Origin of the sequence: Paludibacter sp. 221 (assembly GCF_010501035.1) — a bacterium.
In the GTDB taxonomy this organism is placed as follows: domain Bacteria; phylum Bacteroidota; class Bacteroidia; order Bacteroidales; family Paludibacteraceae; genus QVMH01.
Genome location: NZ_QVMH01000008.1, coordinates 1 through 57,671 on the forward strand (window position 1 = coordinate 1; position 57,671 = coordinate 57,671).

Annotated in this window: 47 protein-coding genes (1 of these 47 running past the window's edge); 32 read left to right on the forward strand and 15 right to left on the reverse strand. The window is 37.3% G+C overall.

Features of this window, described 5'->3' with window-relative positions:
- The first annotated feature begins 247 nt into the window (after positions 1-247).
- The 13 genes from D0T49_RS03055 to D0T49_RS03115 all read left to right on the forward strand — a co-directional run bounded on the left by D0T49_RS03055 (position 248) and on the right by D0T49_RS03115 (position 13,777).
- Positions 248-1,519 (forward strand): ABC transporter ATP-binding protein, encoded by a 1,272-nt coding sequence (locus tag D0T49_RS03055; RefSeq protein ID WP_163629117.1) that lies wholly within the window; start codon positions 248-250, stop codon positions 1,517-1,519.
- A 47-nt stretch (positions 1,520-1,566) separates the two neighbouring features.
- Complete coding sequence (locus D0T49_RS03060; RefSeq protein WP_255495851.1) at positions 1,567-2,730, forward strand: N-acetyl sugar amidotransferase; 1,164 nt, start codon at positions 1,567-1,569, stop codon at positions 2,728-2,730.
- A 6-nt stretch (positions 2,731-2,736) separates the two neighbouring features.
- Positions 2,737-3,864, forward strand: a complete 1,128-nt coding sequence (locus tag D0T49_RS03065) for a glycosyltransferase (RefSeq protein WP_163629119.1) — start codon at positions 2,737-2,739, stop codon at positions 3,862-3,864.
- 249 nt (positions 3,865-4,113) lie between these two features.
- Positions 4,114-4,785: a CatB-related O-acetyltransferase gene (locus D0T49_RS13150; protein WP_163629120.1), complete on the forward strand. Its 672-nt coding sequence runs from the start codon at positions 4,114-4,116 to the stop codon at positions 4,783-4,785.
- Positions 4,782-5,555 (forward strand): glycosyltransferase family 2 protein, encoded by a 774-nt coding sequence (locus D0T49_RS03075; protein ID WP_163629121.1) that lies wholly within the window; start codon positions 4,782-4,784, stop codon positions 5,553-5,555. Before D0T49_RS13150 ends, D0T49_RS03075 begins: the two co-directional genes overlap by 4 nt.
- A gap of 1 nt (position 5,556) precedes the next feature.
- Positions 5,557-6,753, forward strand: coding sequence for a glycosyltransferase (locus tag D0T49_RS03080; protein ID WP_163629122.1), 1,197 nt, complete (start codon positions 5,557-5,559; stop codon positions 6,751-6,753).
- 11 nt (positions 6,754-6,764) lie between these two features.
- The gene (locus tag D0T49_RS03085; RefSeq protein ID WP_163629123.1) at positions 6,765-7,823 is read left to right on the forward strand and encodes a glycosyltransferase; all 1,059 of its coding nucleotides are present in this window, start codon (positions 6,765-6,767) and stop codon (positions 7,821-7,823) included.
- The gene (locus D0T49_RS03090; protein WP_163629124.1) at positions 7,813-8,517 is read left to right on the forward strand and encodes an acyltransferase; all 705 of its coding nucleotides are present in this window, start codon (positions 7,813-7,815) and stop codon (positions 8,515-8,517) included. Before D0T49_RS03085 ends, D0T49_RS03090 begins: the two co-directional genes overlap by 11 nt.
- A 6-nt stretch (positions 8,518-8,523) precedes the next feature.
- Positions 8,524-9,321 carry a glycosyltransferase family 2 protein gene (locus D0T49_RS03095; RefSeq protein WP_163629125.1) on the forward strand — a complete coding sequence of 266 codons (798 nt, stop codon included), beginning with the start codon at positions 8,524-8,526 and terminating at the stop codon, positions 9,319-9,321.
- Positions 9,318-10,448, forward strand: a complete 1,131-nt coding sequence (locus D0T49_RS03100; RefSeq protein WP_163629126.1) for a glycosyltransferase — start codon at positions 9,318-9,320, stop codon at positions 10,446-10,448. Before D0T49_RS03095 ends, D0T49_RS03100 begins: the two co-directional genes overlap by 4 nt.
- A 12-nt stretch (positions 10,449-10,460) precedes the next feature.
- Positions 10,461-11,837 carry a hypothetical protein gene (locus D0T49_RS03105; RefSeq protein ID WP_163629127.1) on the forward strand — a complete coding sequence of 459 codons (1,377 nt, stop codon included), beginning with the start codon at positions 10,461-10,463 and terminating at the stop codon, positions 11,835-11,837.
- Between the two features lies 1 nt (position 11,838).
- On the forward strand, positions 11,839-12,852 hold the full coding sequence (locus tag D0T49_RS03110; protein WP_163629128.1) for a glycosyltransferase family 2 protein: 1,014 nt from the start codon (positions 11,839-11,841) through the stop codon (positions 12,850-12,852).
- A gap of 1 nt (position 12,853) precedes the next feature.
- Positions 12,854-13,777 carry a glycosyltransferase gene (locus tag D0T49_RS03115; RefSeq protein WP_163629129.1) on the forward strand — a complete coding sequence of 308 codons (924 nt, stop codon included), beginning with the start codon at positions 12,854-12,856 and terminating at the stop codon, positions 13,775-13,777.
- 20 nt (positions 13,778-13,797) lie between these two features.
- On the opposite strand, the gene D0T49_RS03120 is transcribed toward D0T49_RS03115, so the two are convergent.
- Positions 13,798-14,664 (reverse strand): transposase, encoded by an 867-nt coding sequence (locus D0T49_RS03120; protein ID WP_163629180.1) that lies wholly within the window; start codon positions 14,662-14,664, stop codon positions 13,798-13,800.
- Between the two features lie 194 nt (positions 14,665-14,858).
- Between D0T49_RS03120 and D0T49_RS03125 the strand changes: the two genes are divergently transcribed.
- The 7 genes from D0T49_RS03125 to D0T49_RS03155 all read left to right on the forward strand — a co-directional run bounded on the left by D0T49_RS03125 (position 14,859) and on the right by D0T49_RS03155 (position 23,854).
- Positions 14,859-15,866, forward strand: a complete 1,008-nt coding sequence (locus D0T49_RS03125) for a peptidoglycan bridge formation glycyltransferase FemA/FemB family protein (protein ID WP_163629130.1) — start codon at positions 14,859-14,861, stop codon at positions 15,864-15,866.
- A gap of 3 nt (positions 15,867-15,869) precedes the next feature.
- The gene (locus D0T49_RS03130; protein ID WP_163629131.1) at positions 15,870-16,955 is read left to right on the forward strand and encodes a DUF354 domain-containing protein; all 1,086 of its coding nucleotides are present in this window, start codon (positions 15,870-15,872) and stop codon (positions 16,953-16,955) included.
- Positions 16,952-18,097 carry a non-hydrolyzing UDP-N-acetylglucosamine 2-epimerase gene (gene wecB / locus D0T49_RS03135; protein ID WP_163629132.1) on the forward strand — a complete coding sequence of 382 codons (1,146 nt, stop codon included), beginning with the start codon at positions 16,952-16,954 and terminating at the stop codon, positions 18,095-18,097. Before D0T49_RS03130 ends, wecB begins: the two co-directional genes overlap by 4 nt.
- Positions 18,094-18,876, forward strand: coding sequence for a hypothetical protein (locus tag D0T49_RS03140; RefSeq protein WP_163629133.1), 783 nt, complete (start codon positions 18,094-18,096; stop codon positions 18,874-18,876). The genes wecB and D0T49_RS03140 overlap by 4 nt, the downstream gene beginning before the upstream one ends.
- Before the next feature lie 43 nt (positions 18,877-18,919).
- The gene (locus tag D0T49_RS03145) at positions 18,920-20,011 is read left to right on the forward strand and encodes a DNA replication/repair protein RecF (RefSeq protein ID WP_163629134.1); all 1,092 of its coding nucleotides are present in this window, start codon (positions 18,920-18,922) and stop codon (positions 20,009-20,011) included.
- A 322-nt stretch (positions 20,012-20,333) separates the two neighbouring features.
- Positions 20,334-22,877 carry an adenosylcobalamin-dependent ribonucleoside-diphosphate reductase gene (locus D0T49_RS03150; RefSeq protein ID WP_163629135.1) on the forward strand — a complete coding sequence of 848 codons (2,544 nt, stop codon included), beginning with the start codon at positions 20,334-20,336 and terminating at the stop codon, positions 22,875-22,877.
- Positions 22,878-22,999: 122 nt separating this feature from the next.
- Complete coding sequence (locus tag D0T49_RS03155; RefSeq protein ID WP_163629136.1) at positions 23,000-23,854, forward strand: DUF4197 domain-containing protein; 855 nt, start codon at positions 23,000-23,002, stop codon at positions 23,852-23,854.
- A 93-nt stretch (positions 23,855-23,947) separates the two neighbouring features.
- Here D0T49_RS03155 and D0T49_RS03160 read toward each other — a convergent pair whose 3' ends face one another.
- Positions 23,948-24,115 (reverse strand): DUF362 domain-containing protein, encoded by a 168-nt coding sequence (locus tag D0T49_RS03160; RefSeq protein ID WP_163629137.1) that lies wholly within the window; start codon positions 24,113-24,115, stop codon positions 23,948-23,950.
- A 435-nt stretch (positions 24,116-24,550) separates the two neighbouring features.
- Between D0T49_RS03160 and D0T49_RS03165 the strand changes: the two genes are divergently transcribed.
- The 4 genes from D0T49_RS03165 to D0T49_RS03180 all read left to right on the forward strand — a co-directional run bounded on the left by D0T49_RS03165 (position 24,551) and on the right by D0T49_RS03180 (position 30,976).
- Positions 24,551-27,031, forward strand: a complete 2,481-nt coding sequence (locus tag D0T49_RS03165) for an HRDC domain-containing protein (RefSeq protein ID WP_163629138.1) — start codon at positions 24,551-24,553, stop codon at positions 27,029-27,031.
- 193 nt (positions 27,032-27,224) lie between these two features.
- Positions 27,225-28,097, forward strand: a complete 873-nt coding sequence (fabD, locus tag D0T49_RS03170; protein ID WP_163629139.1) for an ACP S-malonyltransferase — start codon at positions 27,225-27,227, stop codon at positions 28,095-28,097.
- 304 nt (positions 28,098-28,401) lie between these two features.
- Complete coding sequence (gene aspS / locus D0T49_RS03175; RefSeq protein WP_163629140.1) at positions 28,402-30,159, forward strand: aspartate--tRNA ligase; 1,758 nt, start codon at positions 28,402-28,404, stop codon at positions 30,157-30,159.
- Positions 30,160-30,265: 106 nt separating this feature from the next.
- The gene (locus D0T49_RS03180) at positions 30,266-30,976 is read left to right on the forward strand and encodes a DUF3108 domain-containing protein (RefSeq protein WP_163629141.1); all 711 of its coding nucleotides are present in this window, start codon (positions 30,266-30,268) and stop codon (positions 30,974-30,976) included.
- Between the two features lie 84 nt (positions 30,977-31,060).
- On the opposite strand, the gene D0T49_RS03185 is transcribed toward D0T49_RS03180, so the two are convergent.
- The 4 genes from D0T49_RS03185 to lpxA form a co-directional block, all read right to left on the reverse strand.
- Positions 31,061-31,483, reverse strand: a complete 423-nt coding sequence (locus D0T49_RS03185) for an OsmC family protein (RefSeq protein ID WP_163629142.1) — start codon at positions 31,481-31,483, stop codon at positions 31,061-31,063.
- A gap of 69 nt (positions 31,484-31,552) precedes the next feature.
- Positions 31,553-37,438 (reverse strand): alpha-2-macroglobulin, encoded by a 5,886-nt coding sequence (locus D0T49_RS03190; RefSeq protein WP_163629143.1) that lies wholly within the window; start codon positions 37,436-37,438, stop codon positions 31,553-31,555.
- Positions 37,439-38,005: 567 nt separating this feature from the next.
- A complete protein-coding gene (locus D0T49_RS03195) occupies positions 38,006-39,685 on the reverse strand; it encodes a glutamine--tRNA ligase/YqeY domain fusion protein (RefSeq protein WP_163629144.1) in 1,680 nt (559 codons plus the stop codon).
- Positions 39,686-39,817: 132 nt separating this feature from the next.
- A complete protein-coding gene (gene lpxA, locus D0T49_RS03200) occupies positions 39,818-40,597 on the reverse strand; it encodes an acyl-ACP--UDP-N-acetylglucosamine O-acyltransferase (protein ID WP_163629145.1) in 780 nt (259 codons plus the stop codon).
- A gap of 589 nt (positions 40,598-41,186) precedes the next feature.
- Between lpxA and D0T49_RS03205 the strand changes: the two genes are divergently transcribed.
- The 5 genes from D0T49_RS03205 (at position 41,187) to D0T49_RS03225 (ending at position 44,292) form a co-directional block, all read left to right on the forward strand.
- A complete protein-coding gene (locus tag D0T49_RS03205) occupies positions 41,187-41,570 on the forward strand; it encodes a TraR/DksA C4-type zinc finger protein (RefSeq protein WP_163629146.1) in 384 nt (127 codons plus the stop codon).
- Between the two features lie 19 nt (positions 41,571-41,589).
- Positions 41,590-41,814, forward strand: a complete 225-nt coding sequence (locus D0T49_RS03210) for a hypothetical protein (RefSeq protein WP_163629147.1) — start codon at positions 41,590-41,592, stop codon at positions 41,812-41,814.
- Between the two features lie 369 nt (positions 41,815-42,183).
- Positions 42,184-42,795: a lipoprotein signal peptidase gene (locus D0T49_RS03215; RefSeq protein ID WP_163629148.1), complete on the forward strand. Its 612-nt coding sequence runs from the start codon at positions 42,184-42,186 to the stop codon at positions 42,793-42,795.
- A gap of 33 nt (positions 42,796-42,828) precedes the next feature.
- On the forward strand, positions 42,829-43,752 hold the full coding sequence (locus tag D0T49_RS03220; RefSeq protein ID WP_163629149.1) for a DUF4296 domain-containing protein: 924 nt from the start codon (positions 42,829-42,831) through the stop codon (positions 43,750-43,752).
- A 3-nt stretch (positions 43,753-43,755) separates the two neighbouring features.
- Entirely contained in the window at positions 43,756-44,292 is a 537-nt protein-coding gene (locus tag D0T49_RS03225; RefSeq protein WP_163629150.1) for a hypothetical protein, read from the forward strand.
- A 16-nt stretch (positions 44,293-44,308) separates the two neighbouring features.
- Here D0T49_RS03225 and D0T49_RS03230 read toward each other — a convergent pair whose 3' ends face one another.
- The 9 genes from D0T49_RS03230 to D0T49_RS03270 form a co-directional block, all read right to left on the reverse strand.
- Entirely contained in the window at positions 44,309-44,749 is a 441-nt protein-coding gene (locus D0T49_RS03230; RefSeq protein WP_163629151.1) for a YqaA family protein, read from the reverse strand.
- Between the two features lies 1 nt (position 44,750).
- On the reverse strand, positions 44,751-45,728 hold the full coding sequence (locus D0T49_RS03235; RefSeq protein WP_163629152.1) for a hypothetical protein: 978 nt from the start codon (positions 45,726-45,728) through the stop codon (positions 44,751-44,753).
- Between the two features lie 933 nt (positions 45,729-46,661).
- Positions 46,662-48,146: an NADPH-dependent glutamate synthase gene (gene gltA, locus D0T49_RS03240; RefSeq protein WP_370519583.1), complete on the reverse strand. Its 1,485-nt coding sequence runs from the start codon at positions 48,144-48,146 to the stop codon at positions 46,662-46,664.
- An 88-nt stretch (positions 48,147-48,234) separates the two neighbouring features.
- On the reverse strand, positions 48,235-49,053 hold the full coding sequence (locus D0T49_RS03245) for a sulfide/dihydroorotate dehydrogenase-like FAD/NAD-binding protein (RefSeq protein ID WP_163629154.1): 819 nt from the start codon (positions 49,051-49,053) through the stop codon (positions 48,235-48,237).
- 181 nt (positions 49,054-49,234) lie between these two features.
- On the reverse strand, positions 49,235-49,486 hold the full coding sequence (locus D0T49_RS03250) for a GlsB/YeaQ/YmgE family stress response membrane protein (RefSeq protein WP_163629155.1): 252 nt from the start codon (positions 49,484-49,486) through the stop codon (positions 49,235-49,237).
- A gap of 97 nt (positions 49,487-49,583) precedes the next feature.
- A complete protein-coding gene (gene lipB / locus D0T49_RS03255; RefSeq protein ID WP_163629156.1) occupies positions 49,584-50,249 on the reverse strand; it encodes a lipoyl(octanoyl) transferase LipB in 666 nt (221 codons plus the stop codon).
- A 77-nt stretch (positions 50,250-50,326) separates the two neighbouring features.
- Positions 50,327-50,794 (reverse strand): hypothetical protein, encoded by a 468-nt coding sequence (locus D0T49_RS03260; RefSeq protein WP_163629157.1) that lies wholly within the window; start codon positions 50,792-50,794, stop codon positions 50,327-50,329.
- A 491-nt stretch (positions 50,795-51,285) separates the two neighbouring features.
- Positions 51,286-51,636 carry a hypothetical protein gene (locus D0T49_RS03265; protein WP_163629158.1) on the reverse strand — a complete coding sequence of 117 codons (351 nt, stop codon included), beginning with the start codon at positions 51,634-51,636 and terminating at the stop codon, positions 51,286-51,288.
- Between the two features lie 36 nt (positions 51,637-51,672).
- Entirely contained in the window at positions 51,673-53,319 is a 1,647-nt protein-coding gene (locus D0T49_RS03270) for an alkaline phosphatase (RefSeq protein WP_163629159.1), read from the reverse strand.
- 230 nt (positions 53,320-53,549) lie between these two features.
- Here D0T49_RS03270 and guaB point away from each other — a divergent pair, with 230 nt between their 5' ends.
- The 3 genes from guaB to D0T49_RS03285 form a co-directional block, all read left to right on the forward strand.
- Positions 53,550-55,025 carry an IMP dehydrogenase gene (gene guaB / locus D0T49_RS03275; RefSeq protein ID WP_163629160.1) on the forward strand — a complete coding sequence of 492 codons (1,476 nt, stop codon included), beginning with the start codon at positions 53,550-53,552 and terminating at the stop codon, positions 55,023-55,025.
- 107 nt (positions 55,026-55,132) lie between these two features.
- Positions 55,133-57,079 (forward strand): peptidylprolyl isomerase, encoded by a 1,947-nt coding sequence (locus D0T49_RS03280; protein WP_163629161.1) that lies wholly within the window; start codon positions 55,133-55,135, stop codon positions 57,077-57,079.
- A 376-nt stretch (positions 57,080-57,455) separates the two neighbouring features.
- Positions 57,456-57,671 carry the 5' end (the start) of a peptidyl-prolyl cis-trans isomerase gene (locus D0T49_RS03285; RefSeq protein WP_163629162.1) on the forward strand. Its footprint extends 639 nt past the window's final position, so 216 of the gene's 855 nt are visible here — the first part of the coding sequence; its start codon is at positions 57,456-57,458; the stop codon falls past the right edge of the window.

Below are 57,671 nucleotides of genomic sequence, written 5' to 3' on the forward strand. Positions count from 1 at the left end.
CGCAGATATTTCGGAGAAAACTTGTTTGACAGACTTATGATAGCAGCTGTCGCTTATAAAAATAATTTTAGGTCAAATAACGGATAATCATAAAATTTATTTTATATCAATAAAATTTGGTAGATGTATGTATTGTTTTTGAATGATAGTTCTTTTTAGAAAAAAAATATTATCAGGAATTAGTTATTAAAGAGAGAGTATTTCAATTTAGAATGGTATTATATTTTTCGGAATAATAATTTAATATATGTCAACAGCTATAAAGTTTGAGAACGTAAGCAAGCAGTATCGACTTGGATTAATTTCTACACGAACCTTAAGTCATGATTTGAACCGTTTTTGGAAAACAAAAATACTTCAACAGGCTGATCCTTACTTAAAGATAGGCGAAATAAATGACCGTGCAAGTAAGGGTGAAAGTGAATACGTATGGGCATTGCAAGATATAAATTTTGAAGTTCAGCAAGGAGATGTGATTGGTATTATAGGAAAAAATGGAGCAGGAAAGTCTACTTTGCTAAAAATTCTTTCTAAACTAACCGCTCCAACTACGGGAATAATTAAAGCGAATGGACGTATAGCCTCATTATTAGAAGTGGGAACTGGCTTTCATCCGGAAATGACGGGGCGTGAAAATATATATATGAATGGTGCTATAATGGGAATGACAAAATCGGAAATAAGTCGTAAATTAGATGAGATTGTCGATTTTTCGGGAGTAGAACGTTATCTTGATACCCCAACAAAACGTTATTCGAGTGGAATGACAGTTCGTCTTGGTTTTGCTATTGCAGCACATTTAGAGCCTGAAATTTTGGTAGTGGATGAAGTACTAGCGGTTGGGGATGCTGAATTTCAAAAGAAGGCGATTGGAAAAATGCAGGATGTATCTAGAGGAGAAGGAAGAACCGTATTGTTTGTAAGTCATAATATGTTTAGTATTAAAAACTTATGCGACAAAGGGGTTCTTTTGAAAGATGGACAAGTTGCTTATATAGACAATATTTTAAAAGTTATAGAACAATATGAATTAGAAAATCAGAAAAATAGTACATTTGATTTGAAATGTCGAGAAGATCGAAAAGGCTCGGGAGAATTAAAGGTTACTAATTGTTGTTTGAAAACAAAATTTAATACAATTACAGATTCAGTTATTTGTGGGGATGAGTTTAATTTGGAAGTAGAAATTACTCGTTTTATTAGTATAAGAAAGAATATTGAATTAGCTGTGAATATTTGTAATATGAGTGGAGAAAAAATTATTCAATTAAGTAATTGTTTTCTTGGGGAATTACTTGAATTTGATAATGAAGTTTCTACAATTCGTTATAAAATAAAGAAGTTGCCATTAACCCCAGGGCGTTATTATATTCGATTTTATTTGGCAGATAAATTACAAGTATATGATTGGGTCGATTATGCGTTTTTTTTTAATGTAGAAGAGGGAGATTTTTTTAATACAGGAATAATAGAAAATAGTTCTGTTTTTTTTGTAGATCATGAGATAGAAGTTATTTGATTTTTATTTGTTATGTAATAGTTGTTTACTGAAAATTATATTTATATATGAAGGCTGATAGTTATAAAGTTTGTACGAGATGTATGATGGATACTACAGATAAGTTTATTGTTTTTGATAAAAATGGAGTGTGTAATCATTGTCATTCATATGATGAATATGTCAAGAATAATATTTTGTCGAGTTCGGATAAGAAAAAGTTTTTAAAAGAGTTGATAAGTTTAATAAAAAAAGAAGGAGAGGGGCGAAAATATGATTGCATAATTGGATTAAGTGGTGGAATGGATAGTTCATATGTCGCATATTTAGTGAAAAAGTATAATTTAAGAACTTTGATTGTTCATTTTGATAATGGTTGGGATACTGAAGTTGCAACAGAAAATGTAAAAAAAATCATAAAAAAAACCGGTTATGATTATTTTAATTATAAGGTTGATTATGATGAATTTATCGATTTGCAGAGAGCTTATTTAAAAGCTTCTGTAGTAGATATTGAGGTTCCAACTGACATGGCTATTTTTTCATTGATACCTAAGATTGCTTTAAAATATGATGTAAAATATATATTGTATGGAACTAATATCGAAACAGAGTCTACAATGGGAAGTAATTGGAATTACACAAAGATGGATAGGCGTAATTTGGAAACAATACATAAGACTTTTGGTGAAAAAGAACTTAAGACATATCCGTATTACAAACCAATGGAACAGTTGCTTTTTAAAATGAAAAAAATAAAGCAAATAAATATATTATTATATGATGAATGTAATTATAGTATAATAAAAGATGTTATATCGAAAGAGTTTGGGTGGGAGGCATATTCAGTCAAACATGGAGAATCAGTTTTTACAAAATTTTATCAGTCATATATACTTCCTCGAAAATTTGGTATTGATAAAAGGAAAGCTCATTTATCAGATCAAATAAATTCACACCACATAACGAGAGCAGAGGCATTGAATGTGTTGGCAACGCCTCTATATTTAACAAAAGAGGAAGAAGTTGCTGAGTATAACCATGTTCTAGATAGATTGGGTTTTACTGATGTTGAGTTTGAGAGAATAATGAATATACCTGTGAAATCTCATAATGAATATTCTACGAGTATGCTATATGGAAACTTTATTGATAGAATTATTTTAAAATTAATAGAATTCAAACCTCTTGTATCTTTACTTACCAAAATATATCAAAAAAATAAAAAATAATAATTGATGGTGAGAAAGATAAAAATATATAAAGCATTTCCTGCGTATTTAGAATATCTGAATCTGTTTTATTCAAAAAATATTGATTTGAATAAACAATCTTATATATATCAAAAGTCAAAATTAATTGATGATAATTTTCCATGGCTATTTTCATGGGAAGTAAATAATATAGATGAAAATGTTGAAATTTTTGAAACAATACATAATTGTGAATCTTTGCAGAAAGCATGGTTGACCGAAAATACGGATATAAAAGATTGGCAATTTGAAATAGTATGTGAGCAAATAAAAAAAATCCAACCAGATATCTGTGTAATATATCCTCCAGAGTTATTTGATTTAAAAAAAACAGAAGTAATTAGAGGACTTGTTAGACATGATATATTAATAGGTGGATATGATGGGATGAACCGAAAAAATATAGAACTGTATGGAGGATACGATTTTGTAATTACTTGTTCAGATTATATAAGTGAGTATTATAGAAAAAAAGGTATGTTGTCTTATGTGTTGAACTTTGCTTTTGATGAAAGAGTTTTAAATAAAATAAGAACAGACACTCCTCCCTATTTTGACGTAGGCTTTTCGGGCTCTATATATAAGAGTATTCACGATACTAGATATACATTGCTGAAAGAGATTACAAAATCAGCAAAAGTTGAAATTCGCTCTGATTTTCATGTGAATTTATATACAAAAAGACAATTAAGGCAGTTGGTGAAAAAAAGAAATTTTGATGATTTTTTGGGACAATGGAGAATAAATAAGTATAATAAAGGTCCTGTATTTGGACAGGATATGTATCAATTTTTAAGAGATTCAAAGATTTCGCTCAATATGCATGGAGATAAAATCACTTTTGCAGCAAATGTGAGGTTATATGAAATAACAGGTGTTGGTTCTTGTATGTTAACGGATTGGAAAGAAAATATAACAAATATATTTATTCCAGATAAAGAAATCATAACATATTCTTCAGTAGAAGAGGCTGTTGATAAAATTGTTTTTTTTAAAAAAAATGATAGATTAAGAAAAAAGATTGCGACAGCTGGACAACATAGAACATTGAATGAGTATACTTACAAAAAAGTTATTCCTTCCTTGATTAATTATTTAAAAAAGTTATTGTGATAATATTTTGGAGAAAAATGAAAGGTATTGATTATTTATGTGTTTAGAAAATGCTTAAATTTATCTCACAAAATGCATTATAATAATTTTTTTAGAAAAAATCGGATTTGTTTTATGATTTTAGTAGGATAAATAATCAAAATAGACAGAAGATTGAAACATGAAATTGGTGAAGATTGGGAAATTAATAGTTGTAAATGCATTGTAACCAATCTAATGGTTTTCATTTTTTTACCGTAGTCATTTCATATGGGTATTAAGCAAAGAATAAGAGATGTTTTTCGCATTTTTTTTAAAAAAATTATTCCGGAATCAAGACTTCTGTTTGATTCAAATTTTAGTTTTAATATAGTAAGCTCCAATCACGAAAAGAGTATTATAACAGAGAAAGTAAAAATATATTCTCCTTATCATATTCAAAATACGAGAATAGATGATTATACATATATATCTATAAATAGTTATATATCATATGCAAGGATAGGTAAATTTTGTTCTATAGGTCCAAATTTCTTATGTGGTTGGGGAATCCACCCTGTTGAAACTCTAAGCACTGCGCCAATGTTTTATTCGATATTGAAACAAAATGGTTATACTCTTGTAGAACAGAATAAATTTGGTGAACGAAAATGGATAACCATAGGAAATGATGTTTTTATCGGGGCAAATGTTATTATATTGGATGGAATTACGATTGGTGATGGAGCTATTATTGGAGCTGGTGCTGTTGTTTCTAAAGATATTCCTCCTTATGCGGTAGCGGTTGGTTCTCCTATTAAAATAATTCGATATCGTTTTCATCAGGAACAAATTGAATCTTTACTCAAAATAAGATGGTGGGATTTTTCAGACGAGAAATTAAAAGAGGTAGAAAAATATTTTTTTTCAATTGATGAATTTATAAAAAAATACGATAAATGAAGCTATCCGTTATAACAATAAATCTGAATAATGATGTTGGTTTAAAAAAAACTATTGATAGTGTTGTTTCACAAAGTTTTAAAGAGTTTGAATATATAATTATAGATGGAAGCAGCACTGACGAGAGTGTAAATATTATAAAACAAAATGAAGATAATATAAATTACTGGTTGTCTGAATCGGATTCGGGGATATATAATGCAATGAATAAAGGTATTCGTCAAGCAAAAGGAGAATACTGTTTGTTTTTAAATTCGGGGGATTATTTGATAGATGAAACAGTTTTACATGATTTTGTTTATAGTAAGTATGTAGAGGATATAATATCAGGAAATGTACTTCTTCTCAAGTCGAATGAAAAAGAATTGATACAATCAGTGGAAACGGAGAATATTAGTTTTGAAGTGTTTTATAAAAGTTATATTCCTCATCCGTCTTCATTTATAAGAAGAGAATTGTTTTTTGTGTATGGTTTTTATAATGAGAATTTTAAGATAGTTTCTGATTGGGAGTTTTTTTTTAAAGTATTAATAATTCATCAGGCTACTTATAGGCATTTTGAGCGAATTGTTGCTGTTTATGATTTTTCAGGAATTAGCTCTTTAGAGGAAAATCAGTTAAAGGTGAGAGAAGAACGAGAAACTGTTTTCATGAAACATATGCCGCTTATTTATGAATCATATGTAAAATTAGAAACAGAATTACTTCTTTTGAAAAAGGAGTGTAAACAGTATTTGAAAATAAAAAATAAATTAAGTAAGTTGTTTTGATATGAAGAAAAATCTTTTAATAATAACATCGCTTTTTCCCAATAAAAACAATCCTATTTATGGATCATTTGTTTATGATCAAGTGATATTATTGAAAGAAAAATATAATTTAAAAGTTTTTGTAGAACATAAAACTAATATAGGTAAGAGGTCTTTTTTTAAATTTCTATTTTTTGATATTAATAAGTTATTTAATAAAAAAACATACTATAAATATAGTGATTCTTTAGATGTTTATCACATTGAATATAAATCTTTCTCCTTTTTACCCCCTAAAATACAGTATTATTATTTAGTTCGATTTTATAGGAAGACATTATTAGATGTATCTAAAGAACACGTTTGGTTTCCGAATATCATTCATGCTCACTATTTATATAATAGTGGGATAATAGCTAGTGGTTTGAATCAAAAAATGGATATACCTTTTGTTATAACAGAGCATAATCCAATTAATTTTTATGGAGAAAACTTTTGGTTTAATAAAGCAAGAGAAGCCTATTTGAATTCCAATAAATACTGTGTAGTCTCACATCATGAATATAGACGTATGCTTACGTTTGATTATGGAAAGAATATAGATATTGTGTATAATGTTGTGAACGAGGATGATTATACTATTAAAGTTAAGAAATCAACTGGTTTTATTGTACTTTTTGTGGGGTATCCTCATCCCTTAAAAGGGATGAAAACGTTGTTTAATATAATAGCTTTGTTTGAAAGGCATAAAGTAGATGGGATTTTTTTTAATATAATATCGTCAGATGAAAAAACAAGTGAGTTTCCAGATGGTATAAGTGCTTTTATAAAAAAAGAAAAAATAGAAAAGTATTGTAGGTTAATACCCCGCCAACAGAAGTCACAAATGATGGGATACTACAATAGTTCAGATGTTTTACTTTCTACATCAATAAATGAAACGTTTGGTTTATCCCAGCTCGAAGCTTTATTGTGTGGAGTTCCTATTGTCTCAACAAAAAGTGGTGGTCCAGATGATTTTTTAACAGTTGAAAATAGTTTAATATATAATATCGGTGATACCGAAGGACTTTTTTATGGGATAATGCAATTGAAGAATGGAAAAATAAGGTTTGATCCAGAAAATGTAAGAAATTCAGTATTAGGTAAATTTGATGAAACAGTTTTTTTAGAAAAAATAGTTTCACTGTATCAGGATATATTTAATAGCACTATATAATAGAAGACTTAATGAAAGCGGTACTGTATCATACAATATACGATGCGAATCCTTATGGGCATGGAGGCGAAAAAAGAACAGCTCAATTGCGTGAAATGTTTTTAAATAAAGACATTGAAATAATTGACTTTAAACCTGATTTAAAATATAGATTATCATTAAGATATTTATTCATGGCGTTGAATGTAATTATTTCAATGTATGGATTGAACGAGTGGAAATCATTGCTTTCTTTTTTTCGTTTTTGGAAGTATTTATCTATAGTTATACCTCAGTTGGAATCTTTTTTTCATTCAGATGTAGATACTTTTATATGGGAAAGCACTAAAGATTATTATTATTATCTTCCTTTTTTAGCAAAAAAACATAACAAAAAGCTTATTGCTTATCCACATAATTTAGAATCACTTGTTCCAGGAGAAAATTCTATAATATTTAATCGAAAACTGCCTGAAAAGTTTAATAGAGAAATAAAAGTATTAGGTATGTGCGATGAGGTTTATACTATTTCTAGAGAAGAATGCTTGTTTTTAAAATTATTCAATATAAATGCATTTTACTATCCTTATTATCCTCCAAAAGTATTTGAAGAAGTATTATTAGATATAAAAAGAAAAAGAAATTTTCGTGATAATGGTAAGGAAATACAGATATTGATGCTTGGTTCTGCTATTAATCCTCCAACAAGAGAGGGGATGGAAAATAGGATTAACTTTTTTCAGATACTAACTTTAGAAAATATTAAGTTGAAAATAGGAGGATACGGTACTCATCATTTAAAAGATAAGATAAAAAATAAAAATATTATATTATTAGGAGAATTATCTAGTGAACAACTTTATGAAGAAATGATTAATACCGATGCTTTATTGATTTTTCAGCCAGCTACAACGGGTGCTTTGACTAGAATTCGTGAGTTTTTGATTGCGGGTATACCCGTTATTGCTAATGAGGATAGTGGACGTAGTTATTATGAGGATAAAGATATTTTTATATATCGTGACGATGAACATTTATGTGCCATTTTGGATCTTAAGGAGAACTTTAAAAACGTAGAAAATGGGAATTAGAATTTTTTTTAATCGTATTGAAAAAGTTTATTCAAAAACTTCAACTAAACGATTTGAGGCTTATTTGAAACGTAGAGGAATAAAAATTGGTAAGAATATATATTGGGGAACACCAAAAACAATTAACATTGATTTAACAAGACCATGTTTGGTCGAAATAGGTAATAATGTTAGAATTGATACAGGAACAACTATTTTGACACATGACTTTGGAACTTATGTGTTTCGTTTAGTATATGATGATTTTGTGTCTGCTAGTGCTAAAGTTTCAATCGGGAACAATGTGTATTTAGGTCAAAATTGTACGATACTAAAAGGGGTTAAAATTGGAGATAATTGTATTATTGGTACAGGTTCTATTGTGACAAAAGACATTCCTGCTAATAGTGTCGCGGCAGGAGTTCCTGCTAAGGTTATTTATTCATTGGATGAGTATTATCAAAAAAGAAAGAAAGCCTGTGTTGAAGAGGCAAAAGCTTATGCACGAGAAATACAGCAGTATTATGGACGTAAACCAATAATTGACGATTTTTGGGAGGAATTTCCTTTGTTTTGGAGTCAGAAGGAGGATATACCTACTGAATTTTATAAAAAAATTAAATTTCAATTGGGGCCAGCTTATGATAACTTTATTAAAAAGAATATACCTCTGTACGCATCATTTGATGATTTTATAGAAGATGCTTTAAAATAAAGAGAGATGAAATTATCAATAATAACTATTAACTATAATAATGAGAAAGGTTTATTCAAAACACTTGAAAGTGTTTTGAGACAAAATTATATTGATTATGAACAAATAATTATTGATGGAAAAAGTACAGATAATTCTGTTAATACAATTAAGCAATTTGAAAAATCCAGCTCTAAACCTTTTAAATGGATAAGTGAAAAAGATAATGGAATATATCATGCGCAAAATAAAGGAATTGGTTTAGCTGAAGGCCAATACTGTCTGTTTCTTAACTCAGGCGACTATTTTGTGGATGAAAATGTATTGAAAAATATCTTCACAAAAGAAGATAACGAAGATTTAGTTTTTGGAAATATAATTATTCTAGATGGAAAAAAGGAGGTGATTTTGAAAGGTAAGGAGAATGTTACTTTTCTTGATATTTATTTGAATGTAATTAAACATCAAGCAGCTTTTATAAAAAGAAGTTTGTTGCTCCAATATGGTTGTTATGATGAATCATTAAAAATAGTTGCAGATTGGTCTTTTTTTATAAAATCAGTTGGTTTACATAATCATACAATAAAATATGTAGATGTTGATGTGTCATTCTTTGATATAGATGGAGTAAGTGCTAAAAATGAGATATTATGTGCTAGTGAACGTGAGAGAGTTGTAAATGATTTAATTCCGTTTACTTGGCAAAATGACATATCTTTATTAAGTAAATATTATAATTTGTATTATATAGATAAGTTTAAATTTTGGCATAGTTTAGTCCGTATAATAGGAAAAATCAGTAAAAAAATATATTTAAAGAAATGAAAAAGAAACATATGTTGTTTATTTTTACTGCATTGAATGGCGGTGGTGCAGAAAAAGTATTAATTAATATCTTTAATTATTTTGATTATACTAAATATCAAGTTGATCTATGCTTGTTGTTTAATGAAGGGGTTTATCTAAATGATATTCATCCGGATGTAACTTATCATTATTTATATAATACAGGAAAAAGTAAAAAGTATTTTTTTTCAAAAAAATTATACAAACTAACAGGACTTAATTTCTTTTTACGACGAAAAATCAGAAAAAAAATCAGAGAAGAGTATGACACAATTATATCCTTCGCAGAAGGGACTTCTATACAATTTCATCAGTTTTTACTAGATCGTTCTGATAATCACATAACATGGGTACATACAAATTTCGTATTAAATCATTGGACGGCATATTTATTTCGAAAGAAAGATGAGGAACTCTTTTATAACCGAATGAATAAAATTGTTTTTGTCTCTCATGATGCAATGAAGCAATTTAATACTGTTTTTAATATAGAAGAATCTATAGAACAAAAAGTTATTTATAATTTGATAGATGTAAAAGCAATTCAAGAGTATGATGAGATACTTGATGTCAAAAAAAAACGATTTACAATTTGTTCTGTAGGCCGCTTGACTGAAGTAAAGAGTTTTGATAAATTAATAAATGTAGTAGCATTACTGAAAGATAATGATTATGATGTTGATGTATGGCTTTTGGGTGATGGAACTCTTAAAAAAGAACTAGAACAACAAGTAAAAAGAATGAGTCTTGAAGATAATATTTATTTTCTAGGTTTCAAAAATCCGCCTTATGCTTATATGAAAAATTCTGATGTTTTTGTAAGTACATCTCAGGTAGAAGGTTTTCCATTGGTTTTATGTGAAGCTTTAAGTCTTGGCTTACCTATTGTTTCTACGAAAACAACAGGTCCAGTAGAGTTATTGTTGGATGACGAATTCGGAGTGTTAACGAAACATGATGAAGGATCTATTTTTGAAGGATTGAGACAATTAATAGATGATGAGAAAAAGAGAGAATATTACTCAGAACAAGCATTGAAAAGAGCATCTTCTCTGTTTGATATCGATAAAACGATGAATGAAATATATTCATTATTTAAAAATTAAAAAGTGTAATAAATGTTGTTTGATTTTTATCCTTGGGTGAGTTTTATTACTCAAATTTGGCTTTATTTGATTGTTTTAATGACTGGTATCTATATGTGTTATAAATATCGTAAGTCATTGTTACATATATATATAATACTCTTGTTTTATCCGGGTTTTTTTGCTTTTTTAGGAAAAGAGTTCACTGATGTTTGGCGGATTATAACTTTAGGTTTTACATTCTGGTTTTGTATTGAGCGAAAAGTTTTTTCTGTTTGGACCAATAAGGATATTTTACTTACAATATTATTTACATTATTGACGTTATCTTTTTTTCTTTCATTTTTTCATTCTGGTGATCGTGTAACAGTTGTATTAAGCCAATATTCTCGTTATATAATTGCCTATTGTCTCTGGTTTATTATCCGAAAAGAAATAATAATGTCCGAAAGCCGGAGAGTTCGGTTGATTCACTTATTATATGATCTAATTTTGATGCAAATGATAATATCTATTGCTAAATTAATTCTTTTTGAAGGAGCACAAATTGAGAGCTTAGTTGGATCTTTATCTCATATTGGTGGTGCTGCAGGTACTACTATTCCTATTTTAGGTTTTATGGTTTTATGGTTTTATCGTAATGGAAAATTTCAATTAAAAGACTGGATATTCGTATTGGGTTTGATGTTAATTGGGTTTACTACGGGAAAACGTGCTGTCTGGTTTATTATGCCGATAGTCATTTTTGCATTTATGATTTATGTCCCTCGTATTAAAGTTAATAAAACTCTTTGGATTGCTATTATTATGGCTCCTTTTGCATTGTATTTGGGAGTACGTTTAACGCCAACTTTGAATCCAGAATACCAAGTTTGGGGAAGTTTTGATTTAGAGTATGCTTGGAATTATGCGATGGAGTATCAATTTGGTAAAGAAGAAGAAAATGTTGTGCCTATAATTGATTTAAAACAAGGAGATATTGCAATGGGAAGAGGAGGAGGTACAATCGCTTTAATTGAACACTTTTTTGATTTTGATAATTTATCTGTAATAGATTGGTTAGGAGTGGGCTTTTCTACGATGTATGCTACTAACTATAAAGAGTTTGCTGATTCAAATATATTCGTCCAATTGAATCATAAAGGTTCAGCTACGGGATTGTTTCAAACATATGTAACTATGGGGTATTTAGGTGTGTTTACTACAATCTTATTTTTCTTTTACATGTTATGCCAAATTAAATTAAGGCGTTTACGTTGGGTGGTGTTGGGAGTTGTAGCATGGGAGTATTTTATGTATACAGGCTTTATATTTAGGACGACTGCTTTTATGTTATTAATTGTCTTCTTTGTTCATTATTCGAATTTTTTAGTTTGGCAAAACAAACAAAACAAATTAAAATTGGATTAGAATGAAGATAAGTATTATTGTACCAATATATAATGTGGAAAAATACTTGGTTGATTGTATACGGAGTATACAGGCTCAGAGTTATACTGATTTGGAGATAATTTTGGTAAATGATGGTTCTACGGATAGTTCTCCTTTGCTATGTGATAAATATGCGAAACAAGATAGTCGAATTAAGGTTATTCATAAAAGGAATGGTGGGCTTTCGGATGCTCGAAACGCAGGACTTGGGCTTGCAACAGGAAAATATGTTGTTTTTTTAGATAGTGATGATTATTGGTTAGACAATCGATTAATCGAAGTATTAGTTGATGAGATTAACAATTATGAAGAGATGGATGTTGTCATGTTTCTTCGTGCAGATTTATATGAGGGTGAAGGTACTTATTGTTATGCACCGAAATATGACATGTCGAAAATCATAAATAAAAATCGTAATGGAGTGTTTTATTATTTGCTTATTAACCAGTTGTTTAACATGAGTGCTTGTTTTCAAATTTTGAGGCGGGATTTTTTATTAAGCAATGAACTTTTTTTTGAAAAAGGACTATTGAGTGAAGATGTGGATTGGAGTTTAAGTTTATGGTCGAAAATAAACAGCATTTCAGCAGTAAATATATATGGTTATTGTTACCGTCATAGGGAAAATTCTATAACAACAACTTATTCGTTGAAGAATTTACAAAGTTATGAGTATATGTTTAAAAAATGGAAGGATAAAATAAAAAATGAAAATTTTGATATAGGATTAAAGCAGTTATACTTGGGGTATTTAGCTTATTTAGTCCCTACATTACTCTATAACTATTTTGTAATACCTAAAAAGGAGCGAATAAAAGGATATACGATATTGAAAAATATGCAAGATGTTTTATCATATAGTGTAACAAAAAAGAGTAACAGAGTGAAAAAATCTAACCATTTTTTCGGTTTTAAGATAACATGTTTGCTTTTTGGAATATATGGGCTGTATTCAAAATTTGGATTCAAGGGAATGACGAAAATTTGGAAATAGAATGCGGATACTGATAGTGGCGAGTTACAATTCAGGTGAGTTCTCTGCTTTCGTTATAGAACAAACAAAAGAGTTAGAGAAATTAGGTGTTGAAATAGATTTCTATGGAAAGATAGGAAATGGTTATAAAGGATATCTGAGGAATAGAAAACAATTGATACAAAAAGTAAAGGTTTTTCAACCAGATATTATTCATGCTCATTATGGGCTTTCTGGTTTACTTGCTAACTTGCAACGAAAAGTGCCAGTTGTAACCACTTATCATGGGAGTGATATAAATAATGACTCTATTTTCCGTTTTTCAAAAATAGCTATCTATCTTTCGGCTTTTAATATTTTTGTATCTGAAAAAAACCGACAGAAAACAAAACTAAATAAAAATCAAGTTGTGATTCCATGTGGAGTAGATGTGGAACTGTTTAAGCCGATTGAAAAGAAAATTGCTCGTGAAAAATTTGGTTTTACGAAAGACGATAAGATTGTTTTGTTTGCTGGAGCTTTTGATAATAAGGTGAAGAATGTAGAGTTAGCAAAAAAAGCAATAGGAGTAATTCCAAATATAAAATTGATAGAATTAAAGGGATACAGTAGAGAAGAGGTCGCTGAATTAATGAACGCGGTAGATGCGGTGTTAATGACAAGTTTTTCCGAAGGTTCTCCTCAATTTATAAAAGAGGCTATGGCATGTAATAAACCTATAGTTTCTGTAGACGTAGGTGATGTAAAAGAAATCATGGGAGATACAGAAGGATGTTATTTAGCAGAACGGACACCAGAAGATATTGCTGAGAAATTACGTCAAGCTCTTAACTTTAGTAGGCCGACTATAGGAAGAAAACGTATCATCGAATTGGGTGTAGACTCAGAAACTGTAGCAAAAAAAATAATCGACATATACAAAACTATTATTAATGCGAATCAGTAGTTGAACCAGATTCTATTGTTTTAAAAAATTAGATAAATAAAAGCGATGGCAATTTTCCCCATCGTATGTATTAAAAGTCCAGATGTTGATCTGACTTTCATCGCTCTTTGAATATTTGTTTTCTCATTAATCCAGTTGAATAACGACTCTATAGGTTGTCTGATTTTGGATACTGCGGTTGAGAACAGATCTCGACGTGCTTTTTCTCTTTGTGTAATTACAGACTCTTCGCCTTTGATTGCCTTAACAGGAGTTAGCATGCATACTCCTTGGCTCTTCTGTTTTTCTGTCCAATATGGGAAGTCCGAGTAGATTTTGTCTGCAAAGATATTCCTGTCCGTAAGAGTGTCTGCTGCTTCTGTTTTGAGCACTGTCAAATCGTTTTCTGCAGCAGAGGATATCATTAGCATTTCAGGGAATGGTAATGTTCCGTCTCTTCTAAAAGCCAATGCGTGGAGTTTGAGTCCAAAGTAATACATATTCTTTGTAGAGCAGTATCCTTTGGTTGCGATCTGGGTGGCGACTTTTCCTGTTTTATTCTTTCCCCCACAAGTGATAATGGGCATAGAGTCAATGATGGATGTCATAGTGTCACAATCAGCTGGTTTAAAGGAATTAATGAGATGCTTTACAAGGTGGTTAATAGCTTCACTCATCAGGTTCAATCGATAATTGAAGGTCTGATAAGAAAGTAATTTAGGAAACCATGAAAGCAAATATTCTTTAGTGAATGTATGTATCTCTTTAATGGTGAAATATCGCTGATAGGCTCCGCAAAACAGATAGGCAGTAAGCAATTCCTGGTCCGTAAAGGTCGGATTTGCATTATTACTGAATCTCTGGCAGTAGAACTTCAGTGAAGACTCATAAACATCGCAGATATACATATATATTTTTATAAGTTTTAATTCTTTCTCCTTGGGAATCATAATTAGAAAAATGAGTGGTTTTATTCTTCTAATATGCTGATTTCCAAGTAGATGTGGAAATTTTTAATGAGATAATTAACTGAATAACAGCGTTTTAACTAACTGAATCAGAAAGTGATTTCAACTACTGATTCGCATTAATAAATAAGATTTTGAATACTTTTAAATTACATTATGGTATATCCGAAATAGATGTTTTACAGTGGGAAAAGTTACTTGAGGATTCTTCTGTTGCCTCTTTTTTTCAAGCCCCATCTTGTTATCGCTTCTATGATTCATTATCATTTTTAAAACCGTTTGTGTTTGGTGTATCTGAAGATGGAAGCTTGAAGGGAATTATGTGTGGATATATCATTGCTGATGGTGGAAGATTAAAACGATTTTTTAGTCGGAGAGCGATTATTCCAGGGGGAGCTTTGTTGGCAGATAATATATCAAATGAAGCATTGTTTCTTTTGCTAAAACAGACTAAGACTTATTTGGAAGGAAAAGCGATTTATATAGAATTACGGAATTATAACAATTATATATCTTATCGTGAGTGCTTTGAAAAGGTAGGGTTTAGTTATCAAGCTCATTTAAATTTTCATGTTGAAACGCTGGATGCAGAAAGTGCTTTAAAACAGTTAAGTAGTACTAAACGTCGTGACATAAAACTCTCGAAAAAGGAAGGAGCTGAGATTATAGAGATAAAAGAAGAAAAAGATTTAAAAGAATATTATGATATATTAAAAGACTTATATGAAACTAAAATAAAGACGTCTTTATTCCCATATGAGTTTTTTGAAAAATTGGGAAAACTTCCGGAAGGGAAAATATTTGGAATAAAATATCAGGAAAATATAATAGGGGGGAGTGTGTGCGTGCTGTTAAAAAATAAAACTGTTTACGAGTGGTTTGTTTGTGGCTTGGATGGGAAGTTTAAGAATATATATCCTTCTACACTGGCAACATGGGCTGATATAGAATATGCGGCTGAAAATAACTTCAAATATTTTGACATGATGGGTGCTGGAAAGCCAGATGAAGGATATGGTGTTAGAGAATTTAAGGCTAAATTTGGAGGAGAACTAGTTGAGCACGGACGTTTTTTATACATAACAAAACCTTTTATGTATAAAATAGGAAAGAAAGCTATAATGTTAATAAAAAGGAATTAGACCATGAATATTTTAATTGATATTGCTCATCCGGCGCATGTGCATCTAACAAAGAATGTTTATTTTGACTTGATTAAGGGTGGACATGATGTGACGGTAACTATAAAAGATATTCCCTCTGCGATATTCTTATTACAAAAATATAATATCCCTTTTGTCTTTCTGGGGAAAATGAGTGATTCTTTGTTTAGAAAGGCATTCATGCAGTTAAAGTATAATTTTAAATTAGCTAGATTAATAAGAAAGAAGAGAATAGATATTGGATTCTGTTCTTCTTTAACAGTAGCACAAGTTTCGAAAATGACAAAAATGGATTCCCTAATCCTTGATGATGATGATGATGATATAGAGCCGTTGTTTGTAAAATATGGGCATTCATGTGCTGATGTTGTTTTATCACCTGATTGTGTTCGGCGTGCTACACCCAAAGCTATATTTTATGCTGGCTATCATGAATTAGCGTATTTGCATCCTAAGCGTTTTGTACCAGACCCCAATGTTTTGAAGGAAATAGGGATAGAAGAAGGAGAAACTTTTTTTGTAGTTCGGTTTAACGCATTTAAGGCACATCATGATGTTGGTGCTCAGGGGCTTTCTTTACAAAATAAAGAAAAGTTGATAAGGTCTTTAGAGAAAAAAGGAAAGGTCTTTATTACTACAGAAAGAGATATAGAACCCGAATTCCAAAAGTATCAACTAAAGCTTTCTTCAGAGAAGATACATTCTTTACTTTACTATGCAACAATGTTGATAGGTGATAGTCAAACGATGACGACGGAAGCAGCTGTTCTGGGAACACCTGCTATTCGTTGTAATTCTTTTGCAGGAAGAATATCTGTTTTTGAAGAAGAAGAGCATGTTTATCAATTAGTATATAGTTTTTTACCTTCTGAGTTTGATAATGTGATGAAAAAGGTAGAGGAAATACTATCTTATTCGGATATAAAAGGATTATGGGCCGAGCGCCGTCAGAAATTTTTGCTTGATAAGATAGATGTAACAGCTTTTTTTACCTGGTTCATAGAGAACTATCCGGAGAGCAAAAAAATCATGCAAGAAAATCCTGACTATCAATATAATTTCAGATGATAAAAATATTAACCATAATAGGAGCACGCCCACAGATTATTAAAGCTGCCGCATTGTCACGTGTAATCCAGAATAAGTTTTCGAATAAGATAGAGGAAAAAATACTTCATACAGGTCAGCACTATGATACCAATATGTCAGCAGTATTTTTTGAAGAAATGAATATTCCACAACCTCACTTTAATCTTAATATAGGTTCGGGAAGCCATGGAGAGCAGACAGCTAAGATGATAGCAGGAATTGAAGATGTATTATTAAATGAAAAATTTAATGCAATCGTATTATTTGGTGATACTAACTCTACTTTAGCTGGGGCTATTGCTGCTTCAAAAGTTCATATTCCAATTATTCATATTGAGGCCGGATTGCGTTCTTTTAACATGGCTATGCCTGAAGAGATAAATCGTATTGTCTGTGACCAATTATCTACCTTGTTATTTGCTCCTACCGAAACAGCCATAGAAAATTTAAAAAACGAAGGTTTTTGCGATTCAAAAGCAAAATTTGCAGACGGAAGAAAACGTGAAGTTTTTAACTCTGGCGATATTATGTATGATAATTCGTTATATTATGCATCTATTGCTCCAACGAAAACAGATATAATAAATAAACTGGATTTGCAAGGTGAAAAATATATTTTAGCAACAATCCACAGAAATAATAATACGGATGATCCACATCGGTTAAAAGCTATTTTTGATGCGTTGATTAATATTGCAGAAACAAATGATATATTGATTGTATTGCCAATTCACCCTCGTACTAAAAAGATTTTGGAACAGGTGAATAATGCAGATATAGCCCAACGGATAAACAATTGCTCCAAGATAAAAATGATTCCACCAGCATCGTTTTTTGAAATTATAGAATTAGAAAAAAATGCACAAATTGTAATGACAGATTCGGGAGGAGTGCAGAAAGAAGCTTATTTTTTTAAGAAACCATGTGTTATACTTCGTCCGGAAACAGAATGGGTCGAGATTATTCAGCAAAACGCAGGTATAGTAACTGATGCAGATACAACGAGAATAGTAAATGCTTATAATGCTTTGACAAATAGGGATATAAAATATGCTCCTGTTTTTGGTGATGGGAATGCTGCAGAATATATCCTAAATAAAATAATTGAAGTATTCGAATGAAAGATTTTACATTATCAGCATATAGGAATTTATTAATAGCCTTAAAAGAAAAAGGATACTTTTTTTTTACCTTTGAAGATTGGTGTGAGGGAAAAGCTAACGGTAAGTATATTATCTTACGTCATGATGTTGATTTAAAAGTAGAAAATTCTTTTGAAACAGCTAAAATAGAAAATTCTTTGAATATTCGTGCTACCTATTATTTCCGAATTGTACCACAAAGTAATAAGCCAGAGTATATTCGTAAAATAGCAGAATTGGGACATGAAATTGCTTACCATTACGAAGATTTGGCCATTACTCAAGGAAATGTAGATGAAGGAATGAAACATTTTGAGAAGCAGTTGCAGTATTTTAGACAGTTCTATCCAGTTGTTACTGTTTGTATGCACGGAAGTCCTACTTCTAAATATGATAACCGCACTCTCTGGACGAAATATAGCTACAAAGATTATGGGATAATCGGGGAGCCATATTTCGATTTTTTGAATGAGGAGAAGGGAGGAAATGTGTTGTACTTTACTGATACGGCCCGCATGTGGGATGGTGATAAATATAATGTGCGCGATAAAAGGATAGATTCATCGAAGTCAGTTCAACCTATAATTCATACCACATTTGATTTTATTGATTGGATTGAAAAATCAGATAACCAGTTGCCGATTATGATTACTACGCATCCGCAGCGATGGACGGATAATAAACTCGAATGGACAGTAGAACTGTTTTCCCAATCAATAAAAAATAAGATAAAGCAATTGTTTTTCGCTAATAAATAAGTGCTTACATGGGCTTCTATTTAAGTGTTTTGTCGGATAAGGTATGCGTCTGAATTCATTGTCAATTATCAATTATAAGAATATTGAAGAGGCAGATTTGACTTTTTCTCCCAAGATAAATTGCTTTATAGGCAATAATGGGATGGGGAAAACGAATTTGCTTGATGCTATCTACTACCTTTCTTTTTGTAAAAGCTATTCTAATTCGATTGATTCTCAAAATATTAGGCATGATGCTGATTTTTTTGTTATTCAGGGAAAATATGATGTTGACGGTGCTGCGGAGGATATTTATTGTGGGATGAAGCGTAGGCAGAAGAAGCAGTTCAGGCGTAATAAAAAAGACTACGAACGACTGTCTGACCATATTGGGCTACTCCCTTTAGTGCTTGTGTCGCCTGACGATTCAATACTGATAGGTGAGGGGAGTGACGAGCGTCGTAAGTTTGTTGATGGGGTAATCTCGCAGTACGACAAAAATTATCTACATCAGTTGCTACAATATAATAATGCTTTGAAACAAAGAAATGCGTTGTTGAAATTGGAAAATCCGGTGGATGATTCGCTTTTTGAAATATGGGAGGAGCAGATGGTGCTTCATGGCGCTTATATTAATGCCAGGCGGAGAGAGTTTGTTGATGAGTTTATTCCTATATTTCAGGATTTTTATTCTTTTATTTCCGAAGATAACGAGCAGGTTAGCTTAAGCTATATTTCGCAGTTTGATAAATACGATGTGAGCAGGCATATAGTCGAAACCCGCGCGCGCGACTTAGTTTTGGGTTACTCTACCTGTGGAATCCATAAGGATGATTTGGAAATGTTGCTCACCGGCTATCCGATAAAGCGTGTGGGGTCGCAGGGGCAGAACAAAACTTACCTGATATCGTTGAAACTGGCTCAATTTGATTTCCTTAAACGTGTTCATAAAAAAAATCCGCTACTTTTGTTGGATGATATTTTTGACAAACTGGACTCTGACCGGGTGCGAAAAATAGTAGAATTGGTTTCAAAGGATTCTTTCGGACAAATTTTCATAACAGACACTAACCGTAAACATCTGGATCAGATATTACTACAATTAGGACAGGAAAGCTCCATCTTCGAAGTGAAAAATGGTAAAATAATGCAATAGTTTTTGATGCGTGTTTTTATTCAGTTGTATCTTTTTTGTTAATACTTGCCTTTGATACTTTTCTTTTTACGTTTTATTTGTTTAGTGTGAATTTTCTTTTTGGAAAATTTTCTCGCCGCCTGTATTTTTTAATTACATGTAAATTAGATGTTTGTAATTTTTTTTGGAAAACTTTGAACATTGTTGATAAGTTTGTTGTTTACTGTATTGTCGGTGAATGATATTTTATATAACATTGTACTTCGTTTTTCGAAGATGCATTTCTTGATATAAGGTTTTGATAATTAATCTAATTTACATAATATAAAAAAAGAATAATCTGATGGAAAAAAAAGCTGTTTCTCCGGAAGAAGTCCAAAAGGCTACTTTGGATTATTTCAAAGGTGACGATTTAGCTGCAAAGGTATGGGCTACAAAATATGCTTTGAAAGACTCATTTGGCAATACGTATGAGAAAAATCCGGACGACATGCATCGTCGTTTGGCAAAGGAGATTGCTAAAATTGAAAAAAAATATCCAAATGCTTTAAGTGAGAATGAGCTTTTTGAATTGTTCCGCAACTTCAAATACATAGTTCCGCAAGGTGGCCCTATGACGGGTATTGGGAACGAATATCAGATTGCATCTCTTTCAAACTGTTTTGTGATAGGATTTGATGCAAATTCGGATTCTTATGGAGCAATTATTAAGATTGACGAAGAGCAGGTTCAGTTGATGAAGCGTCGCGGAGGAGTTGGGCACGACCTTTCGCATATCCGCCCTAAGGGGTCGCCGGTGAAAAACTCGGCTTTGACTTCAACCGGTATTGTGCCGTTTATGGAGCGTTATTCAAACTCTACGCGCGAGGTAGCTCAAGATGGGCGTCGCGGAGCTTTGATGCTGTCGGTGTCGATAAAGCACCCTGATTCAGAGTCGTTTATTGATGCTAAAATGGAATCGGGTAAGGTAACGGGTGCTAATGTGTCTGTTAAGATTGACGATGATTTTATGGATGCGGCCATCAACAATAAGGAGTATATGCAGCAGTATCCTATTTACTCGGATAACCCTACCAATAAGAAGGAAATCAATGCAAATGCCCTTTGGAAAAAAATAGTGCATAACGCATGGCAATCGGCAGAGCCGGGCATCCTGTTTTGGGATACGATAATTCGCGAGTCGGTGCCCGATTGTTATGCCGACTTGGGATTCCGTACGGTTTCGACCAATCCGTGTGGCGAAATTCCGCTTTGTCCGTATGATAGCTGCCGGTTAATAGCCATTAACTTATACTCGTACGTGAAAAACCCTTTCACACCACAGGCTGAGTTCGATTTTGATTTGTATCAGAAGCATGTGGGTTATGCACAGCGTATAATGGACGATATTATCGACCTTGAGATGGAAAAGATAGATATGATTATCGAAAAGATAGAATCGGATCCGGAAGATAATGAAATTAAGAATACTGAGTATCAACTTTGGGAAAAAATCAGATATAAAACATTACAGGGTCGCCGTACCGGAGTAGGTACTACAGCCGAGGGTGATATGCTTGCTGCTTTGGGGCTTCGTTACGGTACGGATGAGGCAACTGACTTTTCGGAAAAAGTGCATCGTGCTACGGCATTGGCAGCTTACCGTTCGTCGGTAGTTATGGCTAAAGAGCGCGGGGCTTTTGCTGTGTTCGACGCCGAGCGCGAGAAAAATAATCCTTTCATAAACCGCCTGCGTGAAGCTGATCCGAAACTGTACGAAGATATGGTGAAGTACGGACGACGTAACATTGCGTGTCTGACAATTGCTCCTACCGGAACTACCAGTATTATGACCCAGACTACATCGGGTATTGAACCGGTTTTTAAACCTGTGTATATGCGCCGGCGTAAGGTTAATCCTAATGACAAGGATGTGCGTGTTGATTTTGTAGATGAAAATGGCGACTCGTGGGAAGAATATATCGTATTCCATCATAAGTTTGTTACATGGATGGAGGCGAATGGCTACGATGCCTCAATGCATTATACCAAAGAGGAAATAGATGAGCTGGTTCAAAAATCTCCTTACTATAAGGCTACGGCCAACGATGTGGATTGGCTGAAAAAAGTGCAGATGCAAGGCCGTATCCAAAAATGGGTAGACCACTCGATAAGCGTCACCATAAACCTACCGAATGATGCGTCGGAAGAATTGGTAGGGCAACTTTACGAAGAGGCATGGAGAAGCGGCTGTAAGGGGGTAACGGTATATCGTGATGGTTCGCGCGCCGGTGTATTGGTCGAAGTGAAAGAGGAGAAAAAAGAGAGCGACGAAAAAGAACATTGTTTCTGTTATAACGAAACCCAACTGAAACGTCCTAAAGAATTGGAGTGTGAAGTAGTCCGTTTTCAAAATGCAAAAGATAAATGGATTGCGTTTGTAGGCTTGCTGGATGGGCGTCCTTACGAAATTTTCACCGGACTGTCGGATGATGACGAAGGTATTTTGCTTCCGAAATCGGTAACAAGTGGGAAAATCATCAAGGTGGTTGACGAAGATGGAAATAAACGGTATGACTTCCAGTTCTCGAACAAGCGTGGCTTTAAAACTACGGTAGAGGGACTGTCTCATAAATTTGATAAAGAGTTCTGGAACTATGCGAAACTCATTTCGGGCGTATTGCGTTACGGTATGCCTATCGATCAGGTGATAAAACTTGTATCGGGGCTTCAGTTGGACAGCGAATCTATCAATACGTGGAAAAATGGGGTTGAACGTGCATTGAAAAAATATATTCCTGACGGAAAACCGAGCGACCAGCTATGTCCGCACTGTAAAGAGGGCAACCTTATATATCAGGAGGGATGCTTGCGTTGCGAGTCGTGCGGATATTCCCGCTGCGGATAAAATATGGTGGATGCGATATCCGTAAAATATAAAACATGCAAAATAATGAGTTTTGCATGTTTTTTTTGTTATTTTAGCGGGCTGAAATAGAATGTAGTTAACAAATAAATATTAAGTTGTATATGAAGAAGTTTATTTTCGTTTTTATTAGTCTTTTTGTATTGAACGCGTGCGAACAAATTCAGAAAACATTTGATAATGTGGCAGGATTGAAAGAAGCATTAACCATAGGCTCAAAAACCGCTTCGACCCTTTTGGGTACAGAAAATGGTTATCTGCTTGATAGTGCCGTTAAAATTTTGCTGCCGGAGCAAGCTCAAACTGCTCTGAACGCAATTAAAACAGTACAAGGATATACCAGTAATCCCGCTGTTTCGGGTTTGATAAAGGCTGTAGGGTTGGATATACCTACTGATTTTAGCGAAGTTTTGACTACTGCTATCAATCGCTCGGCCGAGGACGCTGCTCCTAAAGCTGCGGGTATTTTTGCCAATACCATTAAAAATATTAATATCCTTGATGCGGCAAGCCTTTTGTTTTCTCCTAATAAGACGGCGGCTACCGATTATCTGGAAAAAAACACATACTCCGATTTGCAAGGCACTTTTGGTAGTGTAATAAGCGAGTCGCTTAGTAAAATAGCTGTAGGTATTGGTGGTTCGTCGTCATCGTCGCCGGCTAAAAGTGCTACAGCAAGCTTGAATGTGTTGGAAGCGTGGGATTATTTTACTACTCAGAACAATAATGTAGTAAGTTACTTAGACAATAATCCGTTAATAAAAACTGTTGTAGTAGCACTTGTACCCGAAGCGGCAAATATCAAAACGATAGAAACCGACCTTGGTGCTTATGTTACAGGAAAAGCATTGGACGGATTATTCCTTAAAGTGGGAGAGCAGGAAACAAAAATCAGAACAGACGCAAGTGCCCGCACAAGCGAATTGTTGCAAGATGTATTCGGACAATTGGATAATTAAGGTTTCGGTTTTTAATCTGAAATGATAAAAAGAAGGCTGCTAAATTTCTGAAATTTAGCAGCCTTTAAAATTTTGTAAATTGTTAATGCTCGATTATGCCGGGTGAATTGCCTCTGAAGGACAAACATCTGCGCAAGTTCCACAATCAGTACATACATCAGCATCGATAACATAAATATCGCCTTCTGAAATTGCATCAACAGGACACTCGCTTATACAAGAACCGCAAGCAATACAATCTTCTGTAATTACGTAAGCCATTTTGAAATTTAAATTTGTTTGTTAATACTAATTAGTGTCGCAAATTTATAACAAAAATCTGCGTTCGCAAAAACTTTTCCTGTTTTTTGCCTATTATTTTATGAATAAGAGAGAGTATTATAAATGTTTGTCTGTTTTTATTCTCGATATTCCCTGTATCCCTCTTTTTTGACCCCTCCAATCAGTTGGTTGCAAACGTAGATGTCAACAGCGTGCCGTTTGAAGTTTTCCCATCTTTCTTTGTTTTTTGTAGAAGAGAATGAGACGTAATCTATTTTTTGTAAAAAAAAGCTCTTTCTGCTTTTTGGGCTGATATCCTTTTAGTTAATAATACAACAAAAATTATAAGATTTTTGTTTTCGTCACCCTCGGTTTAAAATAATTGATTGTTTTATATTACTTTTGTCTTCTGAATTTGTTAAAGTTGATGATATTATGGAGCCAGTTTCTTCTTTCTACCGTTTTGCCAGTGAGTTTGCATTATACACTAATCGAAGTATTTTTTTGACAGGAAAAGCCGGAACGGGCAAAACTACTTTCCTGCACAGGTTAAAAGAAGAAACAAAAAAGCAGATGGCTGTGGTAGCACCTACCGGAGTAGCTGCCATTAATGCCGGTGGTACTACCATGCACTCGTTTTTTCAGCTTCCTTTTGCCCCTTTTATACCCACCCCCGAAGGCAGGAAAGAACTGATAGGAAAGGTGCATATGCACGGCTTCCGCCGAAAGGTGTTGCAGGAGCTCGAACTGCTTGTTATTGATGAGATAAGTATGGTGCGTGCCGATGTACTTGATGCGGTTGACACTATTCTGCGCCATTTTCGCTACCGTTACAACGAGCCGTTTGGAGGTGTGCAGTTGATATTTATTGGTGATATGTTTCAGCTCTCTCCCGTAACTACTGAGGCCGAGTGGAAACTGCTGTCGGAGCATTATCCAAGTCCTTATTTCTTCGATAGTCAGGTTATAGGATTGCAGCCTCCGCTTTATATCGAGTTGGACAAAATATACCGCCAGTCGAATGCCGATTTTATCCGTGTTCTGAACGAGGTGCGGAATAATTGCCTGTCGGCAGACGGGCTGAAGCTGCTGCAAAGCCGGTATAATCCGAGGTTTCGGCCTTCTCAGGATGATACGTACATAACTCTTACTACGCATAACTACAAAGCCGATAGTATAAATACAGTAGAGCTAAAGAAACTACGCGGCAAGACTTACACCTTTGAGGCAGAGGTGAAAGGAGAATATCCTGAGAAAATATATCCTACCGACAAGTCGCTTGAGCTTAAAATAGGGGCTAAAGTGATGTTTATAAAAAACGATGCTGAAACCCCGCGTCGTTATTATAATGGCAAAATAGGTGTGATAGAGGATATAAACAAGGAAGATGGCATATTGATAAAATGTCCTGAAGATGATGAACTTATCAGCTTGCATCGTGATGTGTGGCGTAATATCCGCTATAATGCAAACCCGAATACCAAGCAAATAGAGGAGGAGGAGCTGGGCGAATTTATTCAATATCCGCTCCGGCTGGCATGGGCTATAACGATACACAAGAGCCAGGGATTGACTTTTGATAAGGCTGTGATTGATGCCGGCGATGCTTTTGTGTCGGGGCAGGTGTATGTTGCCCTGAGCCGCTGTCGTTCGCTGGAAGGGATGGTGCTGCTTAGTAAAATAAATCCACACTCTATTCAGAACGACTCGAAGATTCTGAATTACGAGCAGAATAAGCTACATGAGAACATCTTGGAAAAACAGCTCGAAGAATCTAAAAGACTGTATCGCAGGTTTGTTTTACATTCGTTGTTTGAGTTTTCCAATCTCGAAGGGCAGGCATTGTACCTGCTGAATACTACGAGGGAGCTGGAATCGTGGTTTAATGAGGAAACGATACCTTATTTACAAAGTATCTTACAGCAGATAAAAGAAGTGCGCGAAGTTGCGATTAAATTCCAGTCGCAGCTTCAAAAAATTCAGAATGAAAGTCCGGTCGACGAAGGCTTTATGCAAAGCCGTATAAACTCGGCATCAAAGTTTTTTATAGAAAAACTGGATGAGCTTCTGGTGTTCTTAAATGACTGCCCTGTGGTTTGCGAAGGTAAAAAGCATGCGAACGAATTTAATGATTCCATGAAAACATTATTTGCTAATGTGTCTCAAAAGTGCTTTTTACTGGATGGGTTGAAAGACGAGTTTGGAGTAGAGGATTATTTTATCCTTAAAAACACCTTTATTGTACCTGAGTTCGAAATTGATTCTTATACTAAAAATGCTCCTGTGAAATCCTCCACGGGCACATATCACCCTGAGTTATACAAGAATCTGACTTTGCTCAGAAATGAATTGTGCGAGCGGTATGATGTTGCGCCCCACCAGATAGCCCGAGCAAAAACACTGATAGAAATATCAAATTTCCTTCCATTGACAGAGAAAGAGTTGCTGCAAATAAAGAGTTTCGGGCCGACTAAGGTGCAGAAATATGGCAGTGAGTTTCTGAATGTGCTTCAAGCGTATTGCAGTGAGAATAATCTGACTTCGCAAATGTACAAGAAAGAGGCAAGTAAGCCGAGAAAATCAAAAAAGACTACAGAAAAGAAATCTAAACCAATAAAGGTTGACAGCAAGCAGGTGACTTTGGACTTGTATCTGCATGGGAAAAATATAAATGAAATAGCAGAGGAGCGTGGGCTGGCCATATCTACTATTGTAACGCATTTGATAGATTTTATTGATTTTGAAGTAAATGTCCGTGACTTTATTTCGGACGAAAGATTCGAAGAGACCCTGAAAATTGTGGAAAAGGCGGAGAAAAAGAAACAGTCGTTTTATGTTAAGTTAAAAGATTTCCTTTCTCCGGTAGAGTTGCAATTCTTCATGGCATGGCGGCGGAGGCAGTTTGCGCAAAAATAAGGTTTTTATCTAATAAAGAAAAGAGAATCAATCACTTTGGCTGGTTTTATTTTGCACGGGTTTTCTATTTGGATACTTTAATGTCAATTATGACCTTTATTCTATCATTTTTATTATCTTTGCACCCCGTATGCCTGAATGTAATGTGAATCATTCAGGTATTCATCACATTAAAAAATAATAAGTTAATATAATGAAAGCATTTGTTTTTCCCGGTCAGGGAGCCCAATTCGTAGGGATGGGTAAAGATTTATACGAGCAATCAGAATTAGCAAGGAATTATTTTGAGAAAGCTAATGAAATATTAGGTTTCCGCATTACAGATTTAATGTTCGATGGAACGGCCGAAGACCTACGCCAAACTAAAGTGACTCAGCCCGCTGTGTTCCTTCATTCGGTAATCTCAGCTTTTGTATTGGGAAATGAGTTTGACCCTGATATGGTGGCAGGACATTCGCTTGGTGAATTTTCGGCATTGGTTGCGGCCAAAGCGCTTACTTTCGAAGACGGGTTAATCCTTGTATCGAAACGTGCAATGGCAATGCAAAAAGCATGTGAAATTGAGGAATCGACTATGGCAGCTGTGCTTGGTTTGCCCGACGAAGTGGTTGAAGAGGTTTGCGATGGTATCAGCGGTAATATCGTGGTTCCTGCAAACTATAATTGTCCGGGACAAATTGTGATTTCGGGAGATATAGCAGGTGTAGACAAGGCTTGTGAGCAACTGAAAGAAAAAGGCGCAAAGCGTGCTTTGAGATTAAATGTAGGTGGTGCATTCCACTCGCCCCTGATGCGTCCGGCTGCAGAAGAATTGCAATCGGCTATCAATGAGACTGTTTTTAATAAACCGATTTGCCCTATTTATCAAAACGTAAATGCTTATCCTCAGACTGAGCCCGAAGCAATTAAAGAAAACCTGATAGCACAACTAACAGCACCTGTAAGATGGACACAAACGGTAAAGAATATGATTACCGACGGAGCTACTGAATTTATCGAATTAGGACCAGGCGATGTGCTGAAAGGCTTAATCAAAAAAGTAAATCCTGACGTAGTAGTAAGGTAATCCGCTTTTAGAAAAACGATTTAGAATTGAAATATAAAAAAGATGCGAAGAATAGATTTTCTTTGTGTCTTTTTTGTATTTTTGTGGTTCTGTTTTTTTGGGAAGCAGGATTATAAAACTGGAATTTATAAGCGCAAGACAAAATAATATTTTGAACCATAGTAGACACAATGGATTTTTTATGTTCTTTTGAGTAAAAAACCTGTTTTTAAGAACATATAGCCAGTTTTCTGTAGAATCTATTGTGTTTTAAAATTAAAAATCAGCTATTGTTGTATATTAAATTTATAAAATAAATAAACATATGTTCAGGACGCATACTTGTGGCGAACTTCGTCAGGCTAATTTAGGAGAAACCGTAACTTTATCGGGTTGGGTACATCGTGCACGTAAAATGGGTGGAATGACTTTTGTCGACATACGCGACCGCTATGGAGTTACACAGTTGATTTTCAATCAGGAATCGGATGCGAATCTTTGTGAGGAAGCCAATGGCCTTGGACGCGAATATGTTATTCAGATAACAGGAAAAGTAGCTGAACGAAGCAGTAAAAATCCCAATATTGATACAGGTGATATTGAGATATTGGTTTCGGAACTTAATATATTGAACAAATCAAAAACGCCTCCGTTTACGATTGAGGATAACACGGATGGGGGAGACGACTTGCGGATGAAATACCGTTATCTGGACTTACGCCGCAACAATGTGCGCAGTAATATGATATTGCGTCACCAAATGGCATTTGAAACACGCCGTTATCTCGACCAGCTTGGTTTTTTGGAAGTAGAAACTCCAATTCTTATTGGCTCTACTCCTGAAGGTGCACGCGACTTTGTTGTGCCTTCGCGGATGAATCCGGGCGAATTTTACGCCTTGCCGCAATCGCCCCAGTTGTTCAAACAGTTGCTCATGGTATCGGGCTTCGACCGTTATTTTCAGATAGCCAAGTGTTTTCGCGACGAGGATTTGCGTGCCGACCGTCAACCGGAGTTTACCCAAATTGACTGCGAAATGTCGTTTGTAGAGCAAGAAGATGTGTTGAACATATTTGAAGGAATGGTAAAGCATTTGTTCAAGTTTGTGAAAGATATAGACCTTACAGAGGCTTTCCCCCGTATGACATGGGCTGATGCTATGAAGTATTACGGTTCTGATAAGCCGGATATCCGCTTCGGGATGCGTTTTGTAGAACTAAAAGAAGCTGTTTCGGGGCACGATTTTGTTGTTTTCGACAGTGTGGAGTACGTAGGAGGCATCTGTGCCGAAGGCTGTGCCGCATACACCCGCAAACAGTTGGATGAACTGACTGACTTTGTGAAACGTCCGCAAATAGGAGCTAAAGGCTTGGTTTATATTAAGTGCGAAGAGGATAGTACTTTCAAATCGTCGGTTGATAAATTTTATTCGCAAGATGATTTGAAACAAATAGCACAGCTTTTTGACGCTAAAGCGGGAGATTTGATTCTGATTTTAGCCGGCGACAAGCGTAAAACCCAAAAGGCATTGGGCGAGTTGCGGCTCGAAATGGGAAGTCGCTTGGGATTCCGTGATAAAAATGTATTTGCACCGCTGTGGGTTATCGACTTCCCTTTGTTTGAATGGGACGACGAAACTCAACGTTTTTATGCAATGCACCATCCGTTTACATCGCCCAATAAAGAAGATATTCCGTTGCTCGACACTGACCCGGGAGCGGTGCGCGCCACTGCCTACGATATGGTAGTGAATGGAGTGGAACTGGGCGGAGGCTCAATCCGTATTCACGATAGCGAATTACAAAACCGTATGTTCAAACTGCTTGGTTTCACGCCGGAACAGGCTGAAAACCAGTTTGGATTCCTAATGAGTGCTTTCCAATACGGAGCACCTCCTCACGGGGGATTGGCATTTGGGTTAGACCGTTTTGTATCCCTGTTTGCAGGCTTGGATAGTATCCGCGACTGTATTGCTTTCCCGAAAAACAACTCGGGACGCGATGTGATGATGGATGCTCCGTCTAAAATAGATCCGGCTCAGTTGGATGAGTTGAACCTGATTGTAAACTTGAAAGAACAATAAGAATAAATACTTGAAAATAAAAGAAAAATCGTTCTTTCTGTTTAGGGATAGGAAGAGCGATTTTTTTCATATTATTAGAGTCCTTATACCACCTTATAGAATGAAAATGTCGAATAAAATTTATATTTTTCTTTTTTGTAGCTTACTTCCGTTAACCTTGTTGGCCGAAGAAAAGATTACTTTGCGTGCATATTACGGTTTTATTAATGCCGGATATGCAGAACTTTCTACCCGCGAACAGGTGCTGAATGGAGAAAAACTGCAACATACCCGGTTGGAGTTTAAAACAACAAATTTACTTGAAAGGCTTTTCCGTTTTTATTATGTTTTCGACAGCTATCATGATACGGAGGATTTTTTACCTGTTGAGTTTTCATATGATTTGGAAGAGAAGAAAGCCTACTATAATGATACAGTAAGGTACTTTCATGCTGAAAAAAAACTGCAAAGCAATCTGCATGGAGAGCGCGAACTTGAAAGCCCTACACGCGATTTACTGTCGGTTATTTCTTATTTACGGAAAATAGATTGGAGCAGCTACCAAGAGGGCGATAAGCTGAATTTCGATATTTTTTTCAGAAAAGAGGAGGTTTTTCCTGTACAGATTGAATTTCAGGGCTATAAAGATGTGTCGGTAAAGGCCGGCGATTATAATTGTATAAAGCTTTATCTTACGAGCAAAGCCCGTGACCTTTTTGACAGCGATTCGAAAGTAGCCATTTTCCTGAGTAACGACGGGAATAAAATACCTGTTTCTTTCTCGGTCGAAATGCTTATAGGTGCATTTAAGCTCGACTTGGAGAAATATGAAAAGTAGATTTCTATTTAGAGCTTGTCTAAATATTGCCTTTCAGGCATGAACATACTATTTTAAACACTTCCTGAAATTCAAGTCATCCGGTTATGATTCTTTTATTCTTATTTCGGTTGTAATATCAATTACCTTGCGATAAAAAGCCCCTACACCGCAATACGTCTCTTCCGACATTTTTACCGCTTTTTGAATCTTGTCAAGCGGAAGGTTTTTTCCTGTAAATTCAAAAACGAGGTGCATTGTCTCGTATTGTTTCGGATGTTCTTCGGTAACGTTGCCCTGTACTTCTATTGTACATTTCTCAACCGGAACACGCATCTTTTTCAGTATACTTACCACATCCATCCCTGTACATCCGGCTAATGCCGACAGCATTAGTTTTTTAGGGCTTGCACCTGTCGAATCGCCGCCTGATTCGACAGATGCATCCATCATTATTTTATGTCCGTCGATATCGGCTTCGAAAGCCATATTGCCTTTCCATTCGGCTGTTATTTTATGTGTTGTCATAATTATTCAATTAATTTTCTACAAATTTACAATTAATTGTAATTATTACAAATATGAAGCCAAATCTTTTTATTCAATTTTTATTTTACTTCCTCTGGTGTGGCTTGTAAACTCAGGCGCATACTGGCATTGTATGGTGGACATACCATCGGCAAATTCTCCGGTATTGTTTGCCCACACTTCGTACTCGAAAACATACGTTCCGGCAGGGAGAAAATTGAAAAAGAATTGAGTGGATGTGTCTTTCGTAGTTTGATAATACGATACTCCCTCGCGCCATACCATGCCCGAACGTTGAGATACGGGTTCGAAACAGGCTGCTCTCAGGTCTTTTAATGCTACAAACTCCAGATTGCGGTCGGTAGTCACTACAAGCCGTATCACCACTTTATCTCCTTTTTTTACGGATGCCTGCTCTATTGGCAACAAAGTTGTTTTATTATCCACAGTTCTTTCTACAAATAGCTTTTGGGTAACTGATAACGCCCCTCCGTGCTGTTGTACCTTATCTACATCCTGATAGTATTGCCAGTACATAGCTCCCCATGCAATACCGGCATCCGTTTTCTTTACTGTAATATTGCCCATGCGTGGGGTGATGTTGTTGTTCGGAATGGTTTCTTTGATATAGCCTGTTCCTGCTTCTATTGACGAAGGTTCCAACAGTTTGTTATTTATCCTGATTTCGACCTGACTATCGCTTTGCAGCCAGTCTGTACCATAATTGAGTAAAGAATATATTGCATCTACAGTCGAAATAGGCGAATCCCAGCGTTGTGTCTGCTTCTGTTTTAGCAACCATATTTTCATCTCATCCACGTCTTTAGCATCTTGTGTTATTTCCGAAAAAGCCTCTGATATAGCTACCTGAACGCTTACAGGACGCTCGTTCCATAAATATCCGGCTTTGTTGCCGGCCCAGTAAATGCCCATTTCGTCGGTTTTCATGGCATTCTCTTTCAGCGACTTCAATATGTCACTTGCCAACGGGCTGTTTCCGTTGCGGTGACTTATCAGTGCTGTGGCCGCCTTGCCATATAGAGTTGCTTTTGTCCAGTATTTTTCGGCTTGCGAGGTATAAAATTGTACAGCTTCTTTGGCTGAATTATGTAGCGGAATTTGTTTGTATTCCGAACGAACGTGCAGATAGAACCATTGCATATCGCTGATAACCATCGAAGTGTTGTAATTTTTATTATTCTTTTTCAAACTGTCAAAATCCCGTGCTATTTCCAGGTCGATATATTCAACAGCTTTTTTTATCCAATCGGGTGCAGCCTCTGCCGCTTTAGTCATTTTGTTGTAGCGTGCCATGCCCAGCAATATCTGTTGTGTGACATACCGGCTCTCGCTCATGCCATCGTACCATGCGAAACCACCCGATGGTTTTTGCAACTTGATTAGCTTATTAAGATATTGCTCTTTTTGATTTTTTTGCTGGTTCAAATCAAATAATAATGCAATCTGGCGTTTTTGTTCACTCTCATCTTTAGCTGCCATAACCCAAGGTGTTTCTTCGAGCAGCATATTTTTTAGCTCTGCGTTTTTCTCCAGATTCGACAATAGGGCTTCACGGCTTCCTCCCTCTTGTTTCCAACGGTCGAACATTGCACTTGTTTTCGGGTTGGCATTGGCTATATATCCGGCCAGCCCGTTCACGTAATAGGCTGTGAAGTAGTCAATCGCATTTTCGTTTTCGGGCGACGACAGGGTAGGGAGTGCCTGTACTGCATACCATGTAGGATTGGACGCAAACTCTATTGTAAGGTTTTTCGAATCCACTTTTTTAGCTTGACTTATCAGGCTCTCGAAACGGAAATCGCGGGTTTCGTTGCCCCTTACCGTCATTGGCATACTTTCGGTAACCAGCACTTTATCGGGCAATACAGGTAGGTAGCGTTGTTCGCCATCGCTGAATTTTCCGGCTTGGGCGGTCACTTTTGCTATAACCAGTTCATATCCCGAAAATTCGGTTATTTCCCATTCTACCGCTTTTGTTTCGTTTGCACTTAATGTAACGTTTTTCGCTTTATTATCTTTCAGTTTTATAACCTGTTCGTTTTCAGGATTGAGCAATTCAAGTTTTACGTTTGCAGTCAGGGCGTTTTCAGTCAGGTTAATAACGTTTGCTACTAATACCAGTTTATCCGAGCGGCGTACGAAACGCGGCATATTCAGTTGTACCATCAAGTCTTTTTGAGTGATGGCTTCCGCTTCCGCTTGCCCGAAGTACAAATCGGCAGTATGTGCCAGCATTTTTACGTTCCAGCGGGTCAGGCTTTCGGGCACCGTAAAACTAAACTTTACATTGCCATCTTTATCCGTTCTTAGCTGAGGGTAGAAAAATGCTGTTTCGTTGAAGTTGGTACGAATTTGAACTTGTCCGGTTTCTTCTATGTTGCTTACGCTCAAAGAAAGTAAAGCATCATCTTCCATTTCTAAAACCACATCAGACGATTCTCCTATCATCATATTTCTATCTTCTACTACTATTGCTTCGGGAGATGCGGGCGCTTCCATGTTATTTTTCATCCTTGCTGTTCCCCGGATGCGTATTGGGCCTCCCCCGTAGTAATACTGAGACATACTCAGTCCGAACCAGTTTAGCTGGTTCAAGTATATACCGTGTGTTTCGGCGGTTTTTATTTCGAAGTATCCACCGGCATATCTATCCTTGAATCCGTTTGCCGACCATCCCCGTGAACTTGAATTTTTCAGACGATATGCAGGGTTAAATACCCAGTTATGCGGGCGTATTACATCTAACGACGCATCGTACATTCCTACCATCAGTTCAGCGATAGCTTTGTCGTTGACTGCTTCGGGAATATGTACTGTCCATGTGGCATTCTCTCCCGGTTTCAGCTTATCGCGAAATACGCTGAATGAAGGGCTTAGTTTCTTTTCCTCTGTTTTCCGCTCAATTTGTACGGAACGGGAGAATACTTCCTCATCTTTTACAAAAGTGAACATAATATTCACACCGTCGGCATATTCTTTTTTCAGTTCGATATCAAAATTTCTGATTTCGTTATTCAATACAAGCCATTTACTTTCCAGCACTTTATTGCCTTGCATCAGTTGATAAAGCACGTGCACATCGGTAGCCGAAGTCCCGAAACGGATTTGAGCACTTTCTCCTGTATTCACCTTTGTTTTAGGAGTAAGCAGATACAAATAGGTTTTTACCGGTGGACGGTTTTCATTCGCATCGTAAAGTATAAATGTATTTTCGGTTTTTACTTCGCTGCCTTTTGCGTCTTTAGTAGTTAATACTAACTTATAATAGCCTGATTGCAGGTCTTTAGTGTCGATTTTCAGGTTTTTATCTTTCGTGTCGAATTGTCCTGAGCGTACTTGCCTGCTTTCTTTCAGTCGGGTGGTGTCGTCCAGTTTTTCTTTGTAAACATCAGTTTTTTCTAATTGATAGAGGGTGTAATTTATAGCAGAGTTAAGCTCTTTCCCGTTCAGAGTTTCGGTATGTACCTTGATAGCCAATTCTGTTTGCTTATTGTGCATTTCCGGCACTTCAGTTACGATAAACAGCGATTTATCTCCTACCGAAATGCTTTGTGCTCCCTGTTGCGTTTCTCCTTTTGTGTCGGTAACGCTTGTCGTCAGCGTGTAGGTGTAAAACTGTTCGCGCAGGAGGCTGTTTTTGCTACGTATCTTTTCGGGGGTGAAATCTATTTTAAATTTTCCGTCCGAATCGCTTGTTATCATACCGCTTGCCACTATTTGCTCAGGCGTATAGTTCCACCACAACAAACGATGGTTGCGGCGTGTGATTGTATATTTGACTTGGGCATCGGGCACTGCGTATCCTGCATATGCTTTAACGTTACCCTCGAAAGTGAAGTTCTCTCCGAAATTCACTTCCGTTTCAGGCTTATCTATATTCACTTCGAACGTCGGGCGTTTGTACTCTTCTACATAAATAGTGGTAGAAAAACTGCCCGCTTTCAGTTGGTAAGCACCATTCAAGCCGCTTTGGGGTAAAGCGAATTGACTTGCAAACGAGCCCAGCTCGTTTGTTGTTAACTCAACAGAAGATACTTTCTGATTATTTGCATCCAAAAGTTCGACAATGAAGTTTTGGTTTGTCACCACTTCCTGTTTCTGAGTCAGGTAAGCTATTCCCTTAAAATATACGGTTTGTCCCGGCCGGTAAATAGAACGGTCGGTGAATAGTGATAGCTGGGTTTTGTCTTCAATCTTTCCGGAATAAGAAGGGTAATAATAATTGTTAGCTTCGGAAGAGAAATACTTGTCCTCGCCTTTTGAAAAGAAATAGATGTAATAAGAACGGTCATTAGAAACATTGAATAGTCCGCTTTCGTTTGTTTTTGCTTGCGAGTGTTCATTCAGAGAATATTTGTTTCCTTCCCATTTGGAATAGGTTATATCCACATTTACACCCGGTACAGGCTTGCCGCTTACCCGGTCGAGGATATACGCTTCGGTATTGCTTTTGTCTGTTTTACGTTGAATAAAAGCAAAATCGGAAACCGTGAAAGCTCCATGTGCTTGCTCAGTTCGTTTTGTACTTCCTTTTTCCTTTACCGTAAATTCGTAAATGCCATAAGCCGGAGCGGTAATTGTAATCTCATTTTCGTCTGTAGTGAAATTTTCATTTTTTTCGAATGTAAGATTCTTTGTTTCAATCAGTTTGCGGTTGGGGTAGGGCTTCCGGTTGTAGCTCTGGTTGTTCTGATAAAAAACATAATACTCGTTTGCAGTAGCATCTATCCGGTAGATATCTAATTGTAAGTTGGATATATTTCTGCTATTGACCTTTATTTTAAGTTTGTTGCCGGGCTTGCCTACGGTTGGATAATTAATATCAATGTTTTTTTGTGTGATGCCCGCTTGTATGTTTTTCAGATTGTTGATGTATTTATAGTTTGGATATTTTTCGATACCCTTTTGGCATATGTCGTAAGCTCGTTTGTTGTAATCGTTATTTTCAGTCAAATAATCATATTGTCTGTATATGTAATAATCTGCCGTTTTTTCAAACGCCAATACTACTGCTTGGTTAGAAGCATAAACCTGATTCAGATTTTCGAGTGCAGCGATGTATAGTTCATCTACATCTATATTCTGGGAATTATTATGCACAAAGTCTAAGCGTTGCAAATCAATAAACAGTAAGGCGGGAACGTTATCCTCACTCAAGCGAAAAGATAGTAACTGCTGATAAATTTGGATGATTAAGTTCTCTTTTGAATCATTGTATTGTGTTTCGGGTTGTACTTGTACAAACTCCTTTACGGGCGAAAAATAAGTATTTGCATTCAGTGGATTTTTTATTAATGCTATCTCGTTAACTGATTGTAAAATAGAAACGGCTCTCTGTCCTAAAAAATCAAACAAAGTAGGTTGGAAATCGGCACTGTCTTTTCCTTTTTCAATCAAGGCTTCGAATTGGGAGGTATCGCTCTTTTGCAAAACCGGCTTTGCTTCGAGAGATAGCTTAAGTTCGTTCGCTATTTTGTCGAAAAATATATTTTTACTCCATTCATTTATGTTTTCAGGTGTGAATCCTTCTATCGCTGTACGTTGGTTTATGGTATATTGCTGCCCTCGGTAATACATGGCGTGCAATTCAGCCGTCATCGAATGTAACAATGCTGCATCAACAGGGTTGTTGTAATTTTTAGTGAAATTTTCAAATTCTTTTATCAGGCTTGGGGCTTCATCCGGATTCTTATCCATAGTAAAGCGCATCTTATAGATATAGGCTTTTACTGTTTGTGCAAAATTGTTTGTTTTTTGGGCTTCGTCCAAAATGATGTTTACTTCTTTTAATGCTGATTCGGGTAATTGTTTATCAGCATATTGTTCTATTTTTTTCCACTGTTCGGCGAACTGATTCATCTTTTTTTGTGCTGTAATTACATTGGTTGAAAACAGAATAAATACGGACAGGGTAAGAAACAAATTTCTCTTCATAATAAATCGATTTGATAATTCATGTTGTAAAAAGGCAAATATAGTATAATACCAACAATATGTATTTTGTATTCACTAATATTTACCAATCATTTAGATTCGTTAGGCAGAATCATTAGCTCTATAACAAAAACCGGACTCAAATCGTTCTTTCGATTTTGAGTCCGGATATAAAAAAAGTAAATATTTTTGTTTTCCTGTCTCACAGGATTTCAAATCCGATGATACCACTGTTGTTTGTTTCCGGCACAAGTTACGCTTCGCTAAACTTGCGCCAATAGGGGGCAGGTTAAACTTTAACTTGGGCTTACAGCCCGCCAGGTTTGCTATTGCAAACTAACCCAAGGCGACGCTTCGCTTTGCCATTGGGCTAAATTAAAACGGGCTTACAGCCCTTAAAATCGGGATTATTTTAACCTGTATCACGGGATTTGCAATCCCGTGCTTTGTTAACTGCGGATTTGCAATCCGATGATGCCACTGTATTTGTTTCCGGCACAAGTTACGCTCCGCTAAACTTGCGCCAATAGGGGGGATACAGAGTACCTATAGGGGGCTTTAGAAGTCTTATTTTTTCTGTTCCTTAGCCCAACTGTCTTTTAGCGAAACGGTACGGTTAAATACCAGCTTTTCAGAAGTTGTATCGGGGTCTACATTGAAATATCCTAAGCGTGTAAACTGGAATTGCTCCAGAGGTTTTGCTTCTTTCAATGCCATTTCGACACGGCAACCTGTCAACACTTTAAGCGAATCGGGATTGAGCAGTTCACGGAAATCGCGTTCGTCAGTAGCCGGATTTTCTACGCTGAACAGGCGGTCGTACAATCTTACTTCGGCTGGTAGGCTATGTTCGGCCGAAACCCAATGGAGCGTTCCCTTTACTTTACGGTTAGCACCCGGCATACCGCTTTTTGTTTCGGGGTCGTACTCACAATATATTTCTTCGATATTTCCGTCGGCATCTTTTTTTACTCCCGTACACATTACAATATACGCGCTTTTCAACCTTACCTCTTGCCCTACAGTCATTCGGAAGAATTTTTTCGGCGCGTCTTCCATGAAATCTTCACGCTCCATGTACAATTCGCGTGTGAAAGCTATTTCGCGTGTTCCTGCGTTTTCATCTTCCGGATTATTTTCGGTTTCAAGCATTTCTGCCTGTCCTTCCGGATAGTTGGTTATAATCAGTTTTACGGGATTGATAACAGCGTTTACACGGGTAGCTTTTTTATTCAGGTCTTCTCTTATGGCATATTCAAAAAGCCCTATATCGTTCACACCATCGTATTTGGTATAGCCAATTTTGTCCATCAATATGCGGATAGATTCGGGTGTATACCCCCGTCTGCGCAAACCGCTGATAGTGGGCATGCGTGGGTCGTCCCAGCCTGCTACTATACCTTCTTCTACCATTGCACGCAGGTTGCGTTTACTCAACAGGGTATAGGTAAATTGCAGTTTGTTGAACTCGTATTGACGTGGGCGGTAATCGCCTTCGGCAAACTGGTCGATAAACCAATCGTAAAGAGGGCGGTGGGGCACAAACTCCAATGTACATAACGAGTGTGTCACGTTTTCGAAATAGTCCGATTGTCCGTGTGCAAAATCATACATCGGATATACTTTCCACGTATAGCCGGTACGGTGATGCGGGTGCGACGTGATAATGCGGTACATGATAGGGTCGCGGAAGTGCATATTGGAAGATGTCATGTCTATTTTTGCACGCAACACCATTTTGCCTTCTTCTATCTCGCCGCTGTTCATTTTGTTAAACAGGTCGAGGCTTTCTTCTACCGGCCGGTTGCGGAAAGGGCTTTCAACTCCCGGAGTGGTAGGTGTGCCTTTTTGCTTGGCAATGGTTTCGGCCGATTGTTCGTCTACATACGCTTTACCTTGTTTAATAAACTCGACTGCCAAATCAAAAAGCTGCTGGAAGTAATCGGAAGCATAATATACGTTTTTCCAATTATAACCAAGCCATTGGATGTCTTCCATGATGGAATCAACATATTCTACATCCTCTTTTACCGGATTGGTATCGTCGAAACGAAGATTACAGATTCCTCCGTATTGCTGAGCGATGCCAAAATCAAGACAAATGGCTTTGGCATGTCCTATGTGCAAATATCCATTAGGCTCGGGCGGAAAACGGGTTTGAATTCTTCCTCCGTTTTTACCGTCTTTCAAATCTTGCTCAACAATGGCTTCGATGAAATTTAAACTTTTTTTTGGCGTTTCTTCCATAAGTTTGTTTTAATTAAAAAAGATAAAGTATGATAGATGAAATAGCCAATCTACCGTACGAGGTATATTGGCTATTTTCATTATTATGTAAGTATTAATAAATTACTGATTTTTCGAGCCGAAAAAACAAATTTATTCGAAATATCCTTTGATAATTCCACGTGGTGAGTTGCGGACAAAGAGCAGTATTTCATCACGCTCTTTAGTTGCCGGAAGCTCAGCCTCGATGCGTTCTATCGCATGCGAAGTGTTCATCCCCGAAAGGTATAGATAGCGGTATATATCCTGTATATCCCGTATTTGTTCGTTTGTATATCCACGGCGGCGTAAGCCTATCGAGTTTATTCCTGCATAAGAAATAGGTTCGCGTCCTGCTTTTACAAAAGGCGGAACATCTTTATTCACCTTCGAGCCTCCCTGAATCATCACATGAGAGCCGATATGCGAGAACTGGTGTACTAAAACACCTCCGCTAATAATGGCAAAATCATCAATCACCACTTCGCCACCCAGTTGGGTCGAGTTCGACATGATGACATTGTTACCAATGATACAGTCGTGAGCAACGTGGCAATAAGCCATCAATAAGCAGTTGTTGCCTACTACGGTTTTGCCTTTTGCGGCAGTACCACGGTTTATAGTCACATATTCGCGAATGGTGGTGTTGTCACCTATAATTGCTAAAGTATCTTCGCCTTTAAATTTTAAATCCTGAGGAACTGCCCCGATTACTGCGCCCGGAAATATAGTACAATTTTTCCCGATGCGGACACCTTCTAAAATGGTTACATTAGAGCCAATCCGTGTGCCTTCGCCGATTACTACATTTTTGTCAATTGTTACAAATGGCTCGATTACCACTGTAGGGGCGATTTTAGCATCAGGATGAATATAAGCTAAGGGTTGTTTCATCTTTTATTAATTAGTTTTTTCAAAATGACCTGCGAAAATAATCAAAATATTTTATAAAACTGCAATATTAGGGGATATTTGCGTATTCCGGAAGTATGTAGAATGTTTTTTTACTTATGATAATATCTGTTAACATGCAAAAGGTAACCGTCTCAAAATTACATTTCAGAATATGGAGGCGTTTTAAAAATATATTCAATAATGTATGTGTTTTCGTGTGGATTATTTCCTTTTTGGTTCAAGATTAGTTAAGTAAAGATATGGATTACTAAACTAATCTTGAACCAAAATATTTTTAACTACCGAAAACTTTCGACCGCCAAAATGGGTTGTATAGAAATAAAACAAGTACAGCTTTTGCTTATTAACAATTATCAAAAAAAAATTAAATATGTAGCTTCTATAGTTTTTTATTACATTTGCGGCTTTAATTTTGGCAACAGAGTATAATAATTAGTAGAAAAACATTATCTTTAAAAGCAAAAAGCCTATTTAAAAAAATACGGAAAAAGAAATTGAATTTTCAAGTTGAATTGCGTACATTCGCAAAATTTAATTAAACAAGTAAAACACGATAAGGGAGGTCATTATGTCAGAAGAAAGAACAAGATATTCGGATGCTGAATTAGAAGAATTCCGTCAAATCATAAACGAAAAACTGGATAAAGCACAAAAAGACTACGAGCAACTAAGAAAAAGCCTGAATAATCTGGATGGAAACGATGTTGCCGATACTTCGCCGACATTCAAAGTATTGGAAGAAGGCGCAGCCACTCTGTCGAAAGAAGAGGCCGGACGGTTGGCACAACGTCAGATGAAATTCATTCAGCACTTGCAAGCTGCTTTGATTCGTATCGAAAACAAAACATACGGAATTTGCCGCGAAACAGGCAAATTAATTCCGAAAGAACGCCTGCGTGCCGTGCCACATGCCACACTAAGCATCGAGGCAAAACAGGGAGAAAAGAAATAATTTCTCAAACAAATTTCATTTGCCCGCCGCCGGCAACCGCAACAACGGTAATGGCGAGCTCTACAACGTAGGGTCTGGAGGCAACTACTGGAGTGGTAGCCTTAGCAGTACGTACTCGCTCAACCTGAACTTCAATGGTAGTAACGTGTACCCTGCGAACCTGAACAACCGTGCGAACGGCTTAAGTGTACGGTGTATCTCAGCACTTAACGGTAAACTTTTTTTATTTGTCCCTGTACTATAACATATGTAGCACAGGGGCAAATTTTGTTTCAATACCTTAGATACTACATGCAGCAAAAATACACCTGATTATCAATAATTTATCATGAATATGTCATAAATTGCTCATTTACAGCAACTTCAAGAGACTGCAATTGTAAACACCTGATAGCCAGACATAAAAAAACCTACTAAACACAAACCCTACTAAATATTATGTAGACCTTTTGTCACTCAATTCGATGTGTTCGAATTAAGAATTCACAAAATATTAATCCTAAATCTTAAAAGCCTGCCCGAGAAAGTAAAAAACTTTTTATCTTTGCGTTTTTCAACAATATTGTGTACTAAACAGAAGTAATTTCATTTTCCCCCGATAGAACAAAGCCCCATGTCGACAAAATTAAAATCCATCTTACTGATACTTATCATCCTTATCATCGATCAGGTTTCGAAGATATATATAAAACTAAACTTTGCAATCGGGGACTATGTAGAGGTCTTTAAATGGTTTCAGATATACTTTATCGAAAACAACGGGATGGCTTTCGGGATGGAATTTGGAGGCAAACTATTCCTGACCCTTTTCAGGATAGTAGCTGTAGGATTCTTGATTTATTACATACATATTCTTATTAAGAAAAAAGAACGGACAGGCTATATACTCACCATTTCGCTACTGATGGCGGGTGCTGCCGGAAACATATTCGATTCGGTTTTTTACGGCGTTCTGTTTAGCGAAAGTACGCCTTGGCAAATAGCTACCTTTTTGCCCGAAGGCGGCGGATATGCATCGCTGTTTCATGGCAAAGTAGTAGATATGCTTTATTTCCCCATTATAAAAAATGCTGCGGGAGAAACCATATTTTTTAGCCCTATCTTCAACATAGCCGATTCGGCCATTACAGTAGCCGTACTACTTATTCTTATATTCTTCAGAAAAGACCTGAATAATAGTATGGAAAAGGCTCCAAAACAAAAGAAGACAGAAGAAGCTCAATAAAAACAGATATAAACAAAAACCGACCAGCAAGGAATGTCTGCCAAAAGATACATATACATTTTAGTCCTCATCATTACCTTTGGGGCTTGTTCCAGCAAGCCTAAAGAAGTATTGAGCATGAACGAAATGACAAATCTCTTGGTAGAGATGCATACCTTAGACGGCATTATGGTTACCGGTGGATTTCGTCATACAAGCACAGAGGAAAAGAACAAATACTACGAAGCTATACTGGAGAAATATAATATAAAGCAAGCCGAGTTCGACTCTTCATTAATATGGTACAGCCGCGACCCTAAAAGGTTTGAGAAAATTTATGTCCGCGTAGTAGACAAGCTTGCCGCAAACGAAGCCGAAGTAAAAGCAGGCAAATATCACGAAATTCTTCCCGACAATTCATCAACTATAGCCATGATGAGTGAGGGGCTGTGGAAAGACTCTACCAACTTTACTCTAAAAGGCTCTGTGCGCAACCAAATGAGATTTGCCATTGCAGACAGCAGCTTGCTGACCGATGATAGATACATGCTCCGTTTTACCCACCGCATAGCACGTGAGGACTCCTGCTCCAATCCTCACATACATTTTAATATCCACTACGCAAACGGACAGGTGGACAGCATTTATCTGCCAACGCATCACGATGGGAAGTTACGTGAATATACGCTAAGGTTACATGCCGATAAAATGCAAAAAATAGACTCGCTGACAGGTAAGCTGTTAGCCTGTGATTCCTGTGCTGACATTGCTCAAAACGCATATATAGACAAACTAACGCTTATAAGAAAATGGAATTCAAAAACACAAGATAATCTGAGAACCGAAATAGAAGCAGTGGAAGCAATGCGGACTTTCCCCTACAAACTGGTAGAATTGCCATCGGAGAAATTTGATGTACTGTTCAGGAAAAACCAGATTAACCCACTCGACAGCACTTATTGGCAACAGGGCAAATAAACGATGAAAAAACGATTTTGCAGCCAATACCTGTTTTGCTCACCCTGCGAAATACTGAAACAAACGGTAATTGAGCAAGATGAAAAATCGCGCACAATTACAGATTTATTTCCTCTGAACGGGAGGAACTCCGAATCGGCACATACCCTGTTTGTGGACGGAATAATCTCGGCCGAAATCCTTTCAGCTAAGGCAAATGCAACTCCGGCTGAAATAAATATGATACAGGAGAAATACAACTATATCGACTTATCGACCTCCTCGCCGCTAATAATGCCGGAAGAAAAAGGGAAAGACCTATTAATTGACTTCGGTACAAACGCAGTAAGCGAGATTAATAAAATCATATCGCAGAACATCGTGTTTTTCAGCCGATATTCTATTTTTGAAATCATAGCCTCGTGTGTATATTTTCCGGCCACAGCTTTAAACAAATCCGCAAAGCTGGCTTTGGGTAGAAATACCAATCTGATTCAATGGAGAGGGGTTGACTTAGTTAATAAAAAAATTACGGAGAAAACACGAATATTTTCGTTGTAAATTTTCCGGCACATAATTAAAGGAACAAGCCATTTAAATACATCCAGACGATATACCTGAAAAACTTTCCGAGCAACATAGAGGCAGCTACAATCCACACATTACAGCGAAAGAACCCCGAAGCTACGGCAATAACATCGCCTATGCCGGGAAGAAAGGAGAAAAAGGCCAGCCAGTTTCCGTGTTTTTGAATCTTGTCTGCAAATTTATCTATCTTCTCTTTTTTCACGCCTGTAAACTTTCTTATCCATTCCAGTTTTCCAAGCCGCCCCAGATAATAACATGTCATTCCCCCCAGCCAGTTTCCTGCTGTTGCCACAAACACACATGTCCATAAATCGAAGCCACCAAAGGCTAAAGCCGTAAACACCACTTCGGAGCTGAACGGAACAACCGTGGCTGCAAGAAACGATGCAATAAAAAGACCCAGATAACCTAATTCTGTCAATCCTATCATCTTACCACATGAAATTATAAACGACAAACGCCATATTCAACACCAGGAAAACAATAAAAAGGATGGAGTAAAAATTGGTTTGCTTGGTGGAGAAAACATTGGAAATAAAAATAGCAAAACACAGAGCGATGAACGGAAAAACCGTTCCATTAAAACTATCTTGAAAAAAGAATACAACCACAAAATAAATCAATAATGTAAGGATAAAATTAATATTCTTCCGTGTAATGCTTCCATTTCGGCGAAAATCGGCATAAGTCCCAATCAACGTAATAAGAAAAATAGCCAACAACAAACCTATGTAAATCTTTGTCGGAAGTTGCAAGCCTTCCATACTGAAGCCCAGAGAGAATGTTAGATTAAATAAATCTGCAAACACTATATCCGGCGAAATAAAATATCTGATGGCTGCATATATTATCCATGGTACAACAGCACCTATTGTTGAAGCCAAAAAGGTTCGGTACGAAAGGCTCCGAAGCACAAGAAAACCAAGCCAGCAAACCGGTATAACGAATATCAAATCGTTTATCAATAAGCTGGAAGCCGCGATAAGTAAACTTCCTAAAAAGGCCTTCTCCATCGCAGCCCGGTCGTGATACATATTGAAGAACTGAAACAATGCCACAATGAAGAGCATCAACGCAATATGGGATTGGTACATTATATGTGCAGGCTCCCACACAGCAATCAATAAGGAGAAAATAAAAACGGGTAAAAAGGTACGGCTGCTAACAAAGGAAAAACGATTAATCAGATGCGAGAGTAATATGGAATTGAGCACGGTAAAAACAAAACTGACTATATTTTTCCATAAAAAATCAGTATCCGGCAATTTGAACAAGACATCATTAAAACCGGTTTCACAATGAAAGAAAGCTCCCACATAAGTAATTCCCCAAATCAATGTTCCTATTATTACATACAAAAAAATTAAACCAATGGAAGGATTTACTATTTTCTTTAACTCTATTTTCATGTCTGCATTATCCGGATTTGTGAAAAACAAAAATACACAAATTTATAAGAAAGAATTAGAAATTGTTCGGAAATTAGATATATTTTAAAAGAGTATGCTGACTTGAAAAGTCAAACTTTCATATGAAACAGTCCGATGTGCCAGACACCGCAGGCATGCGCCCCAATGTCGTAAACTTAAGCTATAGTATTTTCCGTATAGCGGCTTCAAGTCCGCTTTATGGATAAGTTCAGCATAATCTGGCGCAAGTTTAGCAGAGCGTAACTTGTGCCGGAAATAGGTGCAGTTTTAAACTGCAAAAGAATATGGGCACAAGTCACAGACTTGCGCCAAATACAAAAAAGAACAAGCCTCTATTGGCGCAAGTTTAGCGGAGCGTAACTTATGCCCCTGATAAGTACAGTTTTAAACTGTATCTGTTTTCACCTTACCACGCGAAAGATTCGCGCGGTAGCTAAGGGGCTGCAAGCCCAAGTTAAAGTTTAAGTTGCTTTCATTTTGCTGGCGCGGACTTGTAGTCCGTGTCCTGCTTGAAAAGCAGTTATTTAAAAAAAGCCTCTATGGGCACAAGTCACAGACCTGCGCCAAATACAAAAAAGAACAAGCCTCTATTGGCGCAAGTTTAGCGGAGCGTAACTTATGCCCCTGATAAGTACAGTTTTAAACTGTATCTGTTTTCACCTTACCACGCGAAAGATTCGCGCGGTAGCTAAGGGGCTGCAAGCCCAAGTTAAAGTTTAAGTTGCTTTCATTTTGCTGGCGCGGACTTGTAGTCCGTGTCCTGCTTGAAAAGCAGTTATTAAAAAAAAGCCTCTATGGACACAAGTCGCAGACTTGCGCCAAATACAAAAAAAGGACAAGCCTAATAAACAAAAAAACTCGTTGATATGGGATAATATCAACGAGTTTGTATTTATATATGGAATTATTCCCTTACTTGCTTTGTAGCCAGTTATCCATCGATTTGGCTGCGCGCCTTCCGTCGCCCATGGCAAGTATAACGGTAGCCCCGCCACGCACAATGTCGCCTCCTGCAAATATCATGGGTACATCCGATTGCATTGTTTCTTTATCTACCTCTATCGTGCCCCACTTGCTTACATTCAGTCCCTTTACCGATTGGGGAACAAGCGGATTGGGCGATACACCTACGCTCACAATTACTTCATCTACATCAATAAGTTTGGTTGCTCCCTCAACTACCACCGGCGAGCGGCGTCCCGATTCGTCAGGCTCGCCAAGTTCCATCACCTGAAGTATCATTTGCTTAACCTGTCCACGCTCATTGCCTATGTATTCGATAGGATTATGTAATGTAAGAAACTCAATACCTTCTTCCTTAGCATGTTTTACTTCTTCAAGACGTGCCGGCATTTCTTCTTCCGAGCGTCTGTACACTATCATGGCACGCTCAGCACCAAGGCGTTTAGCAGTACGTACTGAGTCCATAGCAGTATTTCCACCTCCAATTACAGCTACATTTTTTCCTTTGAACACAGGAGTGTCCGATTCGTAGTTAGCCGCATCCATCAGGTTTACACGGGTAAGATATTCGTTAGAAGACATAATGCCCACCAGATTCTCTCCTTTACAGTTCATAAAGCGGGGCAAACCTGCACCACTCCCTACAAAAACGCCGTTGAAACCTTCTTCTTTCAAATCGTCAACGCTGATGGTTTTCCCCACAATGATATTATTCAGGAATTTCACACCCATCGCACGCAGGTTATCTATTTCAACATCTACAATGTCATTCGGCAAGCGGAACTCAGGAATACCGTATTTCAACACGCCCCCGATTTCGTGCAATGCTTCGAAAACCGTCACATCATAGCCGTATTTTGCCATATCGCCAGCAAACGAAAGCCCCGCAGGGCCTGAGCCTACTACAGCTATTTTCATTCCGTTGGCAGGAGCCACTTCCGGAACGGATATATTGCCGCTTTCACGCTCGTAATCGGCTGCAAAACGTTCAAGGTGTCCGATAGCAACAGCTTCTTTCTTCATCTTCAGATGAATACATTGTGCTTCGCATTGTTTTTCCTGCGGACACACACGTCCACATACGGCAGGCAAAGCCGATGTTTCTTTCAGCACTTTTGCTGCTTCCAGAAATTCGCCTCTCTCTATGTTTTTTATAAAACGGGGAATATCAATACTTACCGGACAGCCATTCATACAAGTAGGATTGGCGCAATCTAAACAACGCTGCGCCTCCTGCATTGCCATCTCCGCGGTAAGCCCTAAGTTTACTTCTTCGTTATTTTTGTTGCGCACATTCGGGTCTAATTCCGGCATATGTACACGCGCAATATTTGCTCTGTCTTTTGCTTTTATCTTATTGCGTAACTCAACACGCCAAGAAGGAAGCCCCCCTGACTCCCCCCGACGGGGGGGGATAGAATTAGTATTGTTTATCGAATTATTATCCATTATTTTCTGTCTTTTTCAAATATTTTCTTATTTGCAATCAAAAAGCCTCCCTTGCGGGGAGGTTTGGAGGGGCCTAATTGTTTATCTTTTTCATATCTTCCTGCTCCATGTCCTTGTAACCACCAAGGCGCATCATCATTTCATCAAAATCGACCTGATGTGCATCAAATTCAGGACCATCGACACACACAAACTTGGTCTTTCCTCCTACGGTAACACGACATGCACCGCACATTCCTGTACCGTCTACCATAATGGTATTCAGAGAAGCTATCGTAGGGATATCATGCTTTTTAGTAAGCAAGCTTACAAATTTCATCATGATTGCGGGACCTATCGTAACACACATATCCACTTTCTCGCGCTGAATTACCATTTCTATTCCATCGGTAACCAAACCTTTATTGCCATATGAGCCGTCATCGGTCATGATTATCAATTCATCAGAGTACTTGCGCATTTGTTCTTCGAGGATAATCAGGTCTTTGGTACGGGCAGCCTGTACGGTAATTACTTTATTACCGGCCTCTTTCATTGCTTTTACAATCGGCAACATAGGTGCAGTACCTACACCACCGCAGGCACATACTACTGTTCCGAAATTCTCAATGTGAGTTGCCTGCCCCAGTGGCCCGACAAGGTCGGTTATGTAGTCGCCTTCGTTCAGCGAACACAACCGGCACGATGAAACACCCATACGCTGTACTACCAGCGTGATAGTGCCTTTCTCAATATCGGCATCGGCAATAGTGAGCGGAATACGCTCTCCTTTAGCTCCCACCCTTACTATAACAAAATGTCCGGCTTTGCGTGCTTTTGCTATTAAGGGAGCTTCTACTTCAAATTTTACGACATTAGGCGAAAAATATTCTTTGCTAACAATCTTATTCATGCTGCTTTTAATTTGTTTCGGAGTGCAAAATTACATAAAAATATGGATTTTCTAAACAAATAGAAAAATATAGCTTGTATTACGTATTAAAAATGTCAACTATCATATGTTTGGAAAACAAAAAAGGCATTCTCTATAACAGAATACCTTTTTTATAATGTATGTACGCGTAGTCCGAAATTTATTTCTTGACTGCTTTCATTATCAAGTTTACTAAAAGAAGCAATACTACTGCTCCGGCTACCGACATCAGAATGCTTCCGAGTATGCTTGTAGTGGTGATTCCCAGCAAAGAGAATAAAAACCCTCCCAGCAAACTACCAATGATACCGATAACGAGGTTCATTATGATTCCCGAACCGCCTCCTTTAACTATAATGCCTGCCAACCATCCGGAAAGCAAGCCGATAAGTATAAACCATAACCAAGACATAAAATAAAATTTTTAAATGATTAATATTAAGATAAATGTATTTTCTAAAAACAACGTTATTGCAAAAATAGTTTTTTTTCAACAGGAAACAAGAATATTATAGAATTACAACTGCAAATTGTTTTTCTATTTCACTTCTCAGATTTATTTTTACTTCTTCCATATCCACTTCTTTGCCCAACTCTTTCTGCATCGAGGTAACTCCTTTGTCAACAAAGCCACATGGGTTAATATAGTTGAAGTATTCAAGTTGAGTATTTACATTCAGCGCAAAACCATGCATGGTAACAAAGTGCGAGCTACGAACTCCGATAGCACATATTTTCCGTGCTTTTTTATTATCGGCATCGAGCCATACGCCCGTAGCCCCGTCAAGCCGCCCCGATTCGACACCATACATCTTCAGCATATTTATAATAGCTTCTTCTATTTTGTGGATATACTGTTTCAGTCCTACACCAAGCCGGTCTAAATCGAAAATAGGATAACCAACCAATTGTCCCGGCCCGTGATAGGTAATGTCCCCTCCCCTGTTGGTATGAACGAATGTAGCATTTTTGGCCTGTAACTGTATCATGTTCAGCAGCATATTCTGCTCTTTGCCGCTCTTTCCCAATGTATATACATGCGGATGCTCGCAAAAAATAAGGTTATTTTCTGTAGGCAAGTTATTTTTCTTACGATTAATCGTATCGTTAAAAATAAGCTCTTGCTTTTCCCATGCCTCGTTATAATCAATCAATCCCCAGTCAGTGTATTTCATGTGTTTATAAAATTATTCAATAGATTTACTCCTATAACTCCATCTAACTTCATTTATTTCTTTCCATCCCTTTACTCCTAAACCAATTTAAACCGCACTCTCCATCGACCGTTTTCAAAATCGTGGCTTATTATCCGGAATCTGCCCAACTCCGAAGTATTTTCCACATGCTGGCCTATGCACGCACAAGCGTCATAGTCGCCTATTTTCACAACACGAAGGGTGTCATCTACATTGTCAGGAAGTTTTGACAAGTCAAGTATCTGTTCGGCATCTTCCTTTTTCATAAACTCTATCGTTACAGGCAGATTTCGACCGATTACATCATTTACACGGGCTGTCAGTTCTTCAATCTGTGCATCGGCAGGACATTCAGCCAGAAAATAATCGCACTTCGATTTTTTACGTTCGATGTGGGCGTTTTTTGAACGTTCGCACCCAAACATACGCACCATTGTTTGGTTAAGTATATGCTCGCATGTATGCATAGGCGATAGTTCCGACGATTGAAACTTGGACTTTCCGTCCTTTTCTTCTGTATTCATTCTTTCAATTTAATAATAAGTACATCGTATCATGAGGCTGTATTTTACACGACACATAGGTTTAGTTAGTTCACACATAGGAACACATAGCCTTGCAAAAAAAACGTTTCACGGGACTTAAAATCAGTCGTGGTCGGAAGATTTTTTCGCCACGAAGTGGCAGGTTATTTTAGCCCAATGGCAAAGCGAAGCGTCGCCTTGGGTTTAAATAAATTAACTATTCAGCGCGCTGAAAGCGCAGGTTAAACTTTAACTTGGGCTTACAGCCCGCTAAGTTTGCTATTGCAAACCAACCCAAGGCGANAAACGGGCTTACAGCCCTTAAAATCAGAATTATTTTAACGTCTAAAATCTTCCGACCACGACTGATTTAAAATCCGCTATTAAGATATCATCGGATTACCGCTCGAACTTGTTCGCTTGGCTTGCCAAGAAATCCGATGAGACAAAGATTTCCGTATGTGCAACTAATACGAGCAAAACAACATAAACTAATTCACTTCAAAGTTTATTTTCCGCTTCGTTTTTATAAACACAAATATTGATATTCCTATTTGTACAATAACGAAAAGCAAAAAACAAAAGAGATAATCATTTTGTTTGACAATAGCACTTGTAACCTTTTCAATTAAGTCAGCAGGCACTCCGCGCTCTTCCATTCCCACAGGATAATACATCAAGATGGTAATATTATCCAATATTTCATACAATAATCTCAGAATCAACAACAACATAAACGCCAAATAACACCAGAATAACCATCTGCGCCTTTTATTGAATCGCACAAGCTTATGTTCCAATATATTTTGATTTTTCTCTTTTCCGTCTTTTTCTATAGTCATTTTTTTCAAAGGATTGATTTTGCTAACAGATTTTATTTACAGTTTTTCCAACAGGCTTTTGGGAAGATAAAAAGTTTCGTTTTTATCAATATACACTGCTACGCTCTCCATATCAAATGGCTTACCATTGAGATAAGCAACTGATGAAAATGCAGGAATTACCAGCTTCTTACGTCCTTTTTTCACTTCCAGTCCTACAGAGCCGTCCTTAGAGGTTTTTATAGAGTATTTCATTCCACCGAAAACCTCCGTATGCTTAGCAAAAATCTCTGCAGTAAGCTCACTCAACGGTTTTTCCAAGCCTGCTGCATCCGACAGGTATTGATTTATTTCTACATTGGTATTCATCCCTATAGGAATATCGCCCTGCGGATGATAAGCCGCCAGAAATACATCTTCGCCGGTATGCCCCCCGGTGGTAAACCCGAAAGAGGTTCTTTCGTTCATAATCTCGACTAATACAGAAACAAGGTTTTTGCTATCGCCGGCTTTCATATAATCTTCGGGCAAATAGTTTTTCGACCCTAAAACGTTTTCATATTCTTCGTCCGAAATTTCTATACCTGTATATTCCTTAACAATACCCTTGATATCTTCGGGTTGGCTTTCCAGTATTATTTTTTCCAAGCCATAAGCCGTTTTCTTATAGTTGGAAACGTTTTTGAACAAGCTGTGTATGGTTGCCCTGCTGTATCCATGCCCGCGGCGACCTATCGTAAAACCGCTGTTACCATGGTCGGGAAGCACAATTACAGTGGTATTGCCATCTTTCTTTGCAAACTCCATTGCAGTACCTACCGCATTGTCAAAAGCAATAAACTCGGTAATACAGCCCACCGCATCATTAGCATGAGCCGCCCAGTCAATCAGGCTCCCTTCTACCATCAGAAAAAATCCGTTTTCGTTGAGCGACAGCACATCAAGAGCCTTTCTGGTCATTTCTTCGAGCGACGGGAGTGTTTCGTCACGGTCGAGGTCGTAAGGAAATTCTTTACCACCAAAAAGCGCCCATACTTTTCCTTCTTCAATACTTCTGAATGCCTCAACGTCGTCTTTAATATACGTAACCTGTTTATTCTCAAAGTGCTTTTTGATTGTTTCCGAGATATAATCATTTCCTCCTCCAAACATTACATCCAGATTTTGAAACGCCATTTGTGGTGCAATAGCCTTATAATTGTTCCGGGCATAATAGTGAGCAGCGCAATCGGCCGGAGTAGCATGCGGAAACTCGCAGGTAACTACCAATCCGGTAGCTTTATCCTGTGTAATGCGTGCTGCCTCAAGTATAGTGGCTAAAGGCTGATATGTCATTTCCGGATCAACCGGAATCAAATCATTGTCGGGGTCGGCTACCGGATATATCGACACATTTCCTGCCTGCTGGGGTATTCCGGTCATATAGCACGATGTAGTAGGCGCAGAGTCGCCGATTGGGGCATTGGACGAAAATGTCTTTACCGTACCGCAAAGAAAAGGGTCGATATAAAGCCCCTCGCCCATATTATTATAAGTTTTATACCAGCGCGCCGCCGACACAACCCCCATAGAAGTTCCGTCGGGAATCATTACTATCACATTTTTAGTAGGACGTACCGTATTTTTATATTGCCCCTGCGAAAAAACTACAGGACATATAAAAAGAAACAGCAAAACAACAAAAGATACATTTATTTTTTTCACGAATCTGTAGTATTTAAATTAACGAGGAACAAAGTTACAAACAATAAAATTAATGCAGGGCTTTATTCCTGATGTTTTTCTCAACTTTAGGATAAGAAACCTTTAATTATAAATTTTTTTTATATACTTTAGCTTTTGTGTGTTTCGTCAATTGCAAAAAAATATGTATTTTTGCACGCAATATTTTTCATAGAAAATACTCTCCGTAAACAACAATAAAAATACTAACTATGTCATTTATTGCAGAAAAAGTTACAATCGAAGGTTTGACGTTCGATGATGTTTTGCTCATTCCAGCATATTCCGAAGTTCTTCCCCGCGAGGTTGATTTGTCAACCAAGTTCTCACGTAATATCAAATTAAATATTCCGTTTGTTTCGGCAGCTATGGATACTGTTACCGAAGCCAAACTGGCTATTGCCATTGCCCGCGAAGGGGGTATTGGTGTTATTCATAAAAACATGTCTATCGAGGCACAGGCACAGCAAGTGCGTTTTGTGAAACGTGCCGAAAACGGTATGATATCCAATCCGGTAAGCATATTGCGTGACAAAACGGTGGGCGAAGCATTGGCTATGATGGCCGAATATAAGATTGGCGGAATACCGGTAGTAGATACCGAGGGACATTTGGTGGGAATTGTGACTAACAGGGACTTACGTTTCCGTAGAGATATGGGGCAGTTGATAGACGATGTGATGACAAAGGAAAGATTGATAACAACCCAACAATCAACGGATTTAGAGTCGGCAGCAGATATTCTGCAACAGTATAAGATAGAAAAACTTCCGGTGGTTGATGCTAATAACAAGCTCATTGGGCTGGTGACCTATAAAGACATAACTAAGGCTAAAGACAAACCTTTGGCTTCGAAGGATAAAGACGGACGTTTGCGTGTAGCAGCGGGAGTTGGTGTTACACACGATACGCTGGAACGTGTAGATGCATTGGTTAAGGCGGGTGTAGATGCTATTGTGATAGACACGGCTCACGGACACTCCAAAGGTGTTGCCGAAAAACTGAAAGAGGTTAAAAAAGCATATCCGAACGTTGATGTAGTAGTAGGGAATATAGCTACGGGCGAAGCTGCCAAATTCTTGGCTGATGCCGGAGCCGATGCGGTAAAAGTAGGTATCGGGCCGGGCTCGATTTGTACTACACGTGTGGTGGCCGGAATCGGTGTTCCGCAGTTGTCGGCTATTTATGATGTAGCCAAAGCGTTGAAAGATACAGGCGTTCCGGTTATTGCCGATGGTGGTTTGCGCTATTCGGGCGATATTGTGAAAGCACTTGCAGCCGGAGGAGATTCGGTAATGATGGGTTCGATGTTTGCAGGAGTGGAAGAATCTCCGGGCGAAACAATTATATTTAACGGACGTAAGTTCAAGTCATACCGTGGCATGGGCTCGTTGGAGGCAATGGAAAAAGGCTCGAAAGACCGCTATTTCCAAGATATGGAAGGCGATGTGAAGAAACTGGTTCCCGAAGGTATCGCAGCCCGTGTTCCATACAAAGGTACGCTTTACGAAGTGGCTTACCAGATGCTTGGCGGTTTGCGTGCCGGAATGGGATATTGTGGCGCATCTACTATTGGTAAATTGCAACAGGCTAAGTTCACACGGATAACAAATGCAGGTGTGACCGAAAGCCACCCGCATGATGTGTCGATTACAAGCGAAGCTCCTAACTACAGCAGGGGAGAGTAATAATACGGAGAAATTTTTAAAGAAAATTCGATAATTTTATAATAGTAAATGTATAACTTTAATCTTTGTGGCTGTTTTGCAGGCCATAGATTAACACAAATTTAATTATGAAAGCACTTAAAATACTGTTATTTTCTTTGTTATTTATTTCGGGTAGCCTTTTGGCTCAAACAAAAAACGATCCGGTACTGATGGAGATAAACGGAAATCCTGTTACAAAATCGGAGTTTGAGTACATCTATAATAAAAACAACTCTACGAACTCGATAGATAAAAAGACGCTTAACGAGTATGTAGATCTGTTTGTTAATTTTAAATTGAAGGTAGAAGAGGCTAAAGCTCAGGGGCTTGACACTACTGCTGCGTTTATAAAAGAGTATAATGGTTATCGTTCGCAGTTGGCACGCCCTTATCTGGTGGATAAAAAAGCAGAAGAAGCTGTGGTGGAAGAAGCATACAACCGGATGAAAGAGGATATAGAGGTAAGTCATATTCTTATCCGTATTCCGTTTGAAGGGGCTACGGCTGCTGATACGCTGGCTGCGTGGAAGAAGATAAAGAATGTAGAAAAACGTCTTAAAAAGGAAAAGTTTGATAAAGTAGCCCGCGAGGTTTCAGAAGACCAGTCGGCTGCCGAGAACAGTGGTTATCTGGGTTGGATTTCGGCTTTCAATACTATTTATCCGTTTGAAACGGTAGCTTATAATACTCCGGTGGGAGCAACTTCGGCTCCTGTTCGCACAGTTGTGGGCTACCATATTATAAAGGTACACAACCGCCGCCCCTCGCAAGGCGAGGTGCTCACTTCACATATCATGTTGTTTACTGAGAAAGATGATAAGGAGCAAAATAAGGTTGCGAAAGAACGTATCGACTCGCTTTACCAACGTGTATTAGCCGGCGATGATTTCGGTACGCTCGCAAGTAATTACTCCGAAGACAGGGGTAGTGCAATACGCAACGGTGAGCTTCCTTGGTTTGGAACAGGACGCATGGTGCCCGAATTTGAAAAGGCAGCTTTTGCTCTGAAAGAAGTAGGCGATGTAAGCAAGCCCATACAGTCGGCTTATGGATGGCATATTATAAAATTACTGGACAAAAGAGGTATCCCTGCTTTTGAGGATGTAAAGGCAGATATTGAGCGTAGGGTTAAACGTGATGAGCGGGTCAGCCGTGGAAAAGATGCTCTGGTGGATGCGTTGAAAAAAGAATACGATTTCAGGATACAGCAGCCAAGCGTAGACGAGTTTACAAAACTGCTGGATGGAACGGAATTGGGCGATTCTGCATATATAGCTGAAATATCGTTGCTTAATAAACCTCTGATGAGTTTTGCAGGTAAACAGTATTCGCAAGTCGATTTTGCACGCTTTATAAAATCCAATTCGTATTCGGCAAAAAGTATTCCGTCTGAGATAATGAAAGAAAAACTTGATGCTTTTGTAGCCAAAGAGTTGCTTGATTATGAAGATACCCGGTTGGCAAATAAATACGATGATTTCTGCTTTTTGTCGCAAGAATACTATGATGGTATATTGCTGTTCGAAATAAGCAATAAGGAAGTGTGGGATAAGGCATCGAAAGATACCGAAGGACTTAGCAACTACTTTAACGATAACAGGAATAATTATACATGGGATAAGCCGCATTATAAAGGGCGTGTAATCTATGCTAAGGATAAGGCAAGCATGAAAGCCGCTAAATCAATCATTAAAAAAGCCCCTAAAGACTCGATAGACAAGCAGATTCGTACACAACTGAATGACAGTATTCAGTACGTTAAGGTAGAAAAGGGCTTGTTTGTACAAGGCGATAACAAGGTGGTGGATGATAAGATTTTTAAGGCGAAGGAAAAGTATGAGCCTACCGAAGAATATCCTTATGTATTTGTATCAGGTAAATTGCTGAAATCTCCTGAGGATTACACTGATGTACGCGGACTTGTAACAGCCGATTATCAAACTTATCTCGAACAGGAATGGATAAAGTACCTGCGTGGGAAATATCCGGTAGTAGTTAATGAAGAAGTTTTGAAAACGGTTAAGAAAAACTAATGAATAGAATAATGCAAAAATAAAAGTCATATCTTTGACTTTTATTTTTGTGTTTATACACTTTTGCCTGTGAGCAAAAGTATTTTTTTTATAATTATTCGTTTTTAACGCCCATACTCTATTATCTTCGCCCGACCGACCTTGTCCGGTGAGCCGAAAAATAAGAGCAGACGGCGTTAAAAAAATCTTCCCTGTTTGAGCGACGAAAGGAGCGAGTTTGGAAGATTTAAGCCGTCAAACGCTAATTTTTCGTGCGAGGCGGGCACAGTCTTGATTTTTTTGCTTCGTTTTTGCATCAAGGCAAAAATGAAGTGGGGTAACAGGGGCAACGCCCCTTTGATAAATATATTTTCTTTAGTACTACAGATATAATAATATGCGGATAAATCCGATTTTGATATGCCTTTCGGCCTTAATAATATTGCTGCTTGCTTCGTGCGATTTGAAAAAATCCGAATCGGGCAGGGTGCGTGTTGCCGAGGTAAAAGGGAATGTCCTGTATTATGACGAGTTGGAGCTGGTAATTCCGCCCAACTTGCATCGCTCGGACAGCATCGAGCTTGCTAACAAATACATACGCAAATGGGCTACC

What these genes read in the sequence shown, in the direction of transcription:
- D0T49_RS03215 (WP_163629148.1), top strand. Translation starts at nt 42,184, where the DNA reads ATGTCGACAAAATTAAAATCCATCTTACTGATACTTATCATCCTTATC.
- D0T49_RS03130 (WP_163629131.1), top strand. Translation starts at nt 15,870, where the DNA reads ATGAATATTTTAATTGATATTGCTCATCCGGCGCATGTGCATCTAACA.
- D0T49_RS03245 (WP_163629154.1), bottom strand. Translation starts at nt 49,053, where the DNA reads ATGAATAAGATTGTTAGCAAAGAATATTTTTCGCCTAATGTCGTAAAA.
- D0T49_RS03205 (WP_163629146.1), top strand. Translation starts at nt 41,187, where the DNA reads ATGTCAGAAGAAAGAACAAGATATTCGGATGCTGAATTAGAAGAATTC.
- D0T49_RS03095 (WP_163629125.1), top strand. Translation starts at nt 8,524, where the DNA reads ATGAAATTATCAATAATAACTATTAACTATAATAATGAGAAAGGTTTA.
- D0T49_RS03260 (WP_163629157.1), bottom strand. Translation starts at nt 50,794, where the DNA reads ATGAATACAGAAGAAAAGGACGGAAAGTCCAAGTTTCAATCGTCGGAA.
- lipB (WP_163629156.1), bottom strand. Translation starts at nt 50,249, where the DNA reads ATGAAATACACTGACTGGGGATTGATTGATTATAACGAGGCATGGGAA.
- D0T49_RS13150 (WP_163629120.1), top strand. Translation starts at nt 4,114, where the DNA reads ATGGGTATTAAGCAAAGAATAAGAGATGTTTTTCGCATTTTTTTTAAA.
- fabD (WP_163629139.1), top strand. Translation starts at nt 27,225, where the DNA reads ATGAAAGCATTTGTTTTTCCCGGTCAGGGAGCCCAATTCGTAGGGATG.
- D0T49_RS03220 (WP_163629149.1), top strand. Translation starts at nt 42,829, where the DNA reads ATGTCTGCCAAAAGATACATATACATTTTAGTCCTCATCATTACCTTT.
- D0T49_RS03085 (WP_163629123.1), top strand. Translation starts at nt 6,765, where the DNA reads ATGAAAGCGGTACTGTATCATACAATATACGATGCGAATCCTTATGGG.
- D0T49_RS03160 (WP_163629137.1), bottom strand. Translation starts at nt 24,115, where the DNA reads ATGGCTTACGTAATTACAGAAGATTGTATTGCTTGCGGTTCTTGTATA.
- D0T49_RS03180 (WP_163629141.1), top strand. Translation starts at nt 30,266, where the DNA reads ATGTCGAATAAAATTTATATTTTTCTTTTTTGTAGCTTACTTCCGTTA.
- D0T49_RS03080 (WP_163629122.1), top strand. Translation starts at nt 5,557, where the DNA reads ATGAAGAAAAATCTTTTAATAATAACATCGCTTTTTCCCAATAAAAAC.
- D0T49_RS03120 (WP_163629180.1), bottom strand. Translation starts at nt 14,664, where the DNA reads ATGTATATCTGCGATGTTTATGAGTCTTCACTGAAGTTCTACTGCCAG.
- D0T49_RS03055 (WP_163629117.1), top strand. Translation starts at nt 248, where the DNA reads ATGTCAACAGCTATAAAGTTTGAGAACGTAAGCAAGCAGTATCGACTT.
- wecB (WP_163629132.1), top strand. Translation starts at nt 16,952, where the DNA reads ATGATAAAAATATTAACCATAATAGGAGCACGCCCACAGATTATTAAA.
- D0T49_RS03105 (WP_163629127.1), top strand. Translation starts at nt 10,461, where the DNA reads ATGTTGTTTGATTTTTATCCTTGGGTGAGTTTTATTACTCAAATTTGG.
- D0T49_RS03190 (WP_163629143.1), bottom strand. Translation starts at nt 37,438, where the DNA reads ATGAAGAGAAATTTGTTTCTTACCCTGTCCGTATTTATTCTGTTTTCA.
- lpxA (WP_163629145.1), bottom strand. Translation starts at nt 40,597, where the DNA reads ATGAAACAACCCTTAGCTTATATTCATCCTGATGCTAAAATCGCCCCT.
- D0T49_RS03250 (WP_163629155.1), bottom strand. Translation starts at nt 49,486, where the DNA reads ATGTCTTGGTTATGGTTTATACTTATCGGCTTGCTTTCCGGATGGTTG.
- D0T49_RS03140 (WP_163629133.1), top strand. Translation starts at nt 18,094, where the DNA reads ATGAAAGATTTTACATTATCAGCATATAGGAATTTATTAATAGCCTTA.
- D0T49_RS03060 (WP_255495851.1), top strand. Translation starts at nt 1,567, where the DNA reads ATGAAGGCTGATAGTTATAAAGTTTGTACGAGATGTATGATGGATACT.
- D0T49_RS03195 (WP_163629144.1), bottom strand. Translation starts at nt 39,685, where the DNA reads ATGGAAGAAACGCCAAAAAAAAGTTTAAATTTCATCGAAGCCATTGTT.
- D0T49_RS03225 (WP_163629150.1), top strand. Translation starts at nt 43,756, where the DNA reads ATGAAAAAACGATTTTGCAGCCAATACCTGTTTTGCTCACCCTGCGAA.
- D0T49_RS03075 (WP_163629121.1), top strand. Translation starts at nt 4,782, where the DNA reads ATGAAGCTATCCGTTATAACAATAAATCTGAATAATGATGTTGGTTTA.
- D0T49_RS03235 (WP_163629152.1), bottom strand. Translation starts at nt 45,728, where the DNA reads ATGAAAATAGAGTTAAAGAAAATAGTAAATCCTTCCATTGGTTTAATT.
- D0T49_RS03145 (WP_163629134.1), top strand. Translation starts at nt 18,920, where the DNA reads ATGCGTCTGAATTCATTGTCAATTATCAATTATAAGAATATTGAAGAG.
- D0T49_RS03185 (WP_163629142.1), bottom strand. Translation starts at nt 31,483, where the DNA reads ATGACAACACATAAAATAACAGCCGAATGGAAAGGCAATATGGCTTTC.
- D0T49_RS03280 (WP_163629161.1), top strand. Translation starts at nt 55,133, where the DNA reads ATGAAAGCACTTAAAATACTGTTATTTTCTTTGTTATTTATTTCGGGT.
- D0T49_RS03100 (WP_163629126.1), top strand. Translation starts at nt 9,318, where the DNA reads ATGAAAAAGAAACATATGTTGTTTATTTTTACTGCATTGAATGGCGGT.
- aspS (WP_163629140.1), top strand. Translation starts at nt 28,402, where the DNA reads ATGTTCAGGACGCATACTTGTGGCGAACTTCGTCAGGCTAATTTAGGA.
- D0T49_RS03110 (WP_163629128.1), top strand. Translation starts at nt 11,839, where the DNA reads ATGAAGATAAGTATTATTGTACCAATATATAATGTGGAAAAATACTTG.
- D0T49_RS03155 (WP_163629136.1), top strand. Translation starts at nt 23,000, where the DNA reads ATGAAGAAGTTTATTTTCGTTTTTATTAGTCTTTTTGTATTGAACGCG.
- D0T49_RS03065 (WP_163629119.1), top strand. Translation starts at nt 2,737, where the DNA reads ATGGTGAGAAAGATAAAAATATATAAAGCATTTCCTGCGTATTTAGAA.
- D0T49_RS03165 (WP_163629138.1), top strand. Translation starts at nt 24,551, where the DNA reads ATGGAGCCAGTTTCTTCTTTCTACCGTTTTGCCAGTGAGTTTGCATTA.
- D0T49_RS03150 (WP_163629135.1), top strand. Translation starts at nt 20,334, where the DNA reads ATGGAAAAAAAAGCTGTTTCTCCGGAAGAAGTCCAAAAGGCTACTTTG.
- D0T49_RS03090 (WP_163629124.1), top strand. Translation starts at nt 7,813, where the DNA reads ATGGGAATTAGAATTTTTTTTAATCGTATTGAAAAAGTTTATTCAAAA.
- D0T49_RS03115 (WP_163629129.1), top strand. Translation starts at nt 12,854, where the DNA reads ATGCGGATACTGATAGTGGCGAGTTACAATTCAGGTGAGTTCTCTGCT.
- D0T49_RS03230 (WP_163629151.1), bottom strand. Translation starts at nt 44,749, where the DNA reads ATGATAGGATTGACAGAATTAGGTTATCTGGGTCTTTTTATTGCATCG.
- guaB (WP_163629160.1), top strand. Translation starts at nt 53,550, where the DNA reads ATGTCATTTATTGCAGAAAAAGTTACAATCGAAGGTTTGACGTTCGAT.
- D0T49_RS03265 (WP_163629158.1), bottom strand. Translation starts at nt 51,636, where the DNA reads ATGACTATAGAAAAAGACGGAAAAGAGAAAAATCAAAATATATTGGAA.